General features: G+C 63.9%; 54 protein-coding genes (1 of these 54 running past the window's edge). 25 read left to right on the forward strand and 29 right to left on the reverse strand.

Annotated elements, in window-relative coordinates; translation table 11 throughout:
• On the forward strand, positions 1–842 hold an 842-nt coding region (locus KUW17_RS14980; RefSeq protein WP_222480531.1), incomplete at its 5' end, for a bifunctional methylenetetrahydrofolate dehydrogenase/methenyltetrahydrofolate cyclohydrolase.
• 91 nt (positions 843–933) lie between these two features.
• On the opposite strand, the gene KUW17_RS14985 is transcribed toward KUW17_RS14980, so the two are convergent.
• The 4 genes from KUW17_RS14985 to KUW17_RS15000 all read right to left on the reverse strand — a co-directional run bounded on the left by KUW17_RS14985 (position 934) and on the right by KUW17_RS15000 (position 4,940).
• Positions 934–1,341 (reverse strand): PaaI family thioesterase, encoded by a 408-nt coding sequence (locus KUW17_RS14985; protein WP_222480533.1) that lies wholly within the window; start codon positions 1,339–1,341, stop codon positions 934–936.
• A gap of 74 nt (positions 1,342–1,415) precedes the next feature.
• Positions 1,416–2,066, reverse strand: a complete 651-nt coding sequence (gene pdeM / locus KUW17_RS14990) for a ligase-associated DNA damage response endonuclease PdeM (RefSeq protein WP_222480535.1) — start codon at positions 2,064–2,066, stop codon at positions 1,416–1,418.
• 37 nt (positions 2,067–2,103) lie between these two features.
• The gene (locus KUW17_RS14995; RefSeq protein ID WP_222480537.1) at positions 2,104–4,533 is read right to left on the reverse strand and encodes a ligase-associated DNA damage response DEXH box helicase; all 2,430 of its coding nucleotides are present in this window, start codon (positions 4,531–4,533) and stop codon (positions 2,104–2,106) included.
• A 38-nt stretch (positions 4,534–4,571) separates the two neighbouring features.
• Positions 4,572–4,940 (reverse strand): winged helix-turn-helix transcriptional regulator, encoded by a 369-nt coding sequence (locus KUW17_RS15000; RefSeq protein ID WP_222480539.1) that lies wholly within the window; start codon positions 4,938–4,940, stop codon positions 4,572–4,574.
• A gap of 91 nt (positions 4,941–5,031) precedes the next feature.
• On the opposite strand from KUW17_RS15000, the gene KUW17_RS15005 reads away from it, so the two are divergent.
• Complete coding sequence (locus KUW17_RS15005; protein WP_222480541.1) at positions 5,032–5,802, forward strand: nuclear transport factor 2 family protein; 771 nt, start codon at positions 5,032–5,034, stop codon at positions 5,800–5,802.
• 44 nt (positions 5,803–5,846) lie between these two features.
• Here the strand turns inward: KUW17_RS15005 and KUW17_RS15010 are convergent, their stop codons facing one another.
• The 13 genes from KUW17_RS15010 to KUW17_RS15070 all read right to left on the reverse strand — a co-directional run bounded on the left by KUW17_RS15010 (position 5,847) and on the right by KUW17_RS15070 (position 17,827).
• The gene (locus KUW17_RS15010; protein ID WP_222480543.1) at positions 5,847–7,154 is read right to left on the reverse strand and encodes an ATPase; all 1,308 of its coding nucleotides are present in this window, start codon (positions 7,152–7,154) and stop codon (positions 5,847–5,849) included.
• A 167-nt stretch (positions 7,155–7,321) separates the two neighbouring features.
• The gene (locus KUW17_RS15015) at positions 7,322–7,819 is read right to left on the reverse strand and encodes a prepilin peptidase (protein WP_222480545.1); all 498 of its coding nucleotides are present in this window, start codon (positions 7,817–7,819) and stop codon (positions 7,322–7,324) included.
• Between the two features lie 3 nt (positions 7,820–7,822).
• Positions 7,823–8,668 (reverse strand): tetratricopeptide repeat protein, encoded by an 846-nt coding sequence (locus KUW17_RS15020; RefSeq protein WP_222480547.1) that lies wholly within the window; start codon positions 8,666–8,668, stop codon positions 7,823–7,825.
• Between the two features lie 30 nt (positions 8,669–8,698).
• Positions 8,699–9,289 (reverse strand): tetratricopeptide repeat protein, encoded by a 591-nt coding sequence (locus tag KUW17_RS15025; RefSeq protein WP_222480549.1) that lies wholly within the window; start codon positions 9,287–9,289, stop codon positions 8,699–8,701.
• The gene (locus KUW17_RS15030; RefSeq protein ID WP_222480551.1) at positions 9,289–10,272 is read right to left on the reverse strand and encodes a type II secretion system F family protein; all 984 of its coding nucleotides are present in this window, start codon (positions 10,270–10,272) and stop codon (positions 9,289–9,291) included. Before KUW17_RS15030 ends, KUW17_RS15025 begins: the two co-directional genes overlap by 1 nt.
• Before the next feature lie 10 nt (positions 10,273–10,282).
• On the reverse strand, positions 10,283–11,251 hold the full coding sequence (locus KUW17_RS15035; protein WP_222480553.1) for a type II secretion system F family protein: 969 nt from the start codon (positions 11,249–11,251) through the stop codon (positions 10,283–10,285).
• Positions 11,251–12,690 carry a CpaF family protein gene (locus tag KUW17_RS15040; RefSeq protein WP_222480555.1) on the reverse strand — a complete coding sequence of 480 codons (1,440 nt, stop codon included), beginning with the start codon at positions 12,688–12,690 and terminating at the stop codon, positions 11,251–11,253. The genes KUW17_RS15035 and KUW17_RS15040 overlap by 1 nt, the downstream gene beginning before the upstream one ends.
• A gap of 24 nt (positions 12,691–12,714) precedes the next feature.
• A complete protein-coding gene (locus KUW17_RS15045; RefSeq protein ID WP_222480557.1) occupies positions 12,715–13,944 on the reverse strand; it encodes a CpaE family protein in 1,230 nt (409 codons plus the stop codon).
• A 153-nt stretch (positions 13,945–14,097) separates the two neighbouring features.
• Positions 14,098–14,727 (reverse strand): OmpA family protein, encoded by a 630-nt coding sequence (locus KUW17_RS15050; protein ID WP_222480559.1) that lies wholly within the window; start codon positions 14,725–14,727, stop codon positions 14,098–14,100.
• A gap of 14 nt (positions 14,728–14,741) precedes the next feature.
• Entirely contained in the window at positions 14,742–16,148 is a 1,407-nt protein-coding gene (locus KUW17_RS15055) for a type II and III secretion system protein family protein (protein WP_222480561.1), read from the reverse strand.
• Positions 16,149–16,363: 215 nt separating this feature from the next.
• Positions 16,364–17,221 (reverse strand): Flp pilus assembly protein CpaB, encoded by an 858-nt coding sequence (gene cpaB, locus KUW17_RS15060; RefSeq protein WP_222480563.1) that lies wholly within the window; start codon positions 17,219–17,221, stop codon positions 16,364–16,366.
• Between the two features lie 113 nt (positions 17,222–17,334).
• Positions 17,335–17,505: a hypothetical protein gene (locus KUW17_RS15065; RefSeq protein WP_261397253.1), complete on the reverse strand. Its 171-nt coding sequence runs from the start codon at positions 17,503–17,505 to the stop codon at positions 17,335–17,337.
• Positions 17,506–17,617: 112 nt separating this feature from the next.
• A complete protein-coding gene (locus tag KUW17_RS15070) occupies positions 17,618–17,827 on the reverse strand; it encodes a Flp family type IVb pilin (RefSeq protein WP_222480566.1) in 210 nt (69 codons plus the stop codon).
• A gap of 357 nt (positions 17,828–18,184) precedes the next feature.
• Between KUW17_RS15070 and KUW17_RS15075 the strand changes: the two genes are divergently transcribed.
• Positions 18,185–18,994 carry a lytic transglycosylase domain-containing protein gene (locus tag KUW17_RS15075; RefSeq protein ID WP_222480567.1) on the forward strand — a complete coding sequence of 270 codons (810 nt, stop codon included), beginning with the start codon at positions 18,185–18,187 and terminating at the stop codon, positions 18,992–18,994.
• Positions 18,995–19,129: 135 nt separating this feature from the next.
• Positions 19,130–19,606, forward strand: a complete 477-nt coding sequence (locus KUW17_RS15080; RefSeq protein WP_222480570.1) for a hypothetical protein — start codon at positions 19,130–19,132, stop codon at positions 19,604–19,606.
• Between the two features lie 60 nt (positions 19,607–19,666).
• Here KUW17_RS15080 and KUW17_RS15085 read toward each other — a convergent pair whose 3' ends face one another.
• From KUW17_RS15085 to tldD, 5 genes are all read right to left on the reverse strand, one after another.
• Positions 19,667–20,293 (reverse strand): CoA transferase subunit B, encoded by a 627-nt coding sequence (locus KUW17_RS15085; RefSeq protein WP_222480572.1) that lies wholly within the window; start codon positions 20,291–20,293, stop codon positions 19,667–19,669.
• Positions 20,294–20,296: 3 nt separating this feature from the next.
• Positions 20,297–21,001 carry a CoA transferase subunit A gene (locus tag KUW17_RS15090; protein WP_222480574.1) on the reverse strand — a complete coding sequence of 235 codons (705 nt, stop codon included), beginning with the start codon at positions 20,999–21,001 and terminating at the stop codon, positions 20,297–20,299.
• Positions 21,002–21,429: 428 nt separating this feature from the next.
• Entirely contained in the window at positions 21,430–24,078 is a 2,649-nt protein-coding gene (gene topA, locus KUW17_RS15095; RefSeq protein WP_222480576.1) for a type I DNA topoisomerase, read from the reverse strand.
• Positions 24,079–24,273: 195 nt separating this feature from the next.
• A complete protein-coding gene (dprA, locus tag KUW17_RS15100) occupies positions 24,274–25,458 on the reverse strand; it encodes a DNA-processing protein DprA (protein ID WP_222480578.1) in 1,185 nt (394 codons plus the stop codon).
• A gap of 229 nt (positions 25,459–25,687) precedes the next feature.
• Positions 25,688–27,109 (reverse strand): metalloprotease TldD, encoded by a 1,422-nt coding sequence (tldD, locus tag KUW17_RS15105; protein WP_222480580.1) that lies wholly within the window; start codon positions 27,107–27,109, stop codon positions 25,688–25,690.
• Here tldD and KUW17_RS15110 point away from each other — a divergent pair.
• From KUW17_RS15110 to KUW17_RS15165, 12 genes are all read left to right on the forward strand, one after another.
• Positions 27,108–27,395: a hypothetical protein gene (locus tag KUW17_RS15110; RefSeq protein ID WP_222481186.1), complete on the forward strand. Its 288-nt coding sequence runs from the start codon at positions 27,108–27,110 to the stop codon at positions 27,393–27,395. The genes tldD and KUW17_RS15110 overlap by 2 nt on opposite strands.
• Complete coding sequence (coxB, locus tag KUW17_RS15115; protein WP_222480583.1) at positions 27,307–28,152, forward strand: cytochrome c oxidase subunit II; 846 nt, start codon at positions 27,307–27,309, stop codon at positions 28,150–28,152. Before KUW17_RS15110 ends, coxB begins: the two co-directional genes overlap by 89 nt.
• A gap of 94 nt (positions 28,153–28,246) precedes the next feature.
• The gene (cyoE, locus tag KUW17_RS15120; protein WP_222480585.1) at positions 28,247–29,188 is read left to right on the forward strand and encodes a heme o synthase; all 942 of its coding nucleotides are present in this window, start codon (positions 28,247–28,249) and stop codon (positions 29,186–29,188) included.
• Position 29,189: 1 nt separating this feature from the next.
• The gene (locus KUW17_RS15125) at positions 29,190–29,354 is read left to right on the forward strand and encodes a cytochrome C oxidase assembly protein (RefSeq protein WP_222480587.1); all 165 of its coding nucleotides are present in this window, start codon (positions 29,190–29,192) and stop codon (positions 29,352–29,354) included.
• Entirely contained in the window at positions 29,354–29,941 is a 588-nt protein-coding gene (locus tag KUW17_RS15130) for a cytochrome c oxidase assembly protein (RefSeq protein ID WP_222480589.1), read from the forward strand. The genes KUW17_RS15125 and KUW17_RS15130 overlap by 1 nt, the downstream gene beginning before the upstream one ends.
• Positions 29,942–29,964: 23 nt before the next feature.
• Positions 29,965–30,774, forward strand: coding sequence for a cytochrome c oxidase subunit 3 (locus KUW17_RS15135; protein ID WP_222480591.1), 810 nt, complete (start codon positions 29,965–29,967; stop codon positions 30,772–30,774).
• A gap of 130 nt (positions 30,775–30,904) precedes the next feature.
• Positions 30,905–31,573, forward strand: a complete 669-nt coding sequence (locus KUW17_RS15140) for an SURF1 family protein (RefSeq protein WP_222480593.1) — start codon at positions 30,905–30,907, stop codon at positions 31,571–31,573.
• Positions 31,574–31,592: 19 nt separating this feature from the next.
• Positions 31,593–32,981 carry a threonine synthase gene (gene thrC, locus KUW17_RS15145; RefSeq protein ID WP_222480596.1) on the forward strand — a complete coding sequence of 463 codons (1,389 nt, stop codon included), beginning with the start codon at positions 31,593–31,595 and terminating at the stop codon, positions 32,979–32,981.
• Positions 32,978–34,240: a M16 family metallopeptidase gene (locus KUW17_RS15150; RefSeq protein WP_222480597.1), complete on the forward strand. Its 1,263-nt coding sequence runs from the start codon at positions 32,978–32,980 to the stop codon at positions 34,238–34,240. The genes thrC and KUW17_RS15150 overlap by 4 nt, the downstream gene beginning before the upstream one ends.
• Positions 34,240–34,830, forward strand: a complete 591-nt coding sequence (locus KUW17_RS15155) for a GNAT family N-acetyltransferase (RefSeq protein ID WP_222480600.1) — start codon at positions 34,240–34,242, stop codon at positions 34,828–34,830. Before KUW17_RS15150 ends, KUW17_RS15155 begins: the two co-directional genes overlap by 1 nt.
• Positions 34,831–35,116: 286 nt before the next feature.
• Entirely contained in the window at positions 35,117–35,941 is an 825-nt protein-coding gene (locus KUW17_RS15160; RefSeq protein WP_222480602.1) for an MBL fold metallo-hydrolase, read from the forward strand.
• A gap of 41 nt (positions 35,942–35,982) precedes the next feature.
• The gene (locus tag KUW17_RS15165; protein WP_222480604.1) at positions 35,983–37,401 is read left to right on the forward strand and encodes an FAD-binding oxidoreductase; all 1,419 of its coding nucleotides are present in this window, start codon (positions 35,983–35,985) and stop codon (positions 37,399–37,401) included.
• A gap of 220 nt (positions 37,402–37,621) precedes the next feature.
• Here KUW17_RS15165 and KUW17_RS15170 read toward each other — a convergent pair whose 3' ends face one another.
• The 4 genes from KUW17_RS15170 to KUW17_RS15185 form a co-directional block, all read right to left on the reverse strand.
• Positions 37,622–38,161, reverse strand: coding sequence for an adenine phosphoribosyltransferase (locus KUW17_RS15170; protein WP_222480606.1), 540 nt, complete (start codon positions 38,159–38,161; stop codon positions 37,622–37,624).
• Positions 38,162–38,367: 206 nt separating this feature from the next.
• Positions 38,368–39,561, reverse strand: coding sequence for a leishmanolysin-related zinc metalloendopeptidase (locus tag KUW17_RS15175; RefSeq protein ID WP_222480608.1), 1,194 nt, complete (start codon positions 39,559–39,561; stop codon positions 38,368–38,370).
• Between the two features lie 313 nt (positions 39,562–39,874).
• On the reverse strand, positions 39,875–40,753 hold the full coding sequence (locus KUW17_RS15180) for an S-methyl-5'-thioadenosine phosphorylase (RefSeq protein ID WP_222480610.1): 879 nt from the start codon (positions 40,751–40,753) through the stop codon (positions 39,875–39,877).
• Positions 40,754–41,075: 322 nt separating this feature from the next.
• Positions 41,076–41,903 carry a hypothetical protein gene (locus tag KUW17_RS15185; protein ID WP_222480612.1) on the reverse strand — a complete coding sequence of 276 codons (828 nt, stop codon included), beginning with the start codon at positions 41,901–41,903 and terminating at the stop codon, positions 41,076–41,078.
• A gap of 273 nt (positions 41,904–42,176) precedes the next feature.
• Between KUW17_RS15185 and KUW17_RS15190 the strand changes: the two genes are divergently transcribed.
• Positions 42,177–43,820: a SulP family inorganic anion transporter gene (locus tag KUW17_RS15190; protein WP_222480614.1), complete on the forward strand. Its 1,644-nt coding sequence runs from the start codon at positions 42,177–42,179 to the stop codon at positions 43,818–43,820.
• Positions 43,821–43,929: 109 nt separating this feature from the next.
• Here KUW17_RS15190 and KUW17_RS15195 read toward each other — a convergent pair whose 3' ends face one another.
• On the reverse strand, positions 43,930–44,571 hold the full coding sequence (locus KUW17_RS15195) for a CatB-related O-acetyltransferase (RefSeq protein ID WP_222480616.1): 642 nt from the start codon (positions 44,569–44,571) through the stop codon (positions 43,930–43,932).
• Between the two features lie 8 nt (positions 44,572–44,579).
• Positions 44,580–45,185, reverse strand: coding sequence for a flavin reductase family protein (locus KUW17_RS15200; RefSeq protein ID WP_222480618.1), 606 nt, complete (start codon positions 45,183–45,185; stop codon positions 44,580–44,582).
• 60 nt (positions 45,186–45,245) lie between these two features.
• On the opposite strand from KUW17_RS15200, the gene KUW17_RS15205 reads away from it, so the two are divergent.
• From KUW17_RS15205 to KUW17_RS15220, 4 genes are all read left to right on the forward strand, one after another.
• Positions 45,246–45,773 carry a GNAT family N-acetyltransferase gene (locus tag KUW17_RS15205; protein ID WP_261397230.1) on the forward strand — a complete coding sequence of 176 codons (528 nt, stop codon included), beginning with the start codon at positions 45,246–45,248 and terminating at the stop codon, positions 45,771–45,773.
• Positions 45,774–45,819: 46 nt separating this feature from the next.
• A complete protein-coding gene (locus tag KUW17_RS15210; RefSeq protein WP_222480619.1) occupies positions 45,820–46,593 on the forward strand; it encodes an EcsC family protein in 774 nt (257 codons plus the stop codon).
• Positions 46,594–46,661: 68 nt separating this feature from the next.
• Positions 46,662–47,168 (forward strand): DUF1178 family protein, encoded by a 507-nt coding sequence (locus KUW17_RS15215; protein ID WP_222480622.1) that lies wholly within the window; start codon positions 46,662–46,664, stop codon positions 47,166–47,168.
• A gap of 13 nt (positions 47,169–47,181) precedes the next feature.
• Positions 47,182–47,823 (forward strand): SDR family oxidoreductase, encoded by a 642-nt coding sequence (locus KUW17_RS15220; protein ID WP_222480624.1) that lies wholly within the window; start codon positions 47,182–47,184, stop codon positions 47,821–47,823.
• Positions 47,824–47,956: 133 nt separating this feature from the next.
• Here KUW17_RS15220 and KUW17_RS15225 read toward each other — a convergent pair whose 3' ends face one another.
• Entirely contained in the window at positions 47,957–49,729 is a 1,773-nt protein-coding gene (locus KUW17_RS15225; protein ID WP_222480626.1) for a trypsin-like peptidase domain-containing protein, read from the reverse strand.
• Between the two features lie 256 nt (positions 49,730–49,985).
• Between KUW17_RS15225 and KUW17_RS15230 the strand changes: the two genes are divergently transcribed.
• The 4 genes from KUW17_RS15230 to KUW17_RS15245 all read left to right on the forward strand — a co-directional run.
• A complete protein-coding gene (locus KUW17_RS15230) occupies positions 49,986–50,927 on the forward strand; it encodes a glycine--tRNA ligase subunit alpha (protein ID WP_222480628.1) in 942 nt (313 codons plus the stop codon).
• Positions 50,928–50,944: 17 nt separating this feature from the next.
• Positions 50,945–51,478, forward strand: coding sequence for a DUF6446 family protein (locus tag KUW17_RS15235; protein ID WP_222480630.1), 534 nt, complete (start codon positions 50,945–50,947; stop codon positions 51,476–51,478).
• 163 nt (positions 51,479–51,641) lie between these two features.
• Positions 51,642–53,867, forward strand: coding sequence for a glycine--tRNA ligase subunit beta (gene glyS / locus KUW17_RS15240; protein WP_222480632.1), 2,226 nt, complete (start codon positions 51,642–51,644; stop codon positions 53,865–53,867).
• Positions 53,868–54,045: 178 nt separating this feature from the next.
• Positions 54,046–56,312, forward strand: the 5' portion of a protein-coding gene (locus KUW17_RS15245; RefSeq protein WP_222480634.1) for a putative PEP-binding protein. Its footprint extends 310 nt past the window's final position; the window shows 2,267 of its 2,577 coding nt (coding positions 1–2,267); its start codon is at positions 54,046–54,048; the stop codon falls past the right edge of the window.

Genomic DNA, 56,312 nt, shown 5'->3' on the forward strand with positions numbered 1-56,312 from the left:
GCCAGGTGGCCGAGCATGTGGCGCGGCTGAAAGAGGAACACGGCATCACCCCCGGCCTGGCGGTGGTGCTGGTGGGCGAGGACCCGGCGTCGCAAGTTTATGTGCGCTCCAAGGGCAAGAGCACCGTCGAAGTGGGCATGAACTCTTATGAGCACAAGCTGGACGCGGACACCTCCGAGGCCGACCTGCTGGCGCTGATCGGCAAGCTGAACAACGACCCGGCGGTCAACGGCATCCTGGTGCAGCTGCCGCTGCCGGGGCACATGAACGAAGAGCTGGTGATCAACTCGATCGCGCCGGAGAAGGACGTGGACGGCTTCCACATCTCCAACGTCGGCCTCCTGGGCACCGGCCAGAAGTCGATGGTGCCCTGCACGCCGCTGGGCTGCCTGATGATGCTGCGCGACCACCACGGCAGCCTCTCGGGCATGGACGCGGTTGTGATCGGCCGCTCCAACATCGTCGGCAAGCCGATGGCGCAGCTTCTGCTGGGCGACAGCTGCACCGTGACCATCGCGCATTCGCGCACCAAGGACCTGCCCGACGTGGTGCGCCGCGCCGACATCGTGGTCGCCGCCGTGGGCCGCCCGGAAATGGTGCCGGGCGACTGGATCAAGGAAGGCGCCACCGTCATCGACGTGGGCATCAACCGGATCGAGCGCGACGGTAAGAACGTGCTGGTGGGCGACGTCGACTTCGCCTCCGCCGCCGAGCGCGCCGGCGCCATCACCCCGGTGCCCGGCGGTGTCGGCCCGATGACCATCGCCTGCCTGCTGGCCAACACCGTCACCGCCTGCTGCCGGGCCCACAACCTGGCTGAGCCGGAAGGCCTCACCGCCTGAAGCGCGCCGCAGAACAGCAACGGCTGAAACTCACGCTCCCGCCGGACGCCTCCGGCGGGAGTATTTTTTTGAAAGATGAAAAAGGGCGGGGTTAAGCTGAGACGGGCACCATGGTGCCTTGCAGGAGGGCGACCAGCCTTTCCTCTTCGCCCGTCACCGCGTGGACCTCTGCCGTGACGATCACCAGGCGCCGGCCTGGTTTGATGACCTTGCCCGTTGCGCGCAGATAGTCGCCGGCGCCCGGGGCCAGCAGGTTGATCTTCATTTCCGCCGTCATCACTTCGCTGTCATCCGGCATCATCGTGAGCGCCGCATAGCCGGCCGCCGTGTCGCCGATCGCAAAGCTGAGGGCAGCATGGGCCACATCGTGCTGCTGGCGGCTGCCGGGCAGGACCGGGGCGGTGATTACCACTTCACCCGGTGCAACGCTTTCGATTTCGGCGCCCAGGGTCTGCATCATGCTTTGCCTGGCGAAACTGCTGCGGATTCGGTGGTCCATCACATGTGTCCTTCTGCTGCTGCAGGGCAGCATAAGGGAGACACGGCTGCCGTAGGGGTGTGACGCTACGCCACTTAGCGGGGCATTGGCACCGGCAGCGCCTGCGCACCGGTCAGGATCGCCAGCGCATCTCTTTCCATCAGCGCGGCAAGCGCGGGATCGGTGCTGCGCAGGCCGCCGGTATAGGTGCCGAAGGCAGGCAGGATCAGCCGCGACCGGTCCAGCAGGAAGCAGGGGCGGGAGGTACTGCGAACCCGCGCCTTGGGGTGGTAGTGGCCGGAGACCTCGGCCGTGGCGGAGGGATTTGCGATATGGCGGAAGGTGAGGGGGGAAAGATACAGCTCATCCATCTGTTCACCGCCCAGACCCGTAGGCGCCGGATCGTGGTTTCCGGTGATCCAGATCCAGCGGCGGTTCTGCGTCAAAGCGGCCAGCTGGGATTGCTCCGCATCCGGCAAAGCCCGCGAGGCGGCGTCATCGTCGAAACTGTCACCGAGGCAGACCACCGTCTCCGGCTGCAGAGCGGACACCAGGTCAGAAAGGCGGGCGAGCGTGTCGCGGGTCTCATAGGGCGGCAGGGCACTGCCGCCGCGCCGGGCGTGCCGTTCGGATTTGCCCAGGTGCAGGTCGGAGACGCAGAGCAGGCGCTGCGCGGTCCACCACAGCGCGCCGGAGCCAAGGGCGGTCAGGCGGGCGCCCGCGAGAGAGAAGTCATATCCGGTCATGGCTTGGGTTTATCGGTCACAGCCGGGCTGGCAAGACTTATTGCGGAAGCTTGTCCAGCCCTGATTGCTGCATCAGTGCCGCGGCCTCCTGCTGCAGCAGTTTCTCCTCTGCCGCGCCTTTGACCGGGACCTTGCCAACCTCCAGCAGCAAGGGCGCGGAGAGGGGGGAGATGCGCTCCAGCCGCCGCAGGGTGATGCAGCCGCGGGTCCGCTCCAGCATCTCCTCGATGCGGCCGAAATCCACCAGGCCGCGCATGGCTTCCTCGCGGGTGATGTCCATCAGCAGGTGATCAGGGTCGTATTTCCTGAGCGTGTCATAGAGGATGTCGGAGGAAAACGTCGCCTGCCGACGGTTCTTGTGTGCCCCCGGGGTGTTGCGTTGGATCAGGCCCGCGATGGTGGCCGCACCGCGGAAGGAGCGTTTCATCACCGCGTTGCCGGCAAGCCAGCCCTCCAGCCCGTCGCGCAGCGCATCCGGGTCGAACAAGGGGGCAGGGTCGGTGACCTCTTGCAGGCCCCAGATCAGGGTGGCGTAGTCGGTGGCGACAAAGCCCAGCGGATCCAGGCCTAGTTCCTCCATCCGTTTGGTGAGCAAAAGACCCAGTGTCTGCTGGGCGTTGCGGCCGGCAAAGCCGTAGATGCAGATATGCTCGCGGCTGTCGTGCGGGAAGCTTTCGATCAGCAGCCGCCCGGCGCGGGGGAGTTCGGAGACTTCCCGCTGCAGTTCCAGCCAGTTCGCGGTGTGGCGGGGCAGGGTGGGCCAGCTGTTCTGCTTGAACATCGCCAGGATGCGGGCGCTGAGCTGGGTGGAAGTGGCGAATTTGGTGCCGGAGAACACCGCGATCTTGGGTTTGCGCCCGGGGTTGCGGGTCACCTCGACTGTCATTTCGCGCAGGCCCTCGTAGCGCACGGTCTGGCCGCCGATCAGGAAGGTGTCGCCGGGGGTGAGGGTGGCGGCAAAGGCCTCCTCCACCTCGCCCAGCGGCTTGCCGCCGCGGCTGCGTTTCAGGCGGACCTTGATCAGGTCAGCGTCCTGGATGGTGCCCAGGTTCATGCGGATGCGCTGCGCCGCGCGCGGGTCGCGCAGCTGCCATTTGCCGTCCGGGCGCTGCAGCAGGCGCTGCCACTGATCATAGGCTTTCAGCGCATAGCCGCCGGTGGCGCAGAAGGTGAGGCAGGCGTCGAATGCGGCGCGGGTCAGGGTGGCATAGGCGCCGGCCCGGGTCATCTCAGCATAAAGTTCGTCTTCGTCGAAAGGACCGGCGCAGGCGGCAATCAGGATGTGCTGGCAGAGCACGTCGCGGGGGCCGGGGCCACGTGGGTCGCCATCCAGATCATTTTCGCGCACGGCCTCGAGCGCTGCGCGGCATTCGACCACCTCGAACCGGTTGGCAGGCACCAAGAGCGCCTTGGACGGCGCGTTATATCGGTGGTTGGCGCGGCCGATGCGCTGGACCAGGCGTTTCACGTTCTTCGGGGCGCCGATCTGGATCACCAGATCCACGTCGCCCCAGTCGATGCCGAGGTCCAGCGAGCCGGTGCAGACGATCGCGCGCAGCTCTCCCCGCACCATCGCCGCCTCCACCCGCTCGCGCTGAAACCGGTCGAGCGAGCCGTGGTGAATGCCGATCGGCAGAGCCTCGTCGTTGGCGAGCCAGAGGTTGTGAAAGAAGATTTCCGCCTGAGCGCGGGTGTTGTGGAAGATCAGCGTGGTCTTGTGGGCCTTGATCTGCTCCATCACGGCGGGGATTGCATAGGCCGCGCCACCGCCGGCCCAGGGCGGGGCCGCTTCGGTTTCCAGCATCCGGATGTCCGGCGCCGGGCCCGGATCGGCCAGCACGATATCGCAGGGGTCCGGGTGGCGGGCAAGGTAGCTGGCGATGGCCTGCGGGTCGTCCACCGTGGCCGAGAGCCCCACGCGGCGCAGGTCCGGGCAGAGCGTCTGCAGCCGCGCCAGCGCCAGCATCAGCTGGTCGCCGCGTTTGCTTTCGGCCAGCGCGTGGATCTCGTCCACCACCACCCGCCTGAGGCCCTTGAAGGTCCGCGCGGCGTCTTCGTAGGAGGTGAGCAGCGCCAGGCTTTCCGGCGTGGTCAGCAGGATATGCGGCGGGTCGGCGCGCTGGCGCCTCTTGCGGGAGGCGGGCGTGTCGCCGGTGCGGTCATCGATGCGGATGGGCAGACCGATCTCCTCAACCGGCGTGCGCAGGTTGCGTTTGATATCCGCGGCCAAGGCCTTGAGCGGAGAGATGTAGAGCGTGTGCAGCCCTTCGTGGGTCCCATCGTCCAGTTCCGCCAAGGTGGGCAGGAAACCTGCCATGGTCTTGCCGCCGCCGGTGGGGGCGATCAGCAGGGTGCAGGGCATCTCGGCTCGCTCCAGCATGGCGTGCTGATGCGGGTGGATGGTCCAGCCGCGGGCGGAGAACCAGTTCTCAATGGCCGCAGGCAAGGCGGGGGCGGTGTCACTCATCCTGTGAAATCTGGGAGGCTTTGCACCTTATTGCAATGTCATTTGCTGTCATAGGCGTTGCGGGAGTCCAGCACTTGCTGATGCCGACCGGCGGCCCAGATGGTCAGGGATTTCATGTGCTTCAGCAACTCCTGCCCTAAGGGGGTGAGTGCATAGGACACCGCCACCGGCGGGCCGGGATCGACGCTGCGGGTGATATAACCGTCACGCTCCAGCTTGCGCAGGTTCTCGGTCAGCACCCGCTGGGTCACGTCGCCGATGGTGCGCCGCAGGGCGCCGAACCGCAGCGCGCCGTCCTCCAGCACCAGCACGATCAGCATCTGCCACTTGCCTGTCACCTGCGACAGAACCTGCCGGATCGGGCAGTCCTCGGCCTGTTCCTTGGAGAGGGCGGTTACTGGAAGCATACCTGGTTCCTGAATAGTGCGTAATTGATATCTGGTGCAGAAAGAATACCACATTGGGATGTCACGACAATGCGATTCGAAAGGACATCCGATGAGTGCCAAGGAACTCGTTCTGAATGCCGTAGCGGCGATCTTCACTTCGTTTGACCCGGAGGCAGCGGAGCAGCTGCTGGCGCCGGGGTATATCCAGCACAATCCGGCAGTACCGACCGGGGCGGCGCCGATCATCGGGTTCATTCCGGCGCTGAAGGAGAGCGGCATCACGGTGGATGTGCACCGGGTGATTGCCGAGGGGGACATGGTGGTGCTGCACAGCACCTACGGCAATGCGCAGGCCTTTGGCGCCGAAACGCTGGTGGCCTTTGACGTGTTCCGGGTCGAGGACGGGAAGGTTGCCGAGCATTGGGACAACCTGCAGCCGCCCGCCGCACCGAACGCCTCCGGCCGCACCTTGACCGACGGAACGGCCGAGATCACGGATCTGGAAAAGACCGCGGAGAACAAGGCGCTGGTGCAGGGCTTTGTCGCCGACGTGCTGCACGGCAAGGCGCCGGAGAAGATCACCAGCTACGTCTCGACAGAGACCTACCTGCAGCACAACCCTAACATCGGCGACGGGCTGGAGGCCCTTGGCGGCATGATCCAGCATCTGGCGGAAACCGGCCAGGCGCTGGCCTACACCAGCACGCCGATTGTGGTGGCTGAGGGGAACTTTGTCTTTACCGCCTCCGAAGGCAGCCTGGGCGAAACACCGATGGCGTTCTTCGACCTGTTCCGGGTCGAGGACGGCAAGATCGTCGAGCACTGGGACACCGTTAGCCCGATCCCGGCAGAGATGGCGCACGACAACGGCAAGTTCTGACTGCTGTCAGCGAGAAGGGCGGGGATGACCCCGCCCTCTTTGCATCACTTCACGATGTGCTCGTCCTTGACGAACATGTTGGCCCAGGCCCGGTCGATCAGCTCCGGCGACATCTGGTAGGGGATGCCCTCGAACTCGCAGATGGAGATCATCTGGTCGATCAGGAACACCGGCTGGTAGTTGGCGTAGATGTTGTTGATCGTCGGGTATTTTTTCTTCAGCAGATGCACCAGTGCCGCCTCGTCCAGCGGCATGCCCTTCTTGCGGGCCACCATGGCAAAGATCTTGAGGAAGTTCTCCTGGTTTGGCCCGTCGATCTTGATCTTGAAGAAGATACGGCGCAGCGCCGCCTGGTCGAAGATCTCATTCGGGTGGAAGTTAGTGGAGAAGATCACCAGCGTGTCAAAGGGCACCTCGAATTTTTCGCCCGATTGCAGCGCCAGGATGTCCTTGCTTTCTTCCAGCGGAACAATCCAGCGGTTGACCAGGGACTGCGGCGGCTCTGCCTGACGGCCAAGGTCGTCGACGATGAAGATGCCGCCGGTGGATTTCAGCTGCAGCGGCGCCTGATACGTGCGCGCCGTGGGGTTGTAGACCAGATCCAGCATGTCCAGCGACAGCTCGCCGCCGGTGATCACGGTCGGGCGCTCGCACATCACGTAGCGTTCGTCAAAGCGGCGGCGGCGGCGCAGGGCGTTGGGGTCTTCCGGCTCCTGCTCGACCTCGGTGTGCACGATCGGGTCGAAGACCGTGATCACCTGGCCGGAATATTCAATGGCGCGCGGCACATAGACGTGATCCCCCAGCGCATCGCGGATGCCGTTGGAGATCGAGGACTTACCATTGCCCGGCGGGCCGTACATCAGGATTGAGCGGCCGGCGCTGACGGCGGGACCAAGATGGTCCAGCAGGCTGTCCGGCAGCACCAGATGCCCCATGGCGTTGGTCAGCTGGTCGCGGGTCACCTGAATGTTGCGGATCGACTGGCGCTTGACCTGCTCGCGGTAGACCGTCAGCGGCACCGGCATGGCGCCGAAGTATTCGGACTGACTGAGCGCGTCCTGAGCGCGTGACTTGCCCGCGTCGGTCAGCTGGTAGCCCATCTCATTGCCGCTGTTGGCGTTCAGCGTGCCGGTGGCTTCCAGCAGCCGCTGCTCGCGGGCCATGTCCACAAGCTCCTGGGTGACAGAAGAGGGCAGGCAGATGGCTTCGGCGATCTCGGTCACATTTTCCACGTTCTTGCGGAAAATGGTCTTGAGCAGAATATCCCGCATCATCACCAGCGGCAGTTGCATCTGTTCCAGCCCCTTGGGGGCGGGAGGGGCCACAACGGTGAGGTTTTGCATGTTCATGGCGGTGCCTGTCCCTGAAATCCACATCTGGCCCCGGCGCACGGGGCGGTTCTGGAAACAGACTATTCAGGACTGTGGCAACAGCGGGGCAGAGCTGCAGCATTTCCGCGGAGGAGGCAGGAAAACCGGCACAGGTCTAAGCAACCAGCGCCGCCGCGCCGGCTTCCTCAGCTGCCGAACATCGCTGCCAGGCCCAAGTAAAGCGCCAGGGTGGCGCCCAGGCACAGGCCCATGGGAAAGCTCTTGCCGGTTTCCCAGCTTTGCCACTGCGGGGCCAGTTGCCGCAGGGGCGTGTGCTTGGCGATCCGGTGGGCGGCAAATCCGGCCAGCAGGGTTGCGGCAAAGATGATCATCAGGAGCCGCAGGTCGCCAAGGGCGAAGAACGGCGCGGCGGCGCCAGCGAACTTGGCGTCGCCTGCACCGACCGCCCCGGCAGAGTAGAACAGGAATCCGAGACCGATGCCGACCGGAAGATGCAGCAGGTGCCAGCCGTAATCTGCCCAGCTTGGCATCACCAGCGCCCCGAGGACGACATAGATCACCGCCAGCAGATCAACGGCCCAGTTGGGGATGCGCATCCCGCGCAGATCAGTCAGCGCCACGGTATAGCAAAGCGGCAGCACAAAAGGCAGGAACCACTGGGCTGCATAGGCCGGGAATTGCATCGGTCAGCCGTTTTCCAGCGCTGCCAGAGACCGCGAGGCTTCTTCGAAGTGCTGCGGATGGGTTTCGATGGCTTCGCGCAGCAGGCCCTCGCCGGTCTTCACGTCACCCTGTTTGATCGCCGACAGTGCCAGCGTGTGCAGCAGCAAGGCGCGCTCAGTCTGTTCAAGCGGGATAACCGGCAGGGTGTAGTTGCGCTGCGCGCCGCGGGCCAGGACGAGGTTGTTCTTGGCGGTGAACAGGGTCTGGTCCTGCCGGATCGCCTCGCCGAACAGGCGCTCGGCACCGGCGAAATCGCCGCGGGTCAGCTTGGAATAGCCCCAGTTGTTCATCACCTTGGCCGGACGGGTGGTCAGCCCTACGGCGATCTCATAAAAGCTGTCAGCGCGTTTCCAGTCCTTGCCGGCGTCAGCCACCACGGCCTCCAGCCGGTAGCGCTCGTAGGTTTCATGGGTGGGAGGGACCTGATCCAGCTGTGTCTTGGCTGCTTCCCATTCGCCGCTGCGCACCAGAGCACCTGCCAGCTGGACACGGTCCTCGCTGGTTGCGCCTTTCATCGACACAACTTTCTTCCAGGCAGCGGTGCCTTCGGTGTTGCGTTTGGCGCGGATCAGGGAGTGCGCCAGGCCGCGGTGCAATTCGATCCGGTCCGGGCTGTTCTTGATCGTCCGCTGGAAATGCGCAACCGCCTCATTCGGGTCGGCCACGGACAGCATGACATCGTTGAGGTTGCTCTCGTCGATGACATTCACTTCCTGAAAGGCCCGTTCGACGGTGTCGTCTTTCTCTGCGCAGGCCGACAGGACCAGCGCCCCTGCCAGAGAAGCGAATAGGAAAAACTGCTGGCGCATTGGTGCGTCCCTTTTACTGCTCTGCCTCTGTCATGGTGCCTGGCGAATCAGGTAGCTGCCGCCGCCCTGCCGCACCAGTTTGTAGTCTTCTTGTTGAGGCTCACTATGCGCAGGATTTTCAAGTTTTGCGAGGGCCAGGCGCAAATTATCGCGGATTGCGTCACTTTCGCCATTGTCAAGCGCATAGGCGCGCTGGAGCACCTGAACCGCTTCGGCGGTTTTGCCGCGTTCCATCAGCGCCACGCCCAGGTTGTTCATCGGTTCCGGCCAGGCCGGATCGGCGTCCACCGCCCGGCGCAGCAGTTCCTCAGCCTGGCCCAGCCGCCTGAGGCCGAGTTTGGCGCTGCCCATTCCCGACAGCACCTCAGCCGTCAGGCCGTGGTCCAGCGCAGCCCGGGTGAAGGCCTCCAGCGCCAGCTCATGCTCGCCTGCGGCCATCAGCCTGTGGCCGACAACCAGGCTGTCTTCGGCCTGCTGGCGGTGATCCTCGCCAGGGGCCCAGGGACTGCCCTTGTCCTGTTTCAAACCGCTTGGCGCACATGCTGCCGCCAGCGCGAGGGCGCTGGCGGCAGCTGTCATCTGCAGCAGGCGGGCGCGGGGTGCCCGATGCGTCTTGGCCATTACTGGGGTCCTGAGTTGCCCATATTCATGACGCCCTGCACCGACGGACCAACAAGAATGATCAGCAACGGCGGAACTGTCAGCCCCATTGTGGCAAGTGTCATCTTCACCGGCAACTTGTTTGCGGCCTCTTCGGCGCGCATTACCCGCTTGTCACGCATTTCGGCGGCATAAACCCGCAGCGCGTCGGCGATCGAGGTGCCGAAGCTGGCGGATTGAATCATCACAGTCACGAAGGAGGAGATGTCCTGCACACCGCAGCGGGTCGCCATGTCGCGCAGCACCTTGTCCTTTTCCTTACCTGCTTTCATTTCATAGGCGACCATCTCGAATTCAGAAGCCAAATCTGGGAAGGAGGCATGGAGCTCCTTGGCCACGCGGACAATTGCCTGGTCCAGCGACTGGCCTGCCTCGACGCAGACCAGCATCATGTCCAGCGCATCGGGGAAGCCTTCGGTGAGCTTTTGCTTGCGCTCCTCGATCCGGCGGGTGATCCAGTATTTCGGAAGCATGTAGCCTGCGGCGCCCGGACCAATAATGCGGATTGCCATTTGCTGGCTGTCATAGTCGATGTCCGCGTTCAGCACGTAGACAAAGAACAACCCGCCCAGAAGGCCCAGAATGCCAAGAGCGAACTGGGCAAAATGGAACAGCCGTACTGAATCCTTGGAGTGATAGCCCGCCTGGCGCAGCTTCAGTTCCATTGCCGACAGCTCTTCCGCGTCCTGCGGTTCCAGAAAATTCGCGAACTTCTGCAGCTGTTCGTTGCGGCTGGACTGGCGCAGGCGCTCCTTTTTCGGGGTTTCCCGGGTGTCAGGCCTGATGTTCTTTTGCAGCTTTTTCAGCGGGTCCTCGCGCTGGTTCATCAGCAGCGGAATTGCCAGCAGGATCATGAACAATCCGGCAATGCCAAGCGCCAGGAGCGGGCCGAGCTCACCGAATTGAGACGTCAGGAAATCGTTTATTCCGGTAACAAAATCCACGGTCCACTCCTTAGACTTTGATGTTGGTCAGCATCCGCATGACGAACAGGTTGGCAGTCAGCATCAGGCCCACGGCGAAACAGGCGGGGATGAACCAGGGATGGTCCAGCACGTTGTCGTAATAGTTGGGGTCTTTGAGGAGGATCGCGACCAGGCAGAACAGCGGGAAGCCGGACAGGAATTTTCCTGACCATTGCGCTTCGGCGGTAATGGCCTTGACCCGGCGGAACAGGCGGAAGCGGGCGCGGATCACCTTGGCCAGGCCGGCCAGAACCTCGGCCAAGTTGCCGCCCGACTGCTGCTGGATGGTCACAGCCACTGCGAGGAAACGCATGTCCTGCATATCCAGCCGCTCCGCCATCTCCTTGAGCGCTTCGCCCACATCGCGGCCATAGGCGCACTCGTCGGCGATGATGCCGAATTCGGTTGCCAGCGGGTCCTCGACCTCATTGGCGACAATCTGAACGGCAGCGGTAAAGGGGTGGCCAACGCGCAGAGAGCGCACCATCAGTTCCACCGCGTCAGGCAGCTGTTCTTCGATCATCATCATCCGTTTGGAGGCTTTTTTGTTGACCCAGAAGAACACCGCGCCGACGCCGATGATAACGGAGCCCAGTACGCGGACCGGCAGCGGCGTCGATGTGCCGATGCTAAGCCCGATAAAGGCAATGGCGGCAAGACCGGCCATAATCAGAATCAGCTGTTTGGGGGAGAAGGCGATGGCGGCCTTCTGCGCCCGTTCCGACAGCAGGGAATACAGGGGAATTGACTGCGACTTGGTGTGCTGGCCCAGTTCCTTGCGCAGCTGTTCCAGCACTTGCTGGCGGTTGCTGCCCTTCTCCATCATCTCCAGCCGGCGGTTCACCTTGCTGTTGAGGCTGATGGATTTGCCGAAAACGAACAGGTACAGGCCTTCAATCAGGGCCAGAACCCCAAAGAAAATCGCACCATAGATAAGCGGTTCTGCACTCAGTTCCATTAGCGCGGCTCCATCACGGTGGGTTCGTAGATCGACGGCGGCAGGTCATAGCCCCAGAGGCGGAAGCGCTCGGAGAAGTGGCTGCGCACACCGGTGGCGGTGAAATGGCCGATGATCTTGTTGTCCGGGGTCAGGCCGACCCGCTGAAAGCGGAAGATTTCCTGCATTGAGATCACGTCGCCCTCCATGCCTGTGACCTCGGTGATCGAGGTCATGCGGCGGGAGCCGTCCTGCAGGCGGGAGGCCTGCACGATCAGGTTCACCGCCGAGGCGATCTGGCTGCGCACCGCCTTGATCGGCATTTCGATGCCCGCCATGGCGATCATGTTTTCCAAGCGCGAGATGCCGTCGCGGGCGGAGTTGGCGTGGATGGTGGTCATCGAGCCGTCGTGGCCGGTGTTCATGGCCTGCAGCATGTCGATCACTTCCTCACCGCGGGTCTCGCCGACGATGATGCGGTCGGGGCGCATCCGCAGGGCGTTCTTCAGACAGTCGCGGGGGCTGACCTCGCCTTTGCCCTCGACGTTGGGGGGGCGGCTTTCCATCCGGCCCACATGGGTCTGCTGCAACTGAAGCTCCGCGGTGTCCTCGATCGTCAGGATGCGCTCGGCGTTGTCGATGAAGGACGACAGCGCGTTCAAAGTGGTGGTTTTACCGGAACCGGTACCGCCGGAGACGATCACGTTGAGGCGGGTGGACACTGCGGCCTGCAGATAGGCGGCCATTTCCTCGGTAAAGGCGCCGAACTCCACCAGGTCGTCGATACCCAGCTTGTCTTTCTTGAACTTCCGGATCGAGACCAGAGAGCCGTCCACCGCAATCGGTGGCACCATCGCATTGAAGCGCGAGCCGTCAGCAAGGCGGGCGTCCACATAGGGGTTGGATTCATCGACCCGGCGTCCCACGGCAGAGACGATCTTGTCGATGATCCGCATCAGGTGCTTCTCATCCTTGAACGTGATGTCGGAGAGCTGCAGCTTGCCGCTGCGCTCGACAAAGACCTGATGCGGGCCATTGACCAGGATATCGCTGACCGTCTCGTCCTGCAGCAGGGTTTCCAGCGGTCCGAGGCCGGTGACTTCGTCATACAGCTCCTTGTTCAGCTGCTGCCGGTCCTCGCGGTTCAGGACAATGCTCTTTTCAGCCAGGATCTCCGTCGCGATATTGGCGATCTCGGAGCGCAATTCGGCCTCGCCCGCGCGTTCCAGGGCGGCAAGGTTCAGGTTCTCAAGAAGCTCGCGGTGCAGCTGGATCTTGATTTCGCTGAGCCGCTCCTTGCGCTTGCGCTCCTTGTCCGCAGGCTGCGCCTCGGCGGGCTTGCGCTGGACCGGGCGCCGCAGGCTGACGGCGGGTTTGGCAGCCGCGGCCGGTGCGGCGGCTGCCGGTTCCGGTGCTGGAGCAACCGGCTTCGCGGCCTGTTTCTTGTACTTGGAAAACATCAACTCACCCCCAATTCAAACCGCTCAGGCGGCTTCTGCTTCTCTGCGGCCCAGTTCGTGCAGCGAGGCTGCAAGCTTGGCGATTTCCTTGCGCAAGGGATTCTTCGCGGCCGACACGGCCAGCGGCAGGCCGTGGTCGCAGCTCTGCAGGATCTGCTTGCCGCCATCGGGCAATTGCAGGTCGATCGAGATGCCCAGCGATTCCGCCATCCGCTTGACGCGGCTCTTGCCGGTCAGATCGGTGAACTTCGGGGCCCGGTTCAGCGCAAAGCGCAGCTTTTCGAACGGCAGATCCTCGGACTGCAGCGCCCGCTTCAGCCGCAGCGCGTTCTGAGCGGACCGCATGTCCAGTTCGATCAGCGCGAAATAGACATGCGCCATGTTCAGCACGGTCTCGGTCCATTGCACCAGCGTATGCGGCATGTCGATGACCACGAAGTCGAAGTGGCTGCGGGCCAGCCCGATCACCCTGGAAATGTCTTCGGGGGACAGCAGGTCCAGCGGCACCATCTCTGACGGCGCGGTAAGGACCTGCAGCTTTTCCTGGAAGGGCAGCAAAGCCTGGCCAAACAGGTCTTCGTCCATGTTCTCGGATTCGCTGAGCATTTCCATCACCACCTCGCGGCGGGGCAGGTCGAGGTAGGTCGCGACCGACCCGGACTGCAAGTCCAGATCCAGCAGGCAGACGCTGGGCTCTTCCCGTTCGCTGAGCGCCGCAAGCTCCCAGGCGAGGTTGACTGCCATGTTGGTGGAGCCGGTGCCGCCGGCGAGCCCGTGGCAGACGATAACTGCGCCTTCGCGCTGGCTGCCGGATTGCAGCTGGTGCGTGTTCTGCGGTGCTGCGGGGGCGGGGGCCTGCAAGCGTTCGATCGCTGCCTGCAGTTCCTGCTCCGGAAGCGGGTAGGGGACGAATTCATCCGCGCCCTGGCGCAGCAGCGTATGCAGCGCTGCCGGGGTCACATCTTCGGCGATCAGAATAACCTTGATGCCCCGGGCCTTGGCCTGGGTGATGACTTCACCCATCAGCGGCAGGTCGTCTTCGTCGGCGCTGTCGATGGCCAGGGCCACAAACTGCAACGGTTCCGACTCGGCCTGGCTGAAGAAGGCCAGCGCCTCGGCAAAACCCAGATCGCCCCAGGCCTCGCCCAGCGCGGCTTCCATGTCTTCGATCAGAAGGTCGAAATTCTGCACGTCGCGGCTGATCGTGCAGGCAACAATCGCAGGTGTTTCTGTTTGCGGCATACCGCTGCTCATCGCCATCATCCTTGTTCACTTGGGCGGACCGGGCCATGGGCACAGTCCGCCTCTTGGAAACAATGTCGGTGGCAATCTAGGCGATATTGGGGCCAAAAATCCCCAAATATGGGGAATTGTTACTACTTCGTAACCGCTGTATGCGGCTGCGGCTTAGTCCAGAGTGCGCTCCAGCGATTTCTGCTCGGTCAGAGTGGTGGCCGGCACCGCGCTTTCCAGATATTCGCGATAAATGATCTTGGCGTACTTCCCGTCCAGCACCGTCGGGTGGCGCTTCAGGAAGCCGCTTACCTCTGTGACAGTACGGCGGTTGCGGCGCTCGCGTTCCGGTGTCGGGATCAGCGGCTGTGTTTCGCCATGAGAGATCACGGCCTCCAGGCGGCTGCGGCTGATGCCGCGCGACACCAGATAGTTCACCGCCGCGCGGGCACGGCGCATGCCGAGGGCTTTGTTGTAGGCATTGCTGCCGACAGCGTCGGTGTGGCCAAAGACACGGAACCGCACCTCGGGGAACTGCCTGATCCAGTGCGCCTGCTGATCCAGCACTGTGCGGGCTGTCTGATCCAGACGTGCGCTGTCGAAGTCGAAGTTGATTGTTGTGGGCACTTCCTTGGCAAACCGGCTCGCCAGCTGGATGGCAAAGCTGCGCTCGCCGCTCATTACTGCGGCGTTATTAAAAGTGGCATCGCCAAAATTGCCCCTGCGGTTCAGTTCACTACCCGCCTCGTGCTCGCAGGCAGCCGCGGTCAGGACAAGGCCAAGAATTGCAGCGGTTCTGATCATCTGTGCCACTCCTATCAGTCCAGCACGTAGCCGTACGAGCCGTTGAAATCCTGCTTGGCCACCTCAGCTGCGGGGCCGTTCTTTGTGCGGGACGTGCGCCCGAACAGGAACAGGTCCTTCTCGCTGGGCGGTGCCACCCTGTCGGTGGGCAGGGTCAGCGCTTCGCCGCGGGTCGGGGTGACGAGATGGGCGCTGATGATGATCACCAGTTCCGTCTGCTCGCGCTGATAGTCAGCGCTGCGGAACAGCGCACCCAGCACCGGCACATCGCCCAGCCAGGGCAGCTGCGAGGAATTGTCGAGGAACTCGTCGCGGATCAGGCCGGCAATGGCAAAGCTTTCGCCGTCACGCATTTCCACGGTGGTGGAGGTCTCGCGGCGAGTGAAGGCGTCAATGGTCAGGCCGCTCAGCTCCAGCGAGTTGGACGGGTCAATGGCCGACACCGCAGCGTTCAGTTCCAGATTGATCAGATCGCCGTCGACCACCCGCGGGATGAAGTTCAGCTCGATCCCGAAAGGCTTGAATTCGATGGTGATCACGCCATCTTCCTGCGCCACCGGCACCGGGTATTCGCCGCCGGCCAGGAATTTGGCCTCTTGCCCAGAGAGGGCAGACAGGTTGGGTTCGGCCAGGGTGCGGACGACGCCTTTCTGCTCCAGCGCTTCCAGCAGCAGGCTGACCTGGACGGAGCCTGCGTTGAAGCCAAACAGGAAGGCGCCGGTGTTCTCGTTGGCGGCGGGGATGTTGCCGGCCAGCGAGTTGGCCAGCGAGCCAGAGGTGTTCAGTGTATTGTAGCCGCCGGTGCGGCCGTTGCCGGTTCCGCCGTTGAAGCCCAGCGAGGCGCTCAGCGATTTCGAGACCGAGCGCTGCATTTCGGCAAAGCGGACCTTGAGCATCACCTGCTGCACGCCGCCGACCGACATCAGGTTGCTGACCCGCTCCGGCGCGTAGCGCTCTGCCAGGTCCAAGGCCCGTTGCAGCCTGGCGGAGCTGGAGACGGTGCCGGACAGCACGATACCGTCATTGGCGGTGCGCACTTCGATTTTCTCATTGGGCAGGATCTGGCGCAGGCGCTGCTTGAATTCGGTGACATCAGCGGCAACCCGGACATCAACGTTGGTGATCAGCCGGCCGGAGCCGTCGAGCAGCGTCAGCGTGGTCAGACCCGGCGATTTGCCCAACACGTAGATGGTGCGGTCGGACAGGGATGAAATATCCGCTATGCTGGGATTGGCGATGCTGAGCTCCGCAAAAGGTGTTTCGCTCTCCACCACCACAGCGCGGTTCATGGGCACATCCAGCGTCGCCGCTGTGCCCTTTTTCACCACCCGCAAAGATTGTGCCGATGCCCCATCAGCATTCGGTATGCTAAAAAGCGAGAGCCCCACCAGGGCCGCCGCCACGAACCGTCGAATTGCCATGTGACCTGCCTTTCCGATCACGCCTCAATACCCGGGTCTTTTTGCCCGCTCTTGTCCGCACTGTGGTGCAGTTCCCGAATTATTGCAAGAATCAATGGCTTCGGAGCTGTTCCTGGAGCGCTGCAATTGTGGGGCCTTGGCAACACGCAAATCAGCCGCCCTTCGTTTTGAAGGTGCGGCTGATCCAGGTAACAGGCTGTGCTGGAATGGAAAATCTAGTTTGTGCAGGGGATCGGAATTGTCACAACTTCGGCGCCGCGGCGGGTGCGAATTGTACAGACTTTTTCCTTTTCCACCTCCTGAGGCGCTTCCAGGGCGCCCAGGCCAAGCAGCTTGCGCTGGTCCACTTCGACGAAGGAGGCGATGGTGTCGTCGCCGGCGCCGACCAGAGCCAGTGACAGCCGCCCGGTGCTTTGCGCCTGGGCCAGGGCGGCGACCTGCTCAGGGCGCACTGCCACGGTGACGGTGCGTGCGATGATGGCTCCATTGATATCGCCGCCAGCGCTTTGATCCACCGCCACCAATTCAACGTTGGTATCAATCAGCCGGGTCGCTTCTCCGCTCGTGCCGCCGGCACCCGGCATCATGCCGGTCCAGTAGACATCCACCTTGTCGCCGGGCCGCAGAAACCCGGAAACACCGGAAGAGACGTCGACCTTGATTGCAAAGGCGCGCATCCCGCGCTGAAGTCGCGAAGTGATGCCGGCATCCTCGCCGGGGGCGGTAAGCTTGACCGCCATGAGAGCTTCATTTGTTTCCATTGCGCGCAGCACAACACGAAGCTTGTCGCCGGCGTGCGGTGGGAACAGTTCATCGGCAGAGGTGAATGCGCCTTCGGGAATGGCATTTTCCGGCCAGCGCACGGCACGCACCGCATCCTTGGTGAGACGCTCGCCGTATTTCAGCGCCTTGGTGGCGACGTACACTTCCACCGTCGGCACGGCCTCTGCACGGGCGGCGCGTTCGCGCGCCAGTTCATCCTGGTAGGCTGAAATATAATTCTTGGCCATCAAGACGGCACCGCCAGCAAGGGCGACACCGACAATCAGCACAAGTCCAAAAACTGCACGCATTGTGTTACCTCCATGGCTGCCAGCCGCATCCGCACGGGGGCTTTGGCGGGCAGATACATACTAGGCGCCGCGGCGGGTATTCCTGCTATGCAGGGCGCTGCAGCGCGGCGGGATTATCCGACGGTGATCGAAGCAAGGTAGCTGCCAACCCGTTCGGCCAGGTCCCCGGTTCCGTCTGTGACGGCTAGGGTGCCTGCAGCGACGAGGCCGACGACAACAGCGGTCAGAACCACCCAGTCGACGGTTACGGCGCCATCCTCGCTTGTGCGGAATCTCTTTAACAACGGCATCACGGAACCCTTTGTCGCTAAGATTTCAGCATGAAGGCCGCGTCCCGGTTTCAGGACGCGGCCCCCGCTCATTCAGACTGTATAAGTCACAGTCGCTGACTTATGCTTACGGGGTGCTGCCGCCGCTAACACCGGCGGTGCCCGGCGAGGATGCGGCGATGTAAGCGCCGGTATCAGCGGCCAGGCTGGAGGAGTTGGATTCGATCGCGGTGTACACGACGCCGGCCAGAGCACACACGGCTGCGGTCAGAACAACCCAGTCAACGGTCACCGCGCCGGATTCGTCTTTGCGGAAGTTTTTGAAGAATTTGATCATGGTTTGGTCCCTCCAAAGGATCTCAGAATTTGCAACATCCCGCCTTCTCGCCAGGGTCTGCTCTCTCACCTGCTTGACCACTGTCCGGCTTGGATGAGTACATATAGCCAGTGCAGCGTGGCAGGATTTGGGCTGAATTCCGGAAAACAGCGCCCAATTTTTACTTTTCGGCAATATTCCGTATAAGGCGCAGAAAACGCAGTATTAATTTTTTGTTATCAAGCCGCCTTCAGTGGTATTTTGGCGCCAGTCCGGGGCAAATAAGGCGGTTACGCCAGATTCCGGGGCGGGAATGCTGGATATTGGGGGCCAAGTTTTTCAGTCTGGGGCAAACAGAAACCACAGGCAGGCAAGGCAATGTCTTTCCGCAAAGCAGTCTTGGCGCTGGCAGCTTGTGCATTGCCGCTGGCTGCAGCGGGGCAGGAGGCGCAGCCCCGGCCGTTTCCGCAGTTTGAGGCAAAGCGCATCAAGCCTCCGGCGCCCGGCACAGGCAAACGCATTACCATTCAGATTGAGCCGGAACTGGAAGAGGCGCCAGCGCCAGCCGTGCCAGCCGCGTCCGCCAGTGCCGAGGAGGTGCCCCGCGGGCGCTACGGCTGGTTCTGGGACAAAGTTGCTCCTGGTATTGAGGGCGCGGGCCCAGGGCGCCTTGATGATGCAATGCAAGCGCTGAGCGGGGCAAAAGGGCTGGGGGCACCGAGGCTGCAGCTGATGCAGGACATCGTGCAAGAGCGCGGAGTGCAGATCCTTACCGAAAGCGTTGGCACCGAGGTCTCGCCGGCCCTGGTCCTGGCGGTGATTGCGGTGGAATCGGCCGGCAAAGCCGATGCTGTCAGCCCGGCAGGGGCGCAGGGGCTGATGCAGCTAATGCCGGATACTGCCGCCCGGTTCGGAGTGACAGACGCGTTGGAGGCAAAGCAGAACATTGCCGGCGGGGTTAAGTATCTCAACTGGCTGATGGGCGAGTTCGGCGGCGACCCCATTCTGGTGCTGGCGGGCTATAACGCCGGCGAGGGGGCTGTCCGCGCCCATAAGGGAGTGCCGCCCTTTGCCGAGACCCGGGACTACGTACCCAAGGTGCTGGCCGCCTACCGGGTGGCGCGCGGCATGTGCAAGACACCGCCTCTGCTCCTGTCCGATGGCTGCGTCTTCCAGATGCGGAACTAGCACCGCCGCCAGTGGGCGCCTTACGTTGCGTATTTTTAGAAAATTGCAATTAAGGGTTGCGAACGCCCCCCGCTTTGCCTGAATGGGCTGATTTCTGAGGCGTATTTTCAGACATCAATTCATTGGAGGCAGGTATTGAATTTAAGTGTTGATCCGTGGGCGGCGGTCGCGGGTGCACAGGGGCTGGCGGGCAATGCCGCCCTGATCGGCTCAATTGCAATGATCGGTCTTTTCGGGCGGCTTGTTTTTGTTGCCCTCGCGCCGGCTGTGGCCAGGTCCAACCCGTTCCGGAATTTCTCCGGCGCGGGGTTCATCCTGCTGGCGGCGGCACTGTTTGCAGGCGGGCTTTATGCCTCCGGCAATATGAGCAAGGCGGCGGTGCTGTTCAAAAGGCACCTGGCAGATCCGGTTATCGTGACCTGGCTGGGCCGGGACAGCTGCGATCCGGCAGACGGCAGCTATTGCGTGGTGGTGTTCGAGAACGGCGAAGAAAAGATCGTCAACTGGTATAACAAGCGGGTGTACATGTGGGAGATCGTCAATCCGCCGGAAGGGGCGGTATGGCACACAATGCGGCCCCGCGCCCGGCCCGGCCCAGGCGCAAGGCGCTGAACGGCAAAAGGCCCGCCTGGTTGAGGCGGGCCCCCGTATAATGCCAGTCCGGTTCGGGTATTACCCGACGATGGTCGCCTCGGTCGCGCTGCGCAGCTCGTCCTCGCTGACGCCATCGGCCAGCGCAACAATCTTCAGGCCGCCCTCCACGACGTCCAGCACACCCAGGTTGGTGATGATGCGGTCAACCACGCCCTTGCCGGTCAGCGGCAGGGTGCATTCCTTCAGCACCTTGCTGTCGCCATGTTTGTTGGTGTGGTCCATCACCACGATCACGCGGCCGACGCCTGCCACCAGGTCCATGGCGCCGCCCATGCCCTTGACCAGCTTGCCGGGGATCATCCAGTTCGCCAGGTCGCCGTTTTCAGCCACCTCCATCGCGCCCAGGATCGCCGCCGCGATCTTGCCGCCGCGGATCATGCCGAAGGAGGTCGCGCTGTCGAAGTATGAGGTGCGCGCCAGCTCGGTGATGGTCTGCTTGCCCGCGTTGATCAGGTCCGGATCCTCTTCGCCCTCATAGGGGAAGGGGCCCATGCCCAGCATGCCGTTCTCCGACTGCAGGGTGATGTCCTTGTCGCCCACGTAGTTCGCCACCAGCGTCGGAATCCCGATGCCGAGGTTCACATACATGCCGTCTTCCAGCTCCTGCGCGGCGCGCTCGGCCATTTGGTTGCGGTCCCAAGCCATGGTTCAAGCCTCCTCACGCTTGCGGGTGGTGCGCTGCTCGATGCGCTTCTCGTGCTCGCCCTGGATCAGGCGGTGCACGTAGATGCCGGGCAGGTGGATCTGGTCGGGGTCCAGCTCGCCGCGGGGCACGATTTCCTCCACTTCCGCCACGCAGATCTTGCCGCACATGGCGGCGGGCGGGTTGAAGTTGCGCGCGGTCTTGCGGAAGATCAGGTTGCCGGTGTCATCTGCCTTCCAGGCCTTCACGATGGAGAGATCGGCAAAGATGCCTTCCTCCAGAATGTAGGTCTCGCCGTTGAAATCCTTGTGTTCCTTGCCTTCGGCAATCACGGTGCCGACGCCGGTCTTGGTGTAGAAGCCCGGGATGCCGCAGCCGCCGGCGCGCATGCGCTCGGCCAGGGTGCCTTGGGGGTTGAATTCCAGCTCCAGCTCACCCGACAGGTACTGGCGCATGAATTCCGCGTTCTCGCCCACGTAGGAAGAGATCATTTTCTTCACCTGCTTGGTCTGCAGCAGGATGCCGATACCGAAGTCGTCGACGCCGGCATTGTTGGAGGCAAACGTCAGGTCCTTGGTGCCCGCGTCCTTGATTGCCTGCAGAAGCAGTTCGGGGATGCCGCAGAGGCCGAAGCCCCCCGCGGCGATCAGCATGCCGTCATGAAGCAGCCCGTCGAGCGCTTCGGCGGCGTTGGCGTAAACCTTTTTCATGGAGTTCTCCCAACAACTACCGTTTGACTGTGGTTCTGACGCCGGGGAGGGCGCGAGTCAACGATACGGAGGAAACTGCGTATTTCTACGGAGCGGCCCGGGACCGGGGACGGGCTCCCGCGCCTTACCTGCGCCCAGCCTTCGGCAGCTGTGCAGTCAGGCTTGGGCGTGGCGCCGCTGCGCGGCGCAAGGGGGATTGGCTGAGAAGCCGTTTGCGGGCAGCCATGCCATTCAACGGCATCTGCCAATGTGAACCTGTTCTGCACCGCGTCAAGGGCAAGCCGCTCGCGTGGCGGCTACGCCGCCCTTGAACCGCTGCAGCCCGCAAAGGGGCTGATGAGCGGCTCGCGCCGCGCTAGCGGCGCCGGGCCCAACGGGGAGGGCGCATTTCAATGCGCCCGGAGTCGGCGGGAGCACCCCGCCTGCGGTCACTCCTTGGCGGCAGCTTTCTTCGGCGCGGCCTTTTTCTTGGCTGCGGGCTTTTTCGCCGCGGCTTTCTTCTTGCCACCTTTGGAAGATTTCTCGGCAATCAGCTGCATCGCCATCTCCATGGTCACGTCCTTGGGTTCCACGTCCTTGGGCAGGGTGGCGTTCACCTTTTCCCATTTGACATAAGGCCCGTAACGCCCGTCCATGATATTGATGGCGCCGCCGCTCTCCGGGTGTTCGCCCAGCTCCTTCAGCGGCTTGGCGGCGGCCCGGCTGCCGCGGCGGCCCGGATTGGCGCGCTTCTCCGCCAGCATCTCCACCGCCCGGTTCATGCCGATCTCGAAGACGTCCAGGGTTTCCTTGAGGTTCACGTAGACGGGCTTTTCCTCGTCGGGCAGCTGGTGCGCGATATAGGGTCCGAACCGTCCCAGGTTAGACTGGATGGCCCCGCCGTCCGGGTGCTGGCCGATTTCACGCGGCAGGGTCAAGAGGGTCAGCGCCTGCTCCAGGGTAATCTCATTCGGTCCCCAGCCGGGCAGGAAGTCCTTGCCCTGCTTGGGCAGCGACGAGCGCGGCGGCTTCTTGTTCTCGGGGGTGGCTTCACCGCGCTGGACATAAGGCCCGAAGCGGCCGGATTTCAGGTGGATCTCGTCGCCGTCGTCCTCGCCCAGAATACGCTCATAGCCTTCGGCGCCTTCACCGGAAATCGGGCGGGTGTAATTGCATTCGGGATAATTGCCGCAGCCGACAAAACCGCCGGTGCGCGAGGTCTTGAGATGCAGCTGGCCTGCGCCGCACTTCGGGCAGGTGCGCGGATCGGTGCCATCCTCGCGCGGCGGGTAGAGCTGAGGCGCAAGGGCGTCGTCCAGCACGTCCAGCACCTCGGTGATCCGCAGATCGGAGGTCTCGGCAATGGCGGCAGAGAAGTCGCGCCAGAACTTGCCCAGCAGATCCTTGTAGTTGCGGGCACCTGCGCTCACGTCGTCCAGTTCTTCCTCCAGATCGGCGGTGAACTCATAACCGACGTATTTGCGGAAGAAGTTCAGCAGGAAGATGGTGACGATCCGGCCCTTGTCCTCCGGGAACAGGCGGTTCTTTTCCTTGCGGACGTATTCGCGGTCCTGGATCGTGGTAATTACAGATGCATAGGTCGAGGGGCGGCCGATGCCCAGCTCTTCCATCCGCTTGACCAGGGTCGCCTCGGTATAGCGCGGCGGAGGCTGGGTGTGGTGCTGCAGCGCCAACACGGCGCCGTCCTCGGAAAGAACCGACGCGTCCTTGCCCGCCTTGTCCGCCTGTGCCGCCAAGGAGGATGCGAATTTCAGCGCCTCTCCCTGCATGATCTGCGGTAGGCGCTTGTCGTCCTCATCCGCCACATCGTCGCGGCCTTCCTCATAAACCCGCATGAAGCCGTCAAACAGCACGACCTGGCCGGTTGCGCGCAGCACAACCTGCTGGTCGGCAGAGCCGATATCGACGGTGGTGCGCTCCAGCCGGGCGCCTTCCATCTGGCAGGACAGGGTCCGTTTCCAGATCAGGTCATAAAGCTTACGCTGATCGTCGTCCGAGACCTTCAGGCTGGCGGCATCGCGGCTCATGTCGGTGGGACGGATACACTCGTGCGCTTCCTGGGCGTTCTTCGCCTTGTTCTTGTAGATCCGCGGCGAGGACGGCACGTATTCGGCGCCATAGCGCTTCTCGATCTCGGCGCGGGCTTCCTGCACGGCCTCGGGGGCCATGTCGATGCCGTCGGTCCGCATATAGGTGATGAGACCCGCTTCATACAGGCGCTGGGCCGCGTTCATGGTCTGGCGCGCGCCCATGCCGAACTTGCGGCTGGCTTCCTGCTGCAGCGTCGAGGTCATGAAGGGGGCAGAGGGGTTGCGGGCCGCGGGCTTGGCCTCGACCGACAGCACCGACAGCTTGCGCGAGGCCACCGCCTGCACCGCCATTTCGGCAGAGGTCGAGTTCTTGAGGCTGTATTTGTCGAGCTTGTCGCCGCCCATGACGGTCAGGCGGGCTTCGAACTCCTGGCCGCGGGGCGTTGCCAGGCTGGCGCGCACCGACCAGTATTCTTGCGCGTTGAAGGCCTCGATCTCCATCTCGCGCTCGACGATCAGGCGCAGGCAGACGGATTGCACGCGGCCCGCCGAGCGCGCGCCCGGCAGCTTGCGCCATAGCACCGGCGACAGGTTGAAGCCCACCAGATAATCCAGCGCGCGGCGGGCCAGGTAGGCCTCGACCAGCGGCATGTCGACCTGGCGCGGGTTCTGCATCGCCTCGGTCACCGCTTCCTTGGTGATCGCGTTGAAGGTCACCCGGCTGACGGCGGTGTCCTTCTTGATCGAGCGCCGTTTGGTCAGCGCCTCCTGCAGGTGCCAGCTGATCGCCTCTCCCTCGCGGTCGGGGTCGGTGGCGAGAATCAGCGCATTGTCGTCTTTCAGCGCGTCGGCAATGGCCTTCACATGCTTGCGGGAATCGTTGGCGACCTCCCAGGTCATGCCGAAATCGTCATCGGGATCGACCGAACCGTCCTTGGCGGGCAGGTCGCGCACATGCCCGTAAGACGCCAGAACCGTATAGTCGGAGCCAAGATATTTGTTGATTGTTTTTGCTTTGGCCGGGGATTCGACAACTACTACTGGCATAAATTCTGATACCTCTTCGGACCGCTTTGGCGGGTTCTATGGCGGGGCAAGATGTGGGGCGCAAGGGGGGATTGTCAATCCGGGCGCAATGGACGCGGCGGGAAAAGGCACCAATCGGGGCTGCCGGATCGGTGCCCCGCACAGCCCGGCTGAGGCCCTGTTCCGCTTGCCGGCAGGCGCATGACGCAAGCGTGGTCAGTCTTGATCCTCCTCCGGGAAGGCCTTGGTCAGCAGCCCGCCGGGCTGGCGGCGGATGGCTCCCTCCAGTTCCAGATCGGTCAAAGCCGGGGCCACCTGCTGCGGCGGCAGCGCCAGATCGCGGATCAGCTGCATCTCCGAAGTGGGGGAGGGGCCGAGCCTGCCAAGGATCTGCTGGTGCAGCGCGAGGGTGTCTGCCAGGCTGCGCCGTTCGGGCGGTGGAGGCGGCAATGCAGCCAGGGCCGATTGCAGGTCATCCGGAGCCGACGCCGGAACCGGAGCTGCCATCTGCGGCGGCAAGGCCTCCAGCACGTCATTCGCGTCGCGGACCAGGGTGGCACCGTCGCGGATCAGCCGGTTGCAGCCGGAGCTGCGGGCGTCAAACGGGTGGCCGGGAACCGCCAGCACCTCGCGCCCGTAATCCAGCGCATCCCGCGCGGTGATCAGGCTGCCGGATTTGGTCGCCGCCTCGACCACCACCACGGCACTGGACATTGCTGCGATGATCCGGTTGCGCTTGGGGAAGTCGCGGGCCTGCGGTGTCAGCCCCATCGGCTGTTCCGACAGCCGCAGGCCGGTTTCACTGATGTCAGCCGCCAGCCGGGCGTTTTCCGCAGGGTAGATTACATCCGCCCCCCCGGCCAGCACCGCAACCGTGCCGGTTTTCAGGGCGGCCTGATGCGCTGCCGTGTCGATGCCGCGGGCCATGCCCGAAACCACGGCAAACCCGGCCTCGCCCAGGCTCTGTGCCAGCGAGCGGGCCATGCGCAGCCCTAGCGAGGAAGCATTGCGGGCACCGACGAGGGAGACCATCGGACGCTTCAGCACCGACAGGTCGCCGATGGCCCATAGCACCGGCGGTGCATCTTTCAGGCCGGCCAGGGGTTGGGGGTATTCGGGGTCCGAACAGCACAAAAGCCGCGCTTTGGCGGCTTTTGCGGCTTTGATTTCGGTGTCGACCGCTTTGGCAGGGCATATTTCATACCCCTTGATGCCTGCGGAGCGTGCCACTTCGGGCAGCGCATCCAGCGCGTTCTGCGCTGAACCGTATTCTGCGAGCAGCCGGTGGAATGTCACCGGGCCGATCCGTTTGGAGCGCAAAAGGCGAAGCCAGGAGTACCGGGTCTCTTCCGTGGTGGGTGGGAGTGGGGGGTGAGTGGAAGAATGTGCTTCTTCGGTCATCCGCAGCTCCGCCTGTTTGCAGCATCAGAATTAACCTTGAGGGGGTTAACAGGTGGTGAACGGCTAAAGGTTTTTTAGCAAAGCTCCGAAAATTTCCCTAAGTTTCAGAAATTATTGGAAAAAAGAAAGATCAATCATTGATTGTGCGTTTGGTTTCGGATGAAACAGAGCGGTGAAAGCGGGGGAAATCCCCCGCTTTTTGCGGCATTCACACGGATTTGCTGCGAATTTACGCGGCCGAGCCGCCCACGGTCAGCCCGCCCATCAGCACCGAGGGCTGGCCGACACCGACCGGCACCCATTGACCGGCCTTGCCGCAGTTGCCCATGCCGGGATCCAGCGCCATGTCGTTGCCGAGACCGCGAATCTGCTTGAGCGCGGTGGCGCCGTCGCCGATCAGGGTGGCGCCCTTCACCGGCGCGCCGACCTTGCCGTCTTTTACCCTGTAGGCCTCAGTGCAGGAGAACACGAACTTGCCATTGGTAATGTCGACCTGGCCGCCGCCGAAGCCCACTGCCCAAATGCCGTCCTTGATGCCCGCCACCAGATCACCGGGATCGGCCTCGCCGCCCAGCATGTAGGTGTTGGTCATCCGCGGCATCGGCGCATGCGCGTAGCTTTGGCGGCGCCCGTTTCCGGTGGGGGAGACCCCCATCAGCCGCGCGTTCTGACGGTCCTGCATGAAACCGACCAGGATGCCGTCCTCGATCAGCGTGGTTTTCTGGCTCGGCGTGCCTTCATCGTCTACCGTAATGGAGCCGCGCCGGTCCGGGATGGTGCCGTCATCCAGCACGGTGACTCCCCTGGCTGCGATCTGCTGGCCCATCAGGCCTGCAAAGGCTGAGGAACCCTTGCGGTTGAAATCGCCCTCCAGCCCGTGGCCGATCGCCTCATGCAGCAGGATGCCGGGCCAGCCGGGGCCGAGCACCACGTCCATTTCGCCGGCCGGGGCAGGGACCGCGTCCAGATTGACCAGGGCGATGCGCAGCGCCTCCTGCACCTGGGCCTGCCAGTGCCTGGGGTCGACCAGCCCGTCGAGGCCCAGCCGCCCGCCGCCGCCAGCGGAGCCGCTTTCGCGGCGGCCGTCCTTTTCGACGATCACCGAAACGTTCAGCCGTGCCATCGGGCGGGTGTCGCGCACCCGCACCCCGTCGGCCCGCAGGATCTCCACCTCCTGCAGCGAGGCGGCCAGTGACGCGGACACCTGCACCACGCGTTGATCCAGATCACGTGCATAGGCATCAATTTCGCGCAGCGTCTCCACCTTGACCGGGAACGGCATGGCGCTGATCGGATCGGCATCGGTGTAAAGTTTCTTGTTGGTCGCCTGCGGCGGGTCCGCGTAGATGCCGCCGCCCTCGCCAACCGCCAGCTTGGCGGTCTCCGCCGCCCGCTTGAGCGACGCGATGGAGACGTCGGTGGAGTGGGCATATCCCGCCACATCACCGTTAACGGCCCGCAAACCAAAGCCTTCGGAAGCATCATAGCTGGCACTGCGCAGCCGTCCGTCGTCAAATGACAGGGCCTCCGATTTGCGGCGCTCGGCAAAGATCTCGCCATCCTCGGCCCCGTTCAGCGCATTGCGCAGGGCGGCCAGCGCCTCATCCTCCGGAAGCGCGGTTTCAAAGGGACGGAAGGCTGGGTTTTCCATGGCACGGTCCTCAGATTTTTTTGATCTAAATCAAGAAAGCGACGGTTTGACGCTTGGCTGCCTCTTTATCTGCACGCCCGAATATGATTTTAAGCTGCGTCAAAGACAACGGGGCAGGTGCGTTTTGTGGAATCAAGTGATTCCCCTGCATTTCGTGCTGCCGCAGGAACAATGCGATCAACCGATCAGGACAGAACATGAAAAACGCTTTGATGCTTTCGGGCCTTTTCGCCGGCCTTTCGAGCCTTCCAGCCATGGCGCAAGAAGGCCTGAAAACCATTGGTAAGCCGGTTGACGGCGGGCTGAACTTCCAGCCCGCGGCAACCTCGCTGGCGGACGGCCTGCAGCGGCTGGACTACATGATCCTGGTGATCATCACCGCAATCTGCATCTTCGTGGGCGGCCTGCTGCTGTGGGCGATCGTGCGTTTCAACAAGCGCGCCAATCCGACCCCGGCCAAGTTCAGCCACTACACCCCGATCGAGATCGCATGGACCGTGATCCCGATCCTGGTGCTGGTGTTCATCGGTTCCTTCTCGCTGCCGCAGCTGTTCGCCCAGCAGGAGATCCCCGAAGGCGACATCAACATCAAGGTGACCGGCTACCAGTGGTACTGGGGCTATGAGTACACCGACCACGAATTCGGCTTCGAAAGCTTCCTGCTGCCCAAGGACCAGCTGGCTGCAAACGGCTATGCCGAGGACGAGTACCTGCTGGCCACCGACACCGCCGTTGTCGTGCCCTCGGGCAAGACCATCGTGATGAACGTGACCGCAGCCGACGTGATCCATTCCTGGACCATCCCGGCCTTCGGCGTGAAGCAGGATGGCGTTCCGGGCCGTTTGGCACAGCTGTGGTTCAAGGTCGACGAAGGCAAGGAAGGCATCTACTTCGGCCAGTGCTCCGAGCTGTGCGGCAAGGACCACGCCTACATGCCGATCACCGTCAAGGTCGTGACCCAGGAAGAGTATGACGCCTGGCTGGAAGGCGCCAAGGAAGAATACGCGGGCATCCCGCAGGCCTACCAAGTGGCTTCCAACTGATACGCGCAGGTGGGGTGTGAAGACGCTCCATGTGCTACAGTGACAAGATCAGGGTGCGCAGCGATGCGCACCTGTTGCCGCCAAAGGACCCAAGATGAGCGACGCAAGCATCAACGCAAGCCGGGCATATGAGGACGAGGCCAGCTTTGGCGATTACTTCGCCCTGCTGAAACCCCGCGTCATGTCGCTGGTGGTGTTCACCGCTCTGGTGGGGCTTCTGGCTGCGCCGGTACCGGTGCACCCCGTTGTCGGCTTTTGCGCCATCCTGTTCATTGCTATCGGCGGCGGCGCTTCCGGCGCCCTGAACATGTGGTGGGATGCCGACATCGACAAGGTGATGAAGCGCACCAAGTCCCGTCCGATTCCAGCCGGCAAGATCGAACCGGGGGAGGCGCTGGCCTTCGGCCTGGCGCTGTCCGGGCTGTCGGTGATCATGCTGGCGCTGGCTGCCAATGTCTTTGCCGGCGCGTTTTTGGCCTTTACCATTTTCTTTTACGTGGTGGTCTACACCATGTGGCTTAAGCGGGCGACGCCGCAGAACATCGTGATCGGCGGTGCCGCGGGGGCCTTCCCGCCTGTGATCGGCTGGATCGCGGCCACCGGCAGCATGTCGGTTGAGCCCTGGCTGATGTTCCTGCTGACCTTCATGTGGACGCCGCCGCATTTCTGGGCGCTGGCACTGTTCATGCGCTCGGATTACGACGACGCGGGCGTGCCGATGCTGACCGTGACCCACGGCCGCCGCGCCACCCGGGTGCATATCCTCTTCTACACCGTGCTGCTGGCGGTTCTGGCCGTCGGCACTGCCTTCTCCGGCATCGGCGGGCCGATCTACCTGGCCGCGGCGCTGGTGATGAACGCGCTGTTCCTGCATGGCGCCTGGAAGATCACCCGCCGCGACGAAGACGATTCCGAGGCGGACAATTTCAAGGTGGAGCGCAGCTTCTTCAAGCTGTCGCTGCTGTACCTGTTCCTGCATTTCGGCGCCATCTTGGCCGAGGCCCTGCTGAAGCCCTACGGGCTGGGAGGCTGGTAATATGGCCCTGCGCAAGGAACACGACGTGCACAAGCGGCGCTCTGGCCTCAACAAGGGGGTCGGCATTTCGCTGGCGGCCTTTGTGGTGCTGATCATGGCGCTGACCATGGTCAAGGTGACCTCCAACAGCTTCAAGTTCCCCGACGCACAGGGAGAGCAGAACTGATGGCTCTGCAGGGACCCAAGAAGACTGTTGTCCAGCTGGTCGGCGTTGTCGTCCTGATGGGCGGCCTGTCCTGGGCCTCGGTCCCGTTCTACGACTGGTTCTGCCGTGTCACCGGCTTTGGCGGCGTCACTGGCGTTGCCAGCGCGGGTTCCGACACCGTCCTGGACCAGACCATCAAGGTCCGCTTCGACGGCTCCAAGCAACGCGGCATGCCGTGGGAGTTCAAGCCGGTCCAGCGCGAGATGGAGATCAAGCTCGGCGAAACCGGTCTTGCCTTCTATGAGGCCTACAACCCGACCGACCGCCCCGTTGCGGGGCAGGCGTCCTACAACGTGGCGCCTTATCAGGCCGGCGGTTTCTTTGAGAAAATCGACTGCTTCTGCTTTACCGAGCAGGTGCTTCAGCCCGGGGAGCGGGTGCAGATGCCCGTGACCTTCTACGTCGACCCGGAAATCATTGACGACCGGGACGCAAAATACGTGCATACGATCACGCTGTCGTACACGTTCCATGAAATCGATCTGCCCGAGGGCTATGCCGCTCTCGACACCGGGGATAACACCGGGGCAGGCGCAACCACGAACTAGGCCGCTAGGTGAGGGACACTTAAATGGCGCACGCTAAAAATCACGATTATCACATTCTGCCGCCGTCGATCTGGCCGCTGGCTGCCGCTGTGGGCACCTTCGTCATGCTGGTTGGCGCGGTGTTCTGGATGAAGGGCATGACCGCCTGGGCCTTCTGGATCGGCTTTGTCGCGGTTCTCTACTCGGCCTTCGCCTGGTGGTCGGAAGTTGTTGCCGAAAGCAAGGTCGGCGACCACACCCCGGTTGTCCGCATCGGCCTGCGCTACGGCTTCATCCTGTTCGTGATGTCCGAAGTCATGTTCTTCTTCGCCTGGTTCTGGTCGTTCTTCAAACACGCCATGTACCCGATGGAGACCTATATCGGCACCGAGTATGTGGCGCCGGACATCGTGCCGGTCGACCCGTTCCACCTGCCGCTGATCAACACCCTGATCCTGCTGCTGTCCGGCTGCGCCGTGACCTGGGCGCACCACGCGCTGGTGCACAACAACGACCGCAAGGCGCTGGTGCAGGGCCTGGCCATCGGTATCGTTCTGGGCATCGCCTTCACCGCGCTGCAGGGCTATGAATACGCTCACCTGCTGCACGAAGGCTGGCAGTTCGGCGGCGACGAGTTCTACTCGAACTTCTTCATGGCCACCGGCTTCCACGGCTTCCACGTGATCATCGGGACCATCTTCCTGACCGTCTGCCTGGTCCGTGCCATGCGCGGCGACTTTACCCCGGAACAGCACGTCGGGTTCGAGGCGGCTGCCTGGTACTGGCACTTCGTGGACGTCGTCTGGCTGTTCCTGTTCTTCGCCGTCTACATCTGGGGCACCTCCGGGCTGTAACAGGCGGCCTGTAATGGGCGGTTTGTAACGGTTACATGTTTGCGGTTGATTATCCGCAGGCATGAGGCCACACACGGGGCGCGCAAGGGACACCTTGCGCGCCCCGAGTTTTTGAAGCGGAGCGGCAGAAATGCGGCGTGTCATCTTCCTGTTGATCATCAGCGGCGCGGGCCTGGCTGTGCTGATCGGACTGGGCAGCTGGCAGCTGCAGCGCAAGGCTTGGAAGGAAGACATCCTGGAGACCATCGCGGAGCGCATTGCAGGCGAGGCCGCTGAAATGCTGCCGGAAACGCCGGACCCGGAAACGGACAAATACCGCCCGGTCCGCTTGAAGGGTGAGATCGGCGCGGCGGAGCTGCATGTCCTCACCTCGATCAAGGATATCGGTCCCGGCTACCGTGTGATTTCTCCGTTCACTTTGGAGGACGGCCGCCGGATCCTGATCGACCGCGGCTTTGTCCCGGTGAAGGAAAAGCAGGCCGCGCGCCTGTCCGGCCCCGCCGCTATCGAAGGCAACATTCACTGGCCGCAGGAAACCGACAGCTACACGCCCGCGCCGGATCTGGCAGGCAACATCTGGTATGCCCGCGACACCGGACAGATGGCCGCGCAGCTGGGCTCTGAGCCCGTGATGATTGTCCTGCGCGCGAGCCCGGAAGGGGAGGCAGGCCTGCGTCCGGTTCCGGTTTCCACCACCGGCATTCCCAATGACCACTTGCAATATGCGATCACCTGGTTTTCGCTGGCCCTGATCTGGGCGGCGATGACCATCTACTTCCTGCGGCGCAGCCGCCCTTGAACCTGAAGAGCTGAAGGCGATGAAATATATCTCGACCCGGGGCCAAGCGCCCGAGCTGACCTTTGAAGACGCGATGCTGACCGGCCTGGCCCGCGATGGCGGCCTCTATGTGCCCGCGGAAATTCCGCAGATGTCGCATGACGACATCGCGGCGCTGGCGGGCCTTTCGTATGAGGAAACCGCCTTCCGCGTGATGCGCCCCTTCCTGGGCGACTGTTTCACTGACGAGGAATTCCGCGGCATCATCTCCCGCGCCTACGAGGGTTTCGGCCACGCCGCCCGTGCGCCGCTGAAGCAGCTGGCGCCGAACCATTTCCTGCTGGAGCTGTTCCACGGCCCGACGTTGGCGTTCAAGGATTTCGCCATGCAGCTGATCGGCCAGCTGTTCCAGGCCGCCCTGGAGCGCCGCGGCGACCGGGTGACCATTGCGGGCGCCACCTCCGGCGATACCGGTTCTGCCGCCATGGAAGCCTTCCGCGGCCTCAGCAATGTGGATGTGTTCATCCTCTACCCGCATGGCCGTGTCTCTGAGGTGCAGCGCCGCCAGATGACCACACCGCAGGACGCCAATGTGCATGCGCTGGCCGTGGATGGCGACTTTGATGACTGCCAGGCGCGTGTGAAGGACATGTTCAACGACTTCGACTTCCGCGACGGCGTGAAGCTGGCGGGTGTGAACTCGATCAACATCGCGCGGGTGCTGGCGCAGGTGGTTTATTACTTCTCCTCCGCCGTGTCGCTCGGTGCGCCGCAGCGCAAGGTGAGCTTTACCGTGCCGACCGGCAATTTCGGCGACATCTTTGCGGGCTTCATCGCCAAGCAGATGGGCCTGCCGATCGACCAGCTGGTGGTCGCCACCAACCAGAACGACATCTTGCACCGCTGCCTGTCGGGGCAGGGGTACTACAAGGGCGAAACCCAGCCCTCGATCTCTCCCTCGATGGACATTCAGGTCTCGTCGAACTTCGAGCGCGCGCTGTTCTATGCCTATGGCAAGGACAGCAAAGCCATCGCCCAGCTGATGGATGAGCTGAAGAACGGCGGTTTTGACGTGTCGCAAGGCGCGATGCAGGCGCTGGCGGAAAATTACGTCTCCGGCCGCACCTCCGAGGCGGAAACCCTGGCGACCATCAAGTCCGAGCTGGCAGCCTCGGGCGAGCTGCTGTGTCCGCATGGTGCGGTTGGCGTGAAGGTCGCCAATGAGCATCGCAGCGCAGAGGTGCCGATGATCACGCTGGCCACGGCGCACCCGGCGAAATTCCCTGCGGCTGTGGAAGAGGCCAGCGGCATTCATCCGCCCTTGCCTGCGCGCATGGCAGACCTGTATGAGAGGCCGGAACGGGTCACCCGGATCGCCAACGATCTGGCTGCCCTCGAGGATCACATCAGAAAGAACATCGCGAATTGACAGTTCAGCAGCACACACTCGCCAACGGGTTCCGTATCGTCTCCGAGCATATGCCGGGTCTGGAATCCGCGGCGGTCGGGATCTGGGTGACAGCGGGCGGCCGCCACGAGCGGCTTGAACAGAACGGCATCGCCCATTTCCTGGAGCACATGGCCTTCAAGGGCACCAAGACCCGCACGGCCCTGCAGATCGCCGAAGAGATCGAGGATGTGGGCGGTTACATAAACGCCTACACCTCGCGCGAGGTGACGGCCTATTACGCCCGTGTGCTCAAGGGCGACGTGCCGCTGGCGGTGGATGTGATCGGGGACATTCTGCTGAACCCCGTGTTCGACCAGCGCGAAATCGAGGTTGAGCGCGGGGTGATCCTGCAGGAGATCGGCCAGTCGCTGGACACGCCGGATGACGTGATCTTTGACTGGCTGCAGGAGGAAAGCTACCGTGGCCAGCCGTTGGGCCGGACCATCCTTGGCCCGGCGGAGCGTGTCCGTGCGTTCTCGCGCGAGGATCTGGAAGGCTTTGTTGCCGAGCATTACGGCCCGGGCCAGATGATCCTGGCGGCGGCGGGCGGCGTCGACCACGATGCGCTGGTCAAACTGGCGGAGCAGCTGTTTGGCCATATGGAGGCCAAGCCGGACTTCACAGCCGAGGGCGCGACATTCACCGGCGGCGAGGCGCGGCAGGTGAAGGACCTGGAGCAGGCGCATTTCGCGCTGGCCTTCGAAGGCCCGGGGTACCGCGACCAGTCGATGTACACCGCGCAGATCTATGCCAGCGCGCTTGGCGGCGGCATGTCCTCGCGGCTGTTCCAGGAGGTGCGGGAGAAGCGCGGCCTCTGCTACACGATCTTTTCGCAGGCGGGCTCTTACGCCGATACCGGCTCGATGACGGTCTACGCGGGCACCTCCGGTGAACAGCTGGAAGAACTTGCAGGCATCACCATCGACGAGATGAAGCGCGCCGCCGACGACATGAGCGACGCCGAGGTCGAACGCGCCCGCGCCCAGATGAAGGCCGGGATGCTGATGGGGCTGGAAAGCCCCTCGAACCGGGCGGAGCGGCTGGCGAGGCTGGTGCAGATCTGGGGCAAGGTGCCGTCGCTGGAGCGCACGGTGGAACGCATCAATGCAGTGACCACCCAGGACGTGCGCGGCTTGGCTGAGATCATGGCGGTATCGGCGCCTGCGGCGCTGGCGCTTTATGGCCCGGTGGCGGACGCCCCGGCGCTGGAGAGGCTGCAGGAGAGGCGCGCCGCCTGATGCTGCTCACCCGCCGCAAGGTCCGCATCGAAACCGAGCGCCTGACCCTCAGGCCGCCGGTGCATGCGGATTTTCACGGCTGGGCGGCACTCCGGCTGCAAAGCCAGCCCTATCTGACACCGTGGGAGCCGAGCTGGGCGGCGGATCACCTCAGCCGCAAAAGCTTTACCAACCGGGTCTACTGGGCGCGCCGCTCGGTGTCCGGCGGCACCGCGCTGCCGCTGTTCCTGGTGCGCCGGTCCGATCAAGTTCTGGTGGGGGCGATCACGCTGGACAATATCCGCCGCGGCCCGGCGCAGGCGGGCACGCTGGGGTACTGGACCGGGCTGCCGTTCGCGCGCCAGGGCTACATGCGCGAAGCGATCGGCGCGGTGGTGCATCATGCCTTCACCAAGCTGGACCTGAGCCGGATCGAGGCCGCCTGCCTGCCGGAAAACCAGGCGTCGCGCGGATTGCTGGAGAAATCCGGCTTCAAATATGAGGGCGTTGCCCAGTCCTATCTGCAGATCAACGGCCGCTGGCGCACCCATGTGCTTTATGCCTCCCTGCGCCACGACCGCCGCGGCAAGACGCTGGCGGGGCAGGCCTAGCCGGCGCTGCCGCCGCAGAACGGGGAGAACTCCCGCCCGTCGCTGCCGCATTGAAAATGCAGCGCTCCCGTTGGGCCAGGCGCCGCACATGCGGCGCGGCGCAAGAAGGCCTTGCGGCAGGAGAAACCAAGAGACCCATGCGCCAGCCGCGCCGGGCCGCAGGCCCCGCGCCACGCCCAACTGCGATGCAGAATGTTCACTTCTGCCGGAGCAGGCGGGAGCGCCTCGCCCTGAATTTTCAGTGAACAGGGCTGACAACACCGGATTGCGCCCTAGAACCTGCCTCATGCGCGGTCACATCAGCCTTCTTTGCCTGATCCTCTGCACCAGTGCCATGCAGGCGCAGGAGCGGCGGCAAAGCCATTGCATTGCGCTGGCACAGTCTGCACCGGGACTGGCCTACCTGCAGCAGGCTAGCTGGCAGGACCCGGTTGCAGCGGACAGCGTGCATATCCGCTACATCGCCCATGCCTCTTTTCTGCTGCGCACCGAAGGCGGGCTGAATGTGGTCACCGATTTCACGGGCTTCACCGGCGCTGCGCCGCTGATCCCGGATGTGGTCACCATGAACCACGCCCATGAGACCCATTGGACTGCCCATCCCGACCCGGCCATCCCGCATGTGCTGGAGGGGTGGGGGCCGTTTGGTGCGGGCATCGACCATCACCTTGACCTAGGCGAGATGCTGATCCGCAATGTGCCCACAGACATCCGCAACATGTTCGGCGGGGTCGAGGAACGCGGTAATTCGATCTTTGTCTTCGAGGCCGCGGGCCTGTGCATCGGCCATCTGGGCCACTTGCATCATGTGCCGACACCAGAGCAATATGCAGCGCTTGGGCGGCTCGACGTGGTGATGGCGGCGGTGGACGGCGGTATCACCCTGCCGCTTGATCAGATGCTGGAGGTGCTGGGGCGGCTGCGGTCCTCGGTTATCATCCCGATGCACTGGTTCAGCGACTACTCGCTGGAGCGTTTCCTGGCCAAGATCGGCCCGGAATTTGATGTGGTGGATGAGGGCAACAGCGAGTTGTCGGTGTCCCTGCGCAGCCTGCCGGGCCGCCCGACCATTCATGTGCTGCGGCCCAAGTACCTTTTGGAAGAAGAGTAAGTTGGCTTGCCAGCCGCAGGGCCTTGCGGCATGGATAAGGCATGAAACTGAACCCCGCCGACGCTGCCTTTTCCTCCCGCCTTTCAAGCCTGCTGCCTGAAGGCGTGCTGCGCGCTGCTGAACCGCGTTACCTGGAAGAGCCGCGCGGCCGCTTTCAGGGGCAGGCGGGGCTGCTGGCCCTGCCGCGCAGCGTGGAGGAGGTGTCCATCCTGGTCCGCAAAGCCAATGCCGCCCGGGTGCCGGTGGTGCCTTATGGCGGCGGCACCGGCCTGGTTGGCGGCCAGGTGATGCCGGACGGGCCGGCTCCTCTGGTGATCTCGCTGGAGCGGATGGCGGCGATCCGGGCGGTTCATGCCCGGGAGAATGTGCTGATCGCCGAGGCCGGCGCCATTCTGGCCGACGTGCAGGCGGCGGCGCAGGCGGCGGGCCGCTTGTTCCCGCTGTCGCTGGCGGCCGAAGGCTCCGCGCGGATCGGCGGCAACCTCTCGACCAATGCCGGCGGTGTTAACGTGCTGCGCTACGGCAATGCCCGCGACCTCTGCCTGGGGCTGGAGGCGGTGCTGCCGACGGGCGAGATTTGGCACGGCTTGTCGCGGCTCAGAAAAGACAACACCGGCTATGACCTGAGGAACCTCTTGATCGGGGCCGAGGGCACCCTGGGCGTGATCACCGCTGCCGCGCTGAAACTGTCGCCGATCCCGGCGTCGCAGGGCACAGCGGTCTTTACCGTGACCGATCCGCAGGCGGCCATTGATCTGCTGGCCCTGGCCCGGGATCACGCGGGCGAGGGCGTCAGCGCCTTTGAGCTGATCCACCGCCAGGGGCTGGCGTTCCTGGCTGAGACGCTGCCGCAGGTCCGCCAGCCTTTTGCGGACGCGCCGGAGTGGTGCGTGCTGATCGAGCTGGGCCTGCCGCGCGGGCTGGAGGCGGAGGACACTTTGGCTGCGCTGTTTGAAGCCGCCGAGGCGGCGGGCCTCGCCAGCGACGGGGTGATTGCCCAGTCGGACAGCCAGCGGCAGATGCTGTGGGCCGTGCGCGAGCATATCCCGCTGGCCAACAAGGCCATCGGATCGGTCTCCAGCCATGATATTTCGGTGCCCATTTCGGAAATCCCGGCTTTCATCGAACAGGGCAGAGCGGCGGTTGCCCGGCTTGGCGATTTCCGCATCAACTGCTTTGGCCATCTGGGCGACGGCAACCTGCACTACAACGTGTTCCCGGCCAAGGGCCGCAAGCGGGAGGACTATGACTCCTCGCGCGATGCGGTCAAAGCGGCGGTGCATGATCTGGTGCAGGCCTTCGGCGGCTCCTTCAGCGCCGAGCACGGGGTGGGGCGGATGAAATCAGGCGATTTGGAGCGCTACGGCGACCCCGCCAAGCTGGCCGCGATGCGCGCCATCAAACAGGCGCTGGACCCCAATGGCATCATGAACCCGGGTGCGGTGCTGCGCGTGGAGTGATTTGGTCTGGTATCTTTGGGGGGCTCCCGCACCCGCGGCTGCCCGGCTTTGCCGGACCGCCTGGCGGCTTTGGGCCCGGCGCCGCGCATCCGCGCGGCGCGCCCCTGCCGGCCCAAGGGGCCTGAAGGGGCCATGCCCAACGGGAACAGCCTTTCCCTGGAAAGGCGCCTGACCGGCGGGAGCCTTCCGGCCTCGCATAGATGCAGTCAGGGGCGGATGTTCAGAGGCCCTCGAACTCGCAGAGCACATGTACGTCCATGCCCATGTCCTCCAAGAGTTTGCGCCCGCCCAGTTCCGGCAGATCGACGATGAAGGCGCAGGAGATGATCTCACCGCCTAGCCGCTCGATCAGCTTGATGCCCGCGCCCGCGGTGCCGCCGGTGGCCAGCAGGTCGTCCACCACCAGAATCTTCTCACCCGGCTTGATGGCGTCGTCATGGATCTCCACAATCGCCTCGCCGTATTCCAGCTTGTAGTCCTGGCTGATGGTGGTGCCGGGCAGCTTGCCCTTCTTGCGGATCGGCACAAAGCCGGTGCCGAGCTGATGGGCAATGGCGCCGCCCAGGATGAAGCCGCGCGCCTCAAGCCCCACCACCTTGTCGATCTGCTCACCGGCGTAGGGGTGCAGCATCTGGTCGATTGCCATGCGAAAACCCCGGGTGTCGGCAAACAGCGTGGTCACATCGCGGAACATGATACCTTCATGCGGGAAGTCGACGATGGTGCGGATGTAGTCCTTGACGGCAGGCTTCTTGGGCATGGGCGGGCTCTCCCTTGGCGGAACGGCAACAGCGGCCCGGCGGATTGAGCCAGGCCAACGGCGGTTTGACCGATGCGGCGCAGGCTTGCAAGGGGGAATGGCGCGTGCCGTTAACGTGTTGCAAGCCGCATTCCCGGCCAGCCAGCCGGTCCGGCGCGTGAACAGGGCAGGCGGCCTGCGCCCGCCCTTGTCCCGGGGGCCTCGCCCTAGCCAATCATGTTGTCGCTGAAAATCGAGAGATTGAGCCCCGAGGTCGCTGTTAGCGGATCCGCTGCGTCGAATACTGTGTCGTAGCCCATGTCCTCCAGCGCAGCGATCGTCGTGTTCGAGAGATAATTCCCGCCGGCGTTGATATAACCGGTCATGATTTCATTGCCGAATGCAAAGCCGTCGCTGCCGCCTTCGTTCCAGTGGCCGCCGGCAGTGCCCGGACCGCCATCGGTTTCGACAGACACCGGGCCCGCGCCGAACTCAAGCGCAAAGGCAGTGGCGGCATTCACACCGGTGAATTCAAGCGTCCCGCCGGGACCGTTTGCGACCAGCCCCATGTTGTCCCACATGGTGCCGAAGCCGAGGACATGCATCATTTCGTGGAAAACGATGTCGTTGAATAGGCCGGCCGCATCATATGCTTCTGCATCGGCAGTATCGAATTCCATGATCCCCATCGCGGGCAGGAAATCTGCGGTGCGGTAGGCCGTCGGACCGGCTTGCCCGAGGATGCCGCCGCTGCCGTCGATGTCGGAAAGCGTGGCCTCGATGCGGAGGTCGTCAATGGTCTTGCCGCGGAAGAACACATCCCCGATGTCGCCCAGAATGATATCGGAGATCAGTTCAGAGGCATCGACAAAGCTTTGCTGCAATGCGGCTGTCCAGCTGCCTTCGAAAACAATCTCGATATTGAAGCCTGATCCATCCGAATTGCCGGAAACATAGCTGTCCATCACGCCACCGTCGCCGTTGCCACCGTTCCCGCCGCCGCCTTTGCCACCGCCGTTTCCACCGCCGCCGCCGCCGCCATTCCCGCCCTTGGCCGCACCTTGCCCGTCGATGAAGACGAGCCCGCTCATCCCGGTCAGCCCACCAAAGGCTTCACTGAATGCGGCGAGGCTGGATCCTGCGCTGACGCTGGCAGCAAGGCTGATCGAACTGTCCGGGGGGCTTGCCGGATCCGGGGCGGCCGGATCGAGGGAGTCTTCGCTGCGGCTCTGCGATCCGGGTGCCGGCGCTGGTGTGGCCGCCGCGAATTCAAAATGGTCGCCATCGCCGGGCAGTAGGCTGTCGGGAAGGCCAAATGCTTCAGCGGCTGTGCCCGGGGCCTGGTTTGCCTCCCGGGCGGTGTCATGGCTGAACAGGAAGTCGTCAAGGGAAGGCATGCTGCTGATAACCGGCTGGATCATCTGGTACTCCGGAGGCTGATTGGAACAAGGGGCTCTGATACCCAAGCGTAAGATGGCATTCTTAAGATTACGCTAGGGCAAGCAGTTTTCCGGGCAATGTCAGCTTAAGAAACAGTTTATTTATGAGCAGTGTGTCGCGGCTTGCACATTCGCTTCAGGAAATGAGAGAGCCCTCAATCAAGGGGTGTGGAAGAATTTTCACAACACCCAGGCCGTGTATTGATGCAGTGGCAGTTGCCTCAGTTTTTGATTATTGGAAACAAGAAAGGCGCGGCATGTGCCGCGCCCCTGTTGCTCCTGCCGGTGCTGAGATTCAGCCCAGAACCCGGCCCGCCACTGCATCCAGCTTGGCGATCAGTGCCGGATCGCGCTTTTCCGGGGCGGTCATGATGGCGTATTCCAGCGCCTTGTCGCAGCCGTGGGGGCAATCTGCGCGCTTTTTCCCCAGAAGGCCGGGCAGGCGGCGCACCAGTTCGCGGGCGTTGGCAGAGTTGCCCTGCAAAGTTGCAATGATATCAGTAATTTCCACCGCGCCGTGCTCCGGGTGCCAGCTGTCGTAATCGGTGACCATGGCAACCGAGGCGTAGCACAACTCTGCCTCGCGGGCGAGCTTGGCCTCGGGCATGTTGGTCATGCCGATGACGTCGCAGCCCCATTGCTCGCGGTAGAGCTTCGATTCCGCCATCGAGGAAAATTGCGGCCCTTCCATGCACAAGTATGTGCCGCCGCGGTGCACCTTGACACCGGCATCCCGTGCCGCTGCTACTGCCGCGTCCGAGAGCCGTTCGCAGGTCGGATGCGCGACGCTCACATGGGCTACGCAGCCAGTGCCGAAGAAGCTCTTTTCACGCGCGAAGGTGCGGTCAATAAATTGATCCACAACAACAAAATCGCCCGGCGCCATTTCTTCGCGGAAAGAGCCGCAGGCGGAGACGGAGAACACGTCGGTGACGCCCAACCGCTTCAGTGCGTCGATGTTGGCGCGGTAGGGGACCTCAGTCGGGGAATGCACATGGCCGCGGCCGTGGCGGGGTAGGAAGGCTATTTTGACGCCGTCCAGGGTGCCGGTCAGAATGTGGTCCGACGGCGCCCCCCAGGGCGTGTCGACAGAGACCCACTGCGCATCTTCCAGCCCGTCGATCTCGTAAATGCCGGAACCGCCGATCACGGCGATCATGGTTTCCCTGGTCATGTCCTGCCCTCCTGTTGCTGCTGGTTCGGATATGCGCAAGCGGCGGCGGATTTGGCAAGCCCAAGGCGGGAAATTGGGGGGTGGCATGCGTGCACCCCCTGTGCACCCTCTGTGCACCGGGCGGGTGCCGCTGCCGGGTTTTACCTTCGGCAAGAGTATTTGGGGAAAGATGAAGGGCAAGGGCTACTCGCGCCGGAGGGTCGCGGTGAGCGCCGCGGCGCCGAGGGCGGTAACGATCCAGCACAGTGCCAGAGGATACTAAGCAAAGGTGGCTGGGTTTTTTGATGCTGCTAACGTACCCCTGCAGATTTGGTTGTGCGTGTTATTGGTAGAGTGCGGCGTTATTTCTGTATAAGCCCTTCAAAATCTCTGAAGCGCACCTAAGAGAGTAGTCGTTCAGTTCATTCCGGCAGAAAGCAGAAAGTCGGATGAGCAGAATAATGTCGCTTTCGTCCAGAAAGACTGCGTTTCTTCCAGTTCCACCGATGTTGTTGATGCCAACTGTGCTGGAGACGTTGCTTACACCAAAGGAACTCGGAACGATGCCCTTGGAACAATCTCGCTGGTTGAGTTCAGGTTTGCTGTTGTCGATTGCAAGTACAAACGCAGAAATCGCATTGTGTTCATCTGCAACCCAGTCTGCAAAGCATCCCGCGCCTTGCCGGGTTATGCCCCTGCTGAGTAGGCTTTGAATTTGCGGGTCAGCGTCTTCAAAGCTTAGGCTGGAACCTTTCGCAGGAATGTATTTTTCAGCGTTGTCATCCAGACCCTTGAAGCTGTCGAATATTACCAAGTAGTTCACATCTGGAGAGACGGAAGTTCTGCCGTTGAACCATTCTTCCGGCGTGCCAAACATCTTAAATGGGACACCTGCGTGTTCGGAAAATGTTCTGACCCTTGCTGCTGCATCCAATGCCTGATGGTCTAAGTTGTTCCCAACTACCTGAAAGGAAATTTCTTTTTGCCAGAATGTCAGGGTGTGCTTGTCTGGGTTATTAAATCGGTACCGCGAAATGGGGTGAGACAAGTCAGGAACGGTGGCCTGTGCATTCAATTCAGTAACCGAGAACAATGTCATCGTTAGAGCGAGGGCTGACAATCTGGTCAGTTTATTGCCCTTGTGATTTGCTCGGGAAGTAAAGCGATGCATTGATGTGTCCTTCAGTAATCCGCTCAACTCATGCAGCGTGGTTGGCGGTTTGGCAACCCGAGGTGAAAGGACGACTTCTAACAAGCGCTATAGTTCAACGCCAGCGCCGCTGACCAACTGTATCGCGCGCAATTTGCAGTAGTTGCGCTGACCTATTTTTTTCTCTCTGGGACGGGACTTCCTCCTGCCGCGGGGCCGCGCCCTTGCCCCGTTGGCATATTTCCGCTAGGGGCGGGCAGCGAACACTCCTCCTCCCGAGCACAGGTACCTGACATGAGACGCGCAGCCGTGGCTTTGCTGGCCAAGCAGATTTCCCCCCCGAACCTCTCCATCATGCAGGATGAGGGCTTTACCGCGGGCCGCGTGCGCACCGAATTGCTGTCGGGCCTCACCGTGGCGCTGGCGCTGGTGCCGGAGGCGGTGGCCTTTGCCTTTGTCGCGGGCGTGCATCCGCTGGTCGGGCTTTATGCGGCCTTCATGGTCGGGCTGATCACTGCCGTGTTCGGTGGCCGGCCGGGCATGATCTCGGGTGCGACGGGCGCGCTGGCGGTGGTGATGGTGGCGCTGGTGGCGCAGCACGGGGTGGAATACCTGTTTGCCACGGTGGTGCTGATGGGGATCTTGCAGATCTTTGCCGGGGTCATGCACTGGGGCAAGTTCATCCGGCTGGTGCCGCATCCGGTGATGCTGGGGTTTGTGAACGGTCTGGCCATCGTGATCTTCCTGGCGCAGCTCACTCAGTTCAAGGTGCCGGGCTCGGGTGGTGCCGAATGGCTGAGCGGCGCTTCGCTTTACATGATGCTGGGGCTGGTAGCGCTGACCATGGTGATCATCTGGGGCATGCCCAAGATTACTTCTGTTATCCCGGCGCCGCTGGCGGGGATCGGGATCGTTGCGGTTCTGGTGATCGCCTTGGGGCTGGATGTGCCGCGGGTCGGTGACATGGCCTCGATCGAGGGCGGTTTCCCGGCGTTCCACAATCCGTTTGGCACCGGTGAGGGGCTTTACGGGACTGCGCTGGCGCCGTTCACGCTTGAGACGCTGTGGATCATCCTGCCCTATGCGGTGATCCTGGCCGCCATCGGCCTGATCGAGAGCCTGCTGACGCTGAACCTGGTGGGGGAAATTACCGGCAAGCGCGGCGGCGCCAGCCAGGAATGCATTGCACAGGGCGCATCCAATGTGGTCACGGGCTTCTTCGGCGGCATGGGCGGCTGCGCGATGATCGGCCAGTCGATGATCAACGTGAAATCCGGCGGCCGGACGCGGATTGCGGGCATCGCCGCGGCGCTGTTCCTGCTCTTGTTCATCGTGGTGGCCTCGCCGCTGATCGAGCAGATCCCGCTGGCGGCGCTGGTCGGGGTGATGTTCATGGTGGTGATCGGGACGTTTGCCTGGAACAGCCTGAAGATCATGACCAAAGTGCCGCTGATGGATGCCTTTGTGATCGTGCTGGTGACTGTCGTGACGGTGATGTCAGACCTGGCGGTTGCGGTGGTTGTGGGGGTCATCGTCTCAGCCCTGGCCTATGCCTGGAACAACGCCCGCCGCATTCACGCCTATACCCGCGAGTCCGCAACCGACAAGGGCGCCAAGGTCTATGAGATTGAGGGGCCGCTGTTCTTTGGCTCTACCGACGGGTTCATCGAGCTGTTTGATGTGGCGAAGGACCCGGACCACGTGATCGTGGACTTTGCCCGCAGCCGGGTGGTGGACCAGTCGGCGCTGCAGGCGATCGAGGCGGTGGCCGGCAAGTATGAGGCAGAGGGCAAGACGCTGGTGTTGCGCCACCTCAGCCGCGACTGCCACCAGCTGCTGACCAAGGCGGGCCACCTGATGGTCGACAGCGATGACGACCCGGAATACGAGGTCGCGGTGGATTACTCGGTCAAGACCGGGATCCTGGGCGGCCACTGAGCGGCCCGGCAGGTAAAAGAAAAGCCCGCAGTTCAGTGGACTGCGGGCTTTTTGATTTCCAAAGGCGGCTTCTGGCTCACCAGGCCAGCAAGCGCTTAGCGGCAGTGTGTCAGTCCGGCGCGATGCTTTCCAGCATGTCGAGGTCGCCGGACAGCAGTGCCGGTTCGGCGCGGGTGATGAGGTCCGCGGGCCAGTCCCACCACTTGAGCGCCAGCAGGCGGGCGATCTGCGGTTTGGAGAAGCGGTAACTGTGCACCGCGCCCGGATTGCCGGTGATGATGGCATAGGGCGGGACGGTGCCGCGCACCACGGCACCGGCGCCGATAATGGCGCCGTCGCCGATGCGGGCGCCGGGCAGGATCAGCGCGCCGTAGCCGATCCAGACGTCATTGCCCACGATGGTGTCACGGGTGTCGGGCTGGAAGCCGGCCATCTGATCCGGGTCGAACACCGGGAAGGGATAGCAGCTGAGCCCATCCTGCGCGTGGTTGGCCGAAGCGGTGATGAAACGCGCCCCGTGGGCGATCTGGCAGAAGCGGCCGATCACCAGCCGTTCGCGCGATCCGGGGAACAGGTAGGGCGCCAGGTGCTGCGCCCAGTCCTGCGGCGGGTCGAAATCGGAGGCATAGCTGTAGTCGCCTGCCATGATGTTAGGATGGTCCAGCACTTGGCTCAGCATCACCGTGCCCGTGTGCGGCATGCCGTCGGGCAGGATGATCGGGTTGCGCTTGCGGGGGTCGGGAAGCGGCATGGCGGGCCTCAGTCGTCGGGGCGGGTCAGCGTGAACAGGTCGCGCACCACCGAATAATCCCGGTAGCCGAGGCGCGCCAGCGGCTGGTACGCGGTGACATCAAAGGTACCGTCTCGCAGGCAGTCGTCGCGCAGGTGCACGCCAGTGACCTCGCCGAACACCACTTTGTTGGCTTCGCCCGGCAGGGTGACGATTTGGGTGAGCTTGCATTCCAGTGCCGCAGGAGCTGCGGCGACGCGGGAACAGGCGATGGTCTCGCATTCCACGGCCTCCAGCCCGGCGTGGGCGAACTCATCCACGTCCTTGGGCAGCGCGCCGGAACTGGCGTTCATGGCGTCGCGCAGCGCGTAGGACACCACGTTGACGCAGAACACGCCGGTGGCCTCGATGTTGGCGACCGAGTCCTTGGTGCCGTCCTGGTCCGGCTTGCTGCTGGTGGAGGCAAACATCACCTGCGGCGGGGTGTAGGCGACAGCGTTGAAGAAGGAATAGGGCGCCAGGTTGTTGACGCCGTCCGCCGATCGGCTGGAGATCCAGCCGATCGGGCGCGGGGTGACAATGGCATTGAACGGGTTGTGGGGGAGGCCGTGGCCGTCCTCGGGCCGGTAGAACATTGCTGCATCCTGCTCTGGTATATAGATGTTTGCCCAAGGCTTACGCCCATGCTAGGCCGAATGCCAGCCTGCAGGGAAGAACGCGGAGGCAGGGGCGGCGTGATCGAATTGATGGCAGAGCGGCCGGACGACCGGTGGGAGGTCGAGGCGCTGTATGACCTGTGCTTTGCGCCGGGACGCGAGGCGCTGTCCTCATACCGTCTGCGCGACGGCGTGCCGCCGGTCGAGGGCCTGAGCGAAGTGGCGCGCGACAGCGACGGCATTCTGGCGGCGGCAATCCGCTATTGGCCGGTGCTGGTCGGCACAGCCCCGGCGCTGCTTTTGGGGCCGGTGGCGGTGCACCCGACCCGGCAGGGCGAAGGTCTGGGCGGTTCGCTGATTCGCGACAGTCTGGCCAAGGCCGGGGAAACCGGCTGGGCGCGGGTGATGCTGGTGGGGGATGCGCCCTATTACCAGCGGTTCGGCTTCGCCAAGCTTTCCGGTGTCGAGATGCCGCCGCCCACCAATCCTGAGCGGGTTCTGGGGCTGGCGCTGCAGGCGGGTGCCTGGGACGGCGTGCGGGGGCAGGTGACCCGCTGGCAGGCTTGAAATTGTGCCTTTAGCTGCCGATCTTTAGAGGGCAGAGGAGGCGCAAGTGGCAGATGTTCTGACAAACGCGCGGGTCTTTACCCCGCAGGAGATTGAGGCTGAGCTGGATGCGCTGGCGCAGCGGCACCGGGCGGCGGGCGGTTTCGGCGTCGATCTGTTGAACCGGCTCGGCGGCAGCGGAGAAAGCTTGCTGGAGCGGCTGCCGGCACCGGTGCGGGCCGGGCTGACGGGCGCCACGGAGACCGCCCTGCGGGTTGCCATGAAGGGCGCCAGCCAGTCGCGCCGCCTGGTGCCGGATCAAACGCCCGGCGTCGACAGGATGGTGAGCGCCGCTATGGGGGCTGCGGGCGGCGCCGCGGGCCTGCCGGGCGCGCTGGTGGAGCTGCCGGCGACCACGGCATTTCTGTTGCGCACCATCCAGAGCGCCGCCGCGGCTGAGGGGTTCGACCCGGAAGCCGAGAGCGTGGCCTTCGATTGCATTCAGGTCTTTGCCGCGGCAGGCCCGCTGGCTGAGGATGACGGTGCCGATCTGGGCTTCATCTCGGTCCGGCTGGGGCTGCCGGGCGGGCTGCACAAGCTGATCGCCCAGGTGGCGCCGAAGCTGGGCGCGGTGCTGGGGCAGAAACTGGCGGCCCAGGCGGTGCCGATTGCCGGGGCCATGGCCGGGGCGGCGGTGAACTATGTCTTCGCGGGCTATTACCGCGAGATGGCGCATGTGCATTTCGGCCTCAGGCGCCTGGCGGTGGAGGCGGACGTTCCCCATCAGGAACTGGCTGCACGTTTGCAGCACCGGCTGCAGCACGGGAAAGCAGCGCGCTAGGCGCGAGAGACCTCTTGCGCTTGCCGGAAAGGGAGATTTAATCAGCCTTTCCTGCTAAGAGGGAAATCATGATTCAATACAGCCTCAAATGTGCAGACGGCCACAGCTTTGACAGCTGGTTCCAGTCGGCGGCGGCCTTCGACAAGCTGGCAGCAGCCGGGATGGTGTCCTGTGCTGTCTGCGGCGGCACGCAGGTTGACAAGGCCATCATGGCGCCGCGGGTGCGCCCCGGCCGCAAGGCGGTGTCGGGCGTCGGTGAGCCGGAACCGAAACCGGCGGCTGCGGCCGCCTCGGCTCCTGTCCCGGCAGCTGCGCCTGCGGCCTCAAGCCCGGGCATGCTGAGCCGTCCTTCGGGCGAAGTGGAGAAGGCGCTGGCCGAGCTGCGGAAGAAGGTTGAGGAAAACTCCGACTATGTCGGAAACAATTTTGTGCGGGAAGCGCGCGCGATGCACCTGGGCGAGGCGCCGGAGCGGGCGATCCACGGCGAGGCCAAGCTGGAAGATGCGCGGGAGCTGATCGAGGAAGGGGTGCCGGTGATGCCGCTGCCGTTCCGTCCCGGACGTAAATCGAATTGAAGGGCAGGGCAGAATGCATGCAGTTGTAACGGGAACCAGCCGCGGTATCGGCAAGGAGCTGGTGAAACAGCTGCAGGCGGCGGGGTACGAGGTGACGGGCACCTCGCGCGATCATTCCTCCGGCGTCAAGCTGGATGTGTCCGATCCCGGCCAGCAGGCGCGCTTTGCCGCCCAGATCCGGAACCGGCCGGTGGATCTGCTGGTCTGCAATGCCGGGGTCTATATCGACAAGGCGATGGGGCTGGAGGATTACTCGGCCGAGGTCTGGACCAAGACCCTGGCGGCCAATGTGACCGGCGTATTCCTGACGGTTCAGGCTATGCTGCCGAACTTGCGGATTGCGGACAACCCCAAGATTGCCATCCTGTCGTCGCAGATGGCCAGCCACACCCGCGCGCCGGGCGGCAGCTATGCCTACCGGGCGTCAAAGGCGGCGGCACTGAATATCGGGCGCAACCTGGCCACCGACCTGCAGCCGGAGGGGATTGCCGTGGGCATCTACCACCCCGGCTGGGTGCAGACCGACATGGGTGGTGATGACGGCGATATCACGGTGCAGGAGTCGGTTGCTGGGCTGATCAACGAATTCGAGATCCTGACGCTGGATACCACCGGCTGTTTCCATACCTGGGACGGCCGCATCCACCCCTACTGAACGGCGCGGGCAAAGGCTGGAGCGGGGCTCTCCCGCGCCTGCAATGCCGTGGCTGAGAACAAGAGAAGCCGGCGCATATTCTGCGCCGGCTTTCTGTTTCACGGGCTGTCGGCCTTCTGTCAGGCCGCCCCCATCACTCCCAGCAGCTGACCAGGACGGTCATGCCGGAGGCCAGCCGGGTCATCGCTGCATTGGGCAGGCTGCCGGAGGAGGCGGGCTGTGCCGCAGGGGTCACTCCGGCGGCGTTCAGCGCGGTACGGATTGCGTCGGCGTTCACCGCAAAGCTCACACCTTCGGGCAGCTGCTGGCCGCCGGTCTTCCGCGGCAGCAGCATCCCCAGAACCGCGCCGGTTGCATCCAGAACCGGGCCGCCGGCATCGCCGGGCTGCGCCGCCAGGTCCAAGCGCGCAACACTGGCATTGCCGTCCAGGCTTTTGACATCGGCGATCTTGCCCCAGGTGAGGCTTGGGGCGCCCAGCACGCCCTCGTAGGAGAAGCCGGACACGGCGACCTCGGACTGCAGGCGCGGCGAGGCGGTGCTGAGACCGGCTACTGCGGCCGGCGCCAGCGCCTCTGCGGGTTTAAGGATGGCGATGCCCTCGGCGGTGTTATTGGCCGCCACTTCGGCCTGGTAGCCGTGGTCCAAGGTGATCCGGCTGCAGCCGGCCACCACGTCGGAGGTGGTCAGGACGCTGCCGCTGCCGTCCACGAAGAAACCGGAGCGCGACAGTTTCGGCTTGCGGATCTCCAGGCCGGAAACCAGGTCGACGCTCTGCACCGCGTCGCCGCCGGCCGCGGGGTCCAGCACGCCCTCGAGGCGGGTGAAGCTGGCCTGCATTGCGGCCAGCACCCGGGTGCGGCGGTCTTCGTCGCCGGCGGGCCAGATCAGGGTGAAGCCTTTGACTTCGCCGTTCTTCAGGCTGGCCTGGGTGAAGGAGACGATCTGATTGTTGCGCCCTTCGATGGTGAAGCTGTCAGCGCCGCGCTGGCGCGGGCCTTCCAGCGGCACGATTTCCAGCGTTTGCAGGATGTCATAGAGGCCGAACAGGGTGCGCTTGTCGCCAGGCTGGCTGATCAGCAGCACCTGGGCGCCCAGATCGCCTTTGCTGGTGTAATGGGCAAAGGGCGATTCATAACGGTCGAAGGCGACTTCACCGGCCGGGATCTGCAGCGCGATGCCTGCCTTGGCGTCTTCCACACGGGCCATGCCGGCGGAAATCAGCGGGGCATTGTATTCATCCATCAGCACCTGGCGCTGGGCAGTGGTCAGCACGCCGGTCGGCTCAAAGCCGCGGGCGGCCTGCCAGTCGCTCATTGAGGCGCGGGTTCCGCGTCCAAAAGCGCCGTCGATGCCGGAGTTGTAGAAGCCTGCGGCCTTCAGCGCGACCTGCAGCTGCATCCGTTCTTCGCGGCTGAGCGTGCTTTCGCTGCGGCGCGCCTGGGCCGGGGTCTCATCGGGCAGGGTCGACTGCAGGGCCGTCTGCTGCTGAGGCTCGGGCTCCTGCACCGCGGGTTCCGCCGGAGCGGGCGCCGGGGCCGGCTCGGCTGGCTGGGTGGCATCCGCGGCAACCGGGTAGAACTGGCTGCGCAGGTTGCGCTTAAAGGCGATGAAACTGTCGCGCGGGATCTGGCCCTCGGCGCGGTAGACCTGCAGCACGCGCTCGGCGTCCTCGCGGGCATAAGGCCCCAGAACCACGCCGTACCAGCCGCCGCCAAGCGCATAGCCGGAGACATCGGGCAGGCGGGCGGCATAGCTGCGGGCCTCGTTTTCGGCTTCACGCAGGGAAGGCCGGGCGGCGATCTGGATCCAGACCGCATCGCGGCTGCTTTGCGCCGAAGCAGGCGCCGTGAACGCAATGGCCAGCGCAATCAGCGGCAGGGCCAGAGCGGCAAACAGTTTTTTCATGTGTGGGCCTCGTATCCCGGAAGTACTCTTATATTCTTGCTGCGGAGATAAAGCATTTTGAGCGGCCAAAGGGAACTCCTCACGGCAGGGGGAATTCCTGGCCCGTTGCCGCATTCCCGCACTTTTGTTGCCGATGCGCTGCGTGCAGCAGGCCGCAGCGCGGGCGCAAGCGCCCGCAGGGCGTTGACCCTGCCAAAAGCCTTGCATAGGAAGATCCCCGCAATTGCTGCCTTAGCTGCCCCCAAAGGGATGAGAGATGACCGAGACCAACGGCGCGCCGCGCTCCTTCCAAGAGATTATCCTGAGGCTCCAGAACTACTGGGCCGCCAAGGGCTGTGCAGTGATGCAGCCCTACGACATGGAAGTCGGCGCGGGCACCTTCCACCCGGCGACCACGCTGCGCTCGCTGGGGTCCAAGGCCTGGGCCGCGGCCTATGTGCAGCCCTCGCGCCGCCCCACCGACGGGCGCTATGGCGAGAACCCGAACCGGCTGCAGCACTATTACCAGTACCAGGTGCTGATCAAACCGAGCCCGCCGAACCTGCAGGAGCTGTACCTGGGCTCCTTGGAGGCCATCGGCGTCGATATGGCGATGCACGACATCCGCTTTGTCGAGGATGACTGGGAAAGCCCTACGCTGGGCGCCTGGGGCCTGGGCTGGGAGGTCTGGTGCGACGGCATGGAAGTTTCCCAGTTCACCTATTTCCAGCAGGTCGGCGGCCATGACTGCCATCCTGTGTCGGGCGAGCTGACCTATGGCTTGGAGCGACTGGCGATGTATGTGCTGGGCGTCGACCACGTGATGGACATGCCGTTCAACGATCCGGATGCGATGATCCCGCTGACCTATGGCGATGTGTTCAAGCAGACCGAGGAAGAATACGCCCGCTGGAACTTCGACGTGGCCAATACCGAGGTGCTGCTGCGCCATTTCGAGGAGGCCGAGGCTGAATGCGCCGCCATTCTGGCTGAGGAGCACATGGACCCGAAGACCGGCAAGCGCATCATCATGGCGTATCCGGCTTACGACCAGTGCATCAAGGCATCCCACATCTTCAACCTGCTGGATGCGCGCGGGGTGATTTCCGTCACCGAGCGGCAGGCTTATATCGGCCGCGTCCGCGCCTTGGCCAAGCAATGCGCCGATGCCTTTGTGCTGACCGAGGCTGGCGGCTACGTGCCCGAGACCGCGGCCTGAGCAGGGGACAGCACGCTATGGGGAAACTCCTTGCCCTGATCCTGATTGCCTCCGGCCTCGCCGCCGGGGGGGCGATGTATTACCTGCAGGTCTATGGTTTCTATGATGAGGTCGCGCTGCAGCCGGGCCGCGACGTAGTGCTGGTGCCGCTGGAAGGCGGCGAGGCGCAGCCGATTGCCTACTCTGGCTTTGAGGCGATTGACGCTGACAGCTCCCCCATCCGCTACCGTGCCTGTTTCACCACCAAGGTGAAGCCGGACGAGCTGGCGCAGGTCTTTACCCTGTCGGACAAGACCGAGCCGCGCAATGCGCCGGACTGGTTCGAGTGTTTCGATGCTGCAGCTATTGGCGCGAAACTGGCAGAGGGTTCGGCCAAGTCCTTCCTGTCGGTCAAGAACATCTCCTATGGCGTCGACCGCATTGTTGCCGTCACCAATGAGGGCCGCGGCTATGTCTGGCATGAGCTGAATGACTGCGGCCAGAAAGCCTATGACGGCACCGTGGTGGGCGAGGAATGCCCGCCGCGGCCTGAGGCGGGCGGGGGGGATTGATGACTCCCGCCGGTTTTGAAATCTCCCGCCCGGCCGCAGGCCGGGCTGCGCCGGCCCGCCCCCATGGGACGGCGCATTCGCGCCACCCCGCGGGCCTCTGCAGCCCTTGGTGGTCTACCCGAATTCCTACCGCGCCCCGCGCGGCCACGCCCGAGGATATCTGATGCCCGATCTGCTGATTGAACTGTTTTCCGAGGAAATCCCGGCCCGCATGCAGGCGCGTGCGGCGGAGGACCTGAAAAAGCGCGTGACCGATGGTCTGGTCGAGGCGGGCCTCACCTATGCCGGGGCCGCGGCGCTGTCGACGCCGCGCCGCCTGACCCTGGCGGTGGACGGCCTGCTGGCGGAAAGCCCCACCATCCGCGAAGAGCGCAAGGGCCCCAAGGTCGGCGCGCCGGACAAGGCGATCGAGGGCTTCCTGCGCGGCGCAGGGCTGAGCCGCGAGCAACTGGAGGAGCGCGAGACCCCCAAGGGCGCGGTCTATTTCGCGATGATTGAAAAGCCGGGCCGCCCGGCGGCGGCGATCATTGCCGAAGTGCTGGAAGACACCATCCGCAACTTCCCCTGGCCGAAATCCATGCGCTGGGGCGCAGGATCCTTGCGCTGGGTGCGCCCGCTGCATTCGATCCTCTGCATCCTGTCGGATGAGGCGGGTGCGAGCGTGGTGGATCTGGACATCGACGGCATCAAATCCGGCAACACCACCCGCGGCCACCGCTTCATGGCGCCGGAAGAATTCGCCGTCACCGGTTTTGACGACTATGCTGCCAAGCTGAAGCGCGCCCATGTGGTGCTGGATGCCCGCGAGCGGGCGGAGGCGATCTGGCAGGAGGCGACCAATCAGGCCTTTGCCAACGGGCTGGACGTGGTTGAGGACAACGGCCTGTTGGCTGAGGTTGCCGGTCTGGTCGAATGGCCCGTCGTGCTGATGGGCGCCATTGACGAGGAGTTCCTGGAACTGCCGCCGGAGGTGCTGCAGACCTCGATGAAGGAGCACCAGAAGTTCTTCTCGGTGAAAAACCCCAAGACCGGGCGGATCGAGAAGTTCATCACCGTTGCCAACCGTGAGACCGCGGACAATGGCGCCACCATCCTGGCGGGCAACCAAAAGGTCCTGTCGGCGCGTCTGGCCGATGCCAAGTTCTTCTGGGAGAACGACCTGCGCACGGCGAAATCCGAAGCCGGCATGAGTGCCTGGGTGGAGAACCTCGGCAATGTGACCTTCCACAACAAGCTGGGCACCCAGGCGGCGCGGATTGACCGCATCGCTGCGCTGGCGCGGGAGATAGCGCCGGTGGTTGGCGCCGATGCGGATCTGGCCGAGCAGGCGGCGCGGGTGGCCAAGGCCGACCTCAGCTCCGAAATGGTCTATGAGTTCCCGGAGCTGCAGGGGCTGATGGGCCGCTACTACGCCGAGGCCGCGGGCCTGCCGCAGGAAGTGGCAAACGCCTGCGAAGCGCATTATTCGCCGCTGGGGCCGGGTGACGATGTGCCGTCGGAGCCTGTCTCGGTTGCCGTGGCGCTGGCCGACAAGCTGGACACGCTGACCGGCTTTTGGGCGATTGATGAAAAGCCCACCGGCTCGAAAGACCCCTTTGCCCTGCGCCGCGCTGCGCTGGGGGTGATCCGGCTGGTGCTGGAGAATGATGTGCGGATGCCGCTGGACCGGTTCTTTGACAGCCAGTTGCTGCGGGCCGAAAGCGCCGCCAACGGTGAGTTGCCGGAGGAGAACGTCAATGCCCTGCTGAAAGAAATTGCAGCACATGGTGTATTTGGCTCAGCCTTCGAAGCTGTGAAAGATCGCATTGGTGGCTTGCCTGCCACGGCCTTTCTGGAACTTGAGAGGAGAGTGCCGGACACCTCGGATGATCTCCTCTCCTTCTTCCACGACCGCCTCAAGGTGTTCTTGCGCGATCAGGGCATCCGCCACGACGTGATCGACGCCTGCATCGCGATGGAGGGCAACGACGACCTGACCCTTCTGGTGAAACGCGCGCGCGCCCTGGAGGATTTCCTGAAGACCGAGGACGGCGAGAACCTGCTGCAGGGCTTCAAGCGCGCCAACAACATCCTTAGCCAGGCCGAGGAAAAGGACGGCGTCGAATACTCCTTTGGCGCCGACCGCAAGTTTGCCGAGGACGCGACGGAAACCGCGCTGTTCGACGCGCTGGAGGCAGGCGGGGCGGCAATCTCTCCGGCCATCGAGGCCGAAGATTTCGCGGCGGCCATGCGGGGCATGGCCGCCCTGCGCGCGCCGATCGATGCGTTCTTTGAGGCGGTGCAGGTGAATGCCGACAGCGAAGTGGTGCGCCGCAACCGGCTGAACCTGCTGAGCCAGATCCGCCAGGTCTGCGGCCAGGTTGCCGACCTCACCAAAGTCGAGGGCTGAGAGAGCCGCCTGCTCTTTCACCTTTCTAAAAAATACTCGCCCCGCAGGGACCGGCCTTTCCGTAAGGGAAGGCCGGTTTTTCTTATCTGCAAGGCGCTCCGCCGCCGCCGTCCTGTTACAAGACTCTTGCGCCATCCCCGCATGTCCTTATGGTGACTTGCAAAGGAGACGCGCTGCAGTGCAGAAAGATTTCGAACAGACCCCGCCGGCCTGCCTCATCACCACCACCGCGCCGGTGGCCACGGCCACTCATGGGGGGCGGGCGAAATGCCTGCAGCGGCTGGTGCGGCTGGACCTGCCGGTGCCGCGCACGGTGGCGCTGTCTTTTGACGCTGTGCACTCCATCGCCGAGGGGCAGATGCCGGACCTGAACGCGGTGCTGGCCGAATTCGACCCGGAGGCGCTCTTGTGCGTGCGCCCGTCCTCGGAGGATCCCGATTGGGGCGGGCCGGGGGCGATCCTGAATATCGGCATGAACGACGCCCGCTATGTCGACCTTTGCGACAGCCTGGGGCGGGAGGCCGCGGCGGCGCTGTATCTGCGGTTCGTGCAGTCCTATGCGGTGCATGTGGCGCGGCTGGACCCGGATGTGTTCGACGATGTCGAGGACGGCGGCCCCGATGCATTGACCGAGATTCTGCACGCCTATGAGGCGGAAACCGACGAGCATTTCCCGCAGGACCCGGGCGAGCAGCTGGCGGCGGTCCTGCGCTCGATGGCGCGGGCCTGGGAAGGCACCTCGGCGCGGCTGCTGCGCCAGGCCAAGGGGGCGCCGGCCGATGCGGGCCTGGGCCTGGTGGTGCAGGAGATGATCCCGGGCGTGGGCCAGGGCGAATGCGGATCGGGCGTGCTGCAGCTGGTGAATTCCTCCACCGGCATGCCGCAGCTGACTGGCCGCTACCTGAGCCAGAGCCAGGGGCGCGATGCGCTGGGGGCCGGGGCCGGGGCGCTGTATCTGGGCAAGGATGCCCGCGGGCTGTCGCTGGAGGAGCTGGCGCCGGAGGCCTTTGCCGACCTGAAATCCCACGCGGCGCTGATGCGCCGGAAGCTGCGCGAGGAAATGCAGCTGGAGTTTGTCGTCGAGAACGGCAGGGTGCATATCCTGGACGGGGTGCGGGTGGTGCGCACGGCGCAGGCTGCGGTGCGGATTGCGGTGGCGTTGGCCGAGGACGGGGTGATCCCCAAGGAAGAAGCGCTGATGCGCGTCGATGCGCATATCCTGAACGAGCTGTTGCACCGCCAGGTGGCGCCGGATGCCAAGCGCGACGTGATCGGCCGCGGCATTGCCGCCAGCCCTGGCGCAGCGACCGGCAAGCTGGTGTTCACTGCGGCCGGCGCGCAGGCCAGCGCGGCCCGCGGCGAGCCGTGCATCCTGGTGCGCCGGGAAACCTCGCCCGAGGATGTGCGCGGCATGCATGCCGCTGCCGGCGTGCTGACCGAAAAGGGCGGCATGACCAGCCATGCGGCGGTGATCGGCCGCGGCCTGGGGCTGCCGTGCATCGTCGGCGCCTCAAACATGAAGTTCCACAGCAAGCGCAAGATGCTGGAGGCCGCCGACGGCCGGGTGTTCAACGCAGGCGACACGATCACCATCGACGGCAGCAGCGGCCAGGTTCTGGCGGGCCAGCCGCAGATGCTGGAAGCGGCTGAGGACGGGGCGCTGCTGACCTTGCTGACCTGGGCGGACGAGGTCCGCGACATCGGCATCCGCGCCAATGCGGATACGCCGGAAGACGCTGAAATGGCGCGGAAATTCAACGCGCAGGGCATCGGGCTTTGCCGCACGGAGCATATGTTCTTTGAGCCTGGCCGGCTGACGGTAATGCGGGAGATGATCTTTGCCGAGACGCCCTCGGGCCGGGAGGCGGTGCTGGAGCGTCTGCTGCCGATGCAGCGCGACGATTTCCGCGAGCTGTTCCGGATCATGGAAGGGATGCCGGTCTGCATCCGCCTGTTCGACCCGCCGCTGCATGAATTCCTGCCCGCCACCAGAACCGGCCAGCGCGAGCTGTCGGAGGCCTTGGGCATTCCGGTCAGCGACGTGACCCGCCGGGTTGAGGAAATGGACGAATACAACCCGATGCTGGGCCTGCGCGGGGTGCGGCTGGGGGTCACCGTGCCGGAAATCTACGACATGCAGGCGCGGGCGATTTTCGAGGCCACGCTGGAGGCCTCGAAATGGGGCGAGCCGGTGGTGCCGGAGATCATGATCCCGCTGGTGTCGGCCAAGCGCGAGGTGGAACTGGTCAAGGCCCGCATCGATGCGGTTGCGGCTGCCGTGAAATCAGAGCGCGGCGAGGATTTCACCTACCGGCTGGGGGTGATGGTGGAGACCCCGCGCGCGGCGCTGCGGGCGGGAGAGATTTCGCCGCATACGGCTTTCCTCAGCTTCGGCACCAACGACCTGACGCAGATGACCTATGGCCTGTCGCGCGACGATGCCGG

Source organism: Leisingera aquaemixtae, assembly GCF_019801145.1.
Lineage (GTDB): Bacteria > Pseudomonadota > Alphaproteobacteria > Rhodobacterales > Rhodobacteraceae > Leisingera > Leisingera aquaemixtae_A.

Coding starts and splice junctions, on each gene's coding strand:
- KUW17_RS14985 (WP_222480533.1), bottom strand. CDS start 1,341: ATGGACCACCGAATCCGCAGCAGTTTCGCCAGGCAAAGCATGATGCAG.
- pdeM (WP_222480535.1), bottom strand. CDS start 2,066: ATGACCGGATATGACTTCTCTCTCGCGGGCGCCCGCCTGACCGCCCTT.
- KUW17_RS14995 (WP_222480537.1), bottom strand. CDS start 4,533: ATGAGTGACACCGCCCCCGCCTTGCCTGCGGCCATTGAGAACTGGTTC.
- KUW17_RS15000 (WP_222480539.1), bottom strand. CDS start 4,940: ATGCTTCCAGTAACCGCCCTCTCCAAGGAACAGGCCGAGGACTGCCCG.
- KUW17_RS15005 (WP_222480541.1), top strand. CDS start 5,032: ATGAGTGCCAAGGAACTCGTTCTGAATGCCGTAGCGGCGATCTTCACT.
- KUW17_RS15010 (WP_222480543.1), bottom strand. CDS start 7,154: ATGAACATGCAAAACCTCACCGTTGTGGCCCCTCCCGCCCCCAAGGGG.
- KUW17_RS15015 (WP_222480545.1), bottom strand. CDS start 7,819: ATGCAATTCCCGGCCTATGCAGCCCAGTGGTTCCTGCCTTTTGTGCTG.
- KUW17_RS15020 (WP_222480547.1), bottom strand. CDS start 8,668: ATGCGCCAGCAGTTTTTCCTATTCGCTTCTCTGGCAGGGGCGCTGGTC.
- KUW17_RS15025 (WP_222480549.1), bottom strand. CDS start 9,289: ATGGCCAAGACGCATCGGGCACCCCGCGCCCGCCTGCTGCAGATGACA.
- KUW17_RS15035 (WP_222480553.1), bottom strand. CDS start 11,251: ATGGAACTGAGTGCAGAACCGCTTATCTATGGTGCGATTTTCTTTGGG.
- KUW17_RS15040 (WP_222480555.1), bottom strand. CDS start 12,690: ATGTTTTCCAAGTACAAGAAACAGGCCGCGAAGCCGGTTGCTCCAGCA.
- KUW17_RS15045 (WP_222480557.1), bottom strand. CDS start 13,944: ATGAGCAGCGGTATGCCGCAAACAGAAACACCTGCGATTGTTGCCTGC.
- KUW17_RS15050 (WP_222480559.1), bottom strand. CDS start 14,727: ATGATCAGAACCGCTGCAATTCTTGGCCTTGTCCTGACCGCGGCTGCC.
- KUW17_RS15055 (WP_222480561.1), bottom strand. CDS start 16,148: ATGGCAATTCGACGGTTCGTGGCGGCGGCCCTGGTGGGGCTCTCGCTT.
- cpaB (WP_222480563.1), bottom strand. CDS start 17,221: ATGCGTGCAGTTTTTGGACTTGTGCTGATTGTCGGTGTCGCCCTTGCT.
- KUW17_RS15070 (WP_222480566.1), bottom strand. CDS start 17,827: ATGATCAAATTCTTCAAAAACTTCCGCAAAGACGAATCCGGCGCGGTG.
- KUW17_RS15075 (WP_222480567.1), top strand. CDS start 18,185: ATGTCTTTCCGCAAAGCAGTCTTGGCGCTGGCAGCTTGTGCATTGCCG.
- KUW17_RS15085 (WP_222480572.1), bottom strand. CDS start 20,293: ATGGCTTGGGACCGCAACCAAATGGCCGAGCGCGCCGCGCAGGAGCTG.
- KUW17_RS15090 (WP_222480574.1), bottom strand. CDS start 21,001: ATGAAAAAGGTTTACGCCAACGCCGCCGAAGCGCTCGACGGGCTGCTT.
- topA (WP_222480576.1), bottom strand. CDS start 24,078: ATGCCAGTAGTAGTTGTCGAATCCCCGGCCAAAGCAAAAACAATCAAC.
- dprA (WP_222480578.1), bottom strand. CDS start 25,458: ATGACCGAAGAAGCACATTCTTCCACTCACCCCCCACTCCCACCCACC.
- KUW17_RS15110 (WP_222481186.1), top strand. CDS start 27,108: ATGGCACGGTCCTCAGATTTTTTTGATCTAAATCAAGAAAGCGACGGT.
- tldD (WP_222480580.1), bottom strand. CDS start 27,109: ATGGAAAACCCAGCCTTCCGTCCCTTTGAAACCGCGCTTCCGGAGGAT.
- coxB (WP_222480583.1), top strand. CDS start 27,307: ATGAAAAACGCTTTGATGCTTTCGGGCCTTTTCGCCGGCCTTTCGAGC.
- cyoE (WP_222480585.1), top strand. CDS start 28,247: ATGAGCGACGCAAGCATCAACGCAAGCCGGGCATATGAGGACGAGGCC.
- KUW17_RS15125 (WP_222480587.1), top strand. CDS start 29,190: ATGGCCCTGCGCAAGGAACACGACGTGCACAAGCGGCGCTCTGGCCTC.
- KUW17_RS15130 (WP_222480589.1), top strand. CDS start 29,354: ATGGCTCTGCAGGGACCCAAGAAGACTGTTGTCCAGCTGGTCGGCGTT.
- KUW17_RS15135 (WP_222480591.1), top strand. CDS start 29,965: ATGGCGCACGCTAAAAATCACGATTATCACATTCTGCCGCCGTCGATC.
- KUW17_RS15140 (WP_222480593.1), top strand. CDS start 30,905: ATGCGGCGTGTCATCTTCCTGTTGATCATCAGCGGCGCGGGCCTGGCT.
- thrC (WP_222480596.1), top strand. CDS start 31,593: ATGAAATATATCTCGACCCGGGGCCAAGCGCCCGAGCTGACCTTTGAA.
- KUW17_RS15155 (WP_222480600.1), top strand. CDS start 34,240: ATGCTGCTCACCCGCCGCAAGGTCCGCATCGAAACCGAGCGCCTGACC.
- KUW17_RS15160 (WP_222480602.1), top strand. CDS start 35,117: ATGCGCGGTCACATCAGCCTTCTTTGCCTGATCCTCTGCACCAGTGCC.
- KUW17_RS15165 (WP_222480604.1), top strand. CDS start 35,983: ATGAAACTGAACCCCGCCGACGCTGCCTTTTCCTCCCGCCTTTCAAGC.
- KUW17_RS15170 (WP_222480606.1), bottom strand. CDS start 38,161: ATGCCCAAGAAGCCTGCCGTCAAGGACTACATCCGCACCATCGTCGAC.
- KUW17_RS15175 (WP_222480608.1), bottom strand. CDS start 39,561: ATGATCCAGCCGGTTATCAGCAGCATGCCTTCCCTTGACGACTTCCTG.
- KUW17_RS15180 (WP_222480610.1), bottom strand. CDS start 40,753: ATGACCAGGGAAACCATGATCGCCGTGATCGGCGGTTCCGGCATTTAC.
- KUW17_RS15185 (WP_222480612.1), bottom strand. CDS start 41,903: ATGCATCGCTTTACTTCCCGAGCAAATCACAAGGGCAATAAACTGACC.
- KUW17_RS15190 (WP_222480614.1), top strand. CDS start 42,177: ATGAGACGCGCAGCCGTGGCTTTGCTGGCCAAGCAGATTTCCCCCCCG.
- KUW17_RS15195 (WP_222480616.1), bottom strand. CDS start 44,571: ATGCCGCTTCCCGACCCCCGCAAGCGCAACCCGATCATCCTGCCCGAC.
- KUW17_RS15200 (WP_222480618.1), bottom strand. CDS start 45,185: ATGTTCTACCGGCCCGAGGACGGCCACGGCCTCCCCCACAACCCGTTC.
- KUW17_RS15205 (WP_261397230.1), top strand. CDS start 45,246: ATGCCAGCCTGCAGGGAAGAACGCGGAGGCAGGGGCGGCGTGATCGAA.
- KUW17_RS15215 (WP_222480622.1), top strand. CDS start 46,662: ATGATTCAATACAGCCTCAAATGTGCAGACGGCCACAGCTTTGACAGC.
- KUW17_RS15220 (WP_222480624.1), top strand. CDS start 47,182: ATGCATGCAGTTGTAACGGGAACCAGCCGCGGTATCGGCAAGGAGCTG.
- KUW17_RS15225 (WP_222480626.1), bottom strand. CDS start 49,729: ATGAAAAAACTGTTTGCCGCTCTGGCCCTGCCGCTGATTGCGCTGGCC.
- KUW17_RS15230 (WP_222480628.1), top strand. CDS start 49,986: ATGACCGAGACCAACGGCGCGCCGCGCTCCTTCCAAGAGATTATCCTG.
- KUW17_RS15235 (WP_222480630.1), top strand. CDS start 50,945: ATGGGGAAACTCCTTGCCCTGATCCTGATTGCCTCCGGCCTCGCCGCC.
- glyS (WP_222480632.1), top strand. CDS start 51,642: ATGCCCGATCTGCTGATTGAACTGTTTTCCGAGGAAATCCCGGCCCGC.